This window comes from Exobacillus caeni (assembly GCF_005747095.1).
In the GTDB taxonomy this organism is placed as follows: domain Bacteria; phylum Bacillota; class Bacilli; order Bacillales; family Guptibacillaceae; genus Exobacillus; species Exobacillus caeni.
Genome location: NZ_SWLG01000016.1, coordinates 1 through 57,671, shown reverse-complemented (window position 1 = coordinate 57,671; position 57,671 = coordinate 1). Strand labels below are relative to the sequence as shown.

Here is a 57,671-nt window from a genome sequence, read left to right as displayed (position 1 = left end):
TTCATCACCTGGTGGGCGCTGCAAACGGTAAGAATTGATGTTTTTCTTAGAAAGCCGGACAGCCCGCAGGCTAAAGTATTTATGATTTTCATTACAATTGCAATTGGATCACTTGTCGGTAACTTCTTCTTAGACTATTACAACTGGTCACTTCGATTAAAATATTTATTTTAATATAAACAACTCGATTACCTATTCCCCGCTTCCATTTTTCCTAAACAACTTTGTCGGGAATTGACTACAACTTCCATGTATGTCCCTTCTCCCTCTGGTCACACTGTTAAATAAGGAGAATTTATCCGGGGGAGAGGGTCGGAAATGTTATTAAGAATCGGAATTGTGTTTAGTTGTGTACTGATATTATTTGGTTTTTATCCTTCAACAGCCAAAATGGAAGATTATAATGCGAAAGTAAGGGTAGAAGAAACAGTAACCATGATGAAGGCCCAGAAAATTGAAGTGACGGATTGGTCACTTTATGTTCGGGAGGATTTGGGTTTACTGGAAAATAAGAACGGGTACATCAAAAGTACACAAGCGATTCAGGACAAAGCCCGTGGATTCAAATGGGACATGAGTCAAACAAAAGATGGCCATCTGAAAATGAAAGGTACTCGTGAGAACCATAGGCTTAATGTAATCGAAACGATTACATATACAGCATACCCCCACAAAAGTAAGCTCAGTGCGTATTTATTATACCAGGTGAAAGGTGCTGGCTGGAGCAAGGATAAGTGGGAAAAATCCTTTAGCATCTTCCTCAAGCAGAAGTCGAGAATGTTTACTAAAAATACACAAATCTTCTCTTGTATACAGGGTGATGCGGGTGATACAATGGGTATTGTTTTGTATAAAAAGGCGGAAGAGCTTCTTGATGAGTTTTCCGCAGAGAAGGTAGAGGATTTGAAAGAAGAGACGTTTGTATCAGTTTCCGCATACAATGAAGCGTGGAACGATCATATTGTAACCAATGACAAGAAAATGAATTTGCAAATTGCACTCAGACAATCAGGAATGGGCGGTAAAACTACCGTCACAATTGGCACACCGATAATCACGACTGAATATTAATATATAAATTGGACGCGGAGGGGAATACGTTGGAAAAAATCATCGTCCGTGGTGGCAGGAGGCTTAATGGCTCCGTTAGGGTAGAGGGAGCTAAAAATGCAGTCTTACCTGTCATCGCAGCATCCATATTAGCACAAAAAGGCACGAGCATACTTTATGATGTGCCAGCCCTTTCAGATGTATACACAATCTGTGAAGTATTAAAATATTTAAATGTTGATACAAAAATTGAAAATAAAAGCATCAAAGTAGACGCAACAAAAACACTTGAAACAGAAGCACCGTTTGAAGCAGTTCGAAAAATGCGGGCGTCGTTTCTTGTCATGGGACCTCTTTTGGCCCGCGTGGGTCATTCCCGCATAGCACTTCCTGGTGGATGTGCAATCGGATCGCGCCCTATCGATCAGCACCTTAAAGGATTTGAAGCGATGGGAGCAGAGGTAACAATCGGAAACGGTTTTATCGAAGCGAGCGTAAAAGGCCGATTAAAAGGAACGAAAATTTATCTTGATTTCCCAAGTGTTGGTGCAACCGAAAACATTATGATGGCAGCAGTACTTGCTGAAGGTACGACTGTGATGGAGAACGTTGCCCAGGAGCCGGAAATCGTTTGCCTTGCTAATTACTTGAATGCCATGGGAGCAAAAGTAAGAGGAGCAGGAACGGGAACAATCCGCATCGAAGGCGTAAAAGAACTTGCAGGGGCTGAGCATACTGTAATTCCTGATCGCATCGAAGCAGGAACATTTATGGTTGGAGCAGCGATTACCGGAGGAAATGTTCTCGTAGAAGGAGCAGTATCAGAGCATTTACGTCCATTGATTGCCAAGATGGAAGAAATGGGCGTTGAAATCATCGAAGAAGCTAACGGGCTTCGCGTGATTGGCCCAGAAGAGTTGAAGCCAGTCGATCTCAAAACAATGCCTCATCCAGGTTTCCCAACCGATATGCAGTCCCAAATGATGGCACTATTACTTCAAGCGAAAGGCACGAGTGTCATTACAGAGACAGTATTTGAGAACCGTTTCATGCATGTGGAAGAGTTCCGCCGCATGAATGGAAACATCAAGATCGAAGGCAGAGCAGCGATTATCGAAGGTCCTTCAAAGCTCCAGGGAGCAGAAGTTTCAGCAACTGACCTTCGGGCTGGAGCCTCCTTGATCCTTGCCGGTCTTGTAGCAGACGGCTATACTCGCGTAGACGAATTGAAGCATCTGGACCGTGGATATGTTGAATTTGCTGAAAAATTAGCAGCACTTGGCGCTGATGTCGAACGTGTTAAAGTCCAGGAAACAGTTGAAACCGAAGAACAGGCTGAAACTGAGGAAGCTACAGTAGTCAAAATGAAACCAAAATTTGCATAAGCACTTATCTATAAAAGTCGTCCTTTACCGGGCGGCTTTTTTGTTGCGCCAAAAGTTTTCTTAAAAAGAGTTTGTATTCTTAGCTTCGTCAAGCTTGCATGTAAAAGTAAGTGCTTCTGGAAAAGCAATAAAGCAAGGTGAGAACGCCAGTGATTTTTGTTCTAAAAGGTTGTCCGCTCCCATAAATTTATACTGTATCAGGGAACATTCCATAAATGGGGGATTGGACATGAAGCGAATAATCATCGTATTTTCTGTACTAACAGCTGTAATCTTGTTTCTTCCATCTTTGCTTGTTATTCCGTTTGCTGGTAACAAAGGCGGAGAAGAAGTGGTTGTAAAGCAGCAGGAGACTTTAGCGGCAATACCAACGAGTACTAAAAGCACCGACCATAATGTAACAGTACCGGTATATCGATCTTCAATCAAAACAGTAGAAAAAATTCCAATTGAAGAATACGTCAAAGGAGTCGTAGCTTCAGAGATGCCTGCAGAATTTAATATTGAAGCGTTGAAGGCACAGGCATTAAGTGCGAGAACCTATATTGTCCAACAGCTCTTAAATCCCGTTGAACAGGTAGGACTTCCTAACGATGCCATTGTAACAGACACTGTGTTTCATCAGGTATACAAAGATGATAAACAATTAAAGGAAGCGTGGGGCAGTGAGTACGATAAAAAGATGGCAAAGATCGTAAAGGCTGTGGCTGAAACGAAGGGCCAAATTTTGACCTATGAAGGAAAGCCGATTACCGCATCCTTCTTTTCCACTAGCAACGGCTTTACGGAAAATTCCGAGGATTACTGGCAAAATTCGTATCCTTATTTAAGAAGCGTTGAAAGCCCCTGGGATAAAGATTCTCCGAAATTTTTAGACCAGCAGGTGATACCGATCCGCAAGTTTGAAAATACCCTTAACGTGAAGGCCCCGTCTGATGGATCTGTTGGAACAATCATAGGAAAAACAGAAGGACACAGGGTAGCGAAGGTGGATATCAACGGAAAAACATTTTCCGGGAGAGACATTCGAGATAAGCTGGGACTGAAATCCTCAGATTTCACCTGGGAAAGAAGCGGTAATAACATTGTGATAACAACAAGAGGTTACGGCCATGGAGTTGGAATGAGCCAATATGGCGCTAACGGGATGGCGGAGGAAGGGAAAGGATATCAAGAGATCGTGAAGCATTATTACAAGGGCGTTTCCATTGGGGAAATGGGATCGTTTGTTACGAAAATGACAGCTAAAAAGTAAAAGACTGTGAGACTGACTCATAAGTGCCTGGCTCTCTCCGTTTAGCACCATATTAAGATAAACATTGTTACAAGTTTATCTTAATATGATGCTGGAGGTGCCTGGCACTTTGCTATTAAGTCCCATTTCTCATTATATTATAAGTTTAGTTCTTCTATTAGAGTATGGTCTTAAAAATGATATAATTTACTTGTAAGGTTTTTACAGGGAGTGTTCTGTAATGGACAATATTATTTTATTCGACGGAGAATGTAATTTTTGCGATAAAAGTGTTCAATTTATTATTAAGAGAGACAAAAAAGCAATTTATAAGTTTGGATCAATACAAAGTGATGAAGGGCAAGAAATTTTAAAGAAATATCGCGTACCTCAAGGGATAGATAGCCTTATCCTTGTTGAGGGTAACAAATGCTATTTGAAATCCTCTGCAGCTCTTCGGATTTGTAAAAACTTGCAGGGGGCCTGGAAATTGCTATATGGTATTTTAATAATTCCAAAACCAATTCGCGATATAGTCTATAGTTTTGTTGCAAAGAACAGATACAAGTGGTTTGGGAAGAAGGAAAGCTGCATGCTTCCCTCTCCAGAAATTAGAAAACGTTTTTTATAACATAACCGGTCCCCGCTCTTTATGAGGAGGAAGTTATCTTGACCATGCGCAAGGAATAATTTAGTAATTTTAATCTTCATGCATAAAAAAAGCAGGTTTGTCGAAAAATAATCTGATAATTTTTTTAGAAATGTGTATATAAACCCTGCAACCTGACCAAAATGGTTGCTGAGGTGATGAACAAAATGGGAGATGAAAAAAGAACCCCAATCGAAAGAAGCCCATCTAAGTGGCAAAAGTTTGCAAGAAAGCGCTGGGTATTCCCGGCAATGTATCTTGGTTTGGCAGCAATCGTATTGACTACAGTGTTGTGGATGCAAGGCGGCGATGATCAGGCTCAAGACTTAACGGAAATGAATTCTGACAGAAGTGCTTATGACGACAACGAAAAAGCTATTCCGGTATCAAATGCCAATGAAGTGTTCTCGGTTCCTGCAGATGGTGATGTATATGTCACTAAACAATTCTATGACACTGAAGCAAGTGCCGAAGAACAAGAAGCTGCTCTCGTTTTCTATAATAATACTTACTACCAAAACTCCGGACTTGACTATGCGCTGAAAAACGGAGAGAGCTTCGATGTAGTAGCTGCGATGAGTGGTAAAGTAGTAAAAGCAACTGAAGATGCATTACTAGGAAATGTTGTACACATCGAACATGAAGATGGCGTAACAACAGTTTATGAAAGCCTTGGAGAATTAAGCGTTTCTGAAGGAGATGCAGTTAAACAGGGCGAGAAACTGGGAACTGCAGGAGAAAATAAGTTCAATGCAGATGCTGGAACTCACTTGCACTTTGAAGTTCGCAAAGAAGGACAGCCAGTGAATCCGCTTGATGTACTAAATCAGCCATTATCTTCTGTGAAAGCTAAAGAACAGGCTTCTGATGAAGAAGTACAGGCTGAGCAGGATGCTGAGCAAAAAACAAATGTTGACCAGGGAACTGATGGACAAGAAGTTGATCAGGATACAGAAGACCAGGAAACAGTAGATCCTGCTGAAGAATTAGAAACAGTGGACCCTGCTGGTGACCAGGAACCGGTCGACCAACAAGAAACAGAATAAGCAATTTAGAAATAAGTCTGAATCTACAAGAAAAGTCCCGATGTTTGTCGGGGCTTTTTTTCAATTAATAGAGATCATTCTACTAACAAAAGAGGCGCATGCGGAATATCCTCTCATTAAGGACCAATAGGAGAGTGACGACATGCAGCCAGAAATTACAATCATGGGATTCATGGTGGGGATATTAGTCGGCCTCACCGGTGTTGGGGGCGCTGCGCTTCTTACACCGATTTTACTCCTGCTTGGAGTAAACCCATCCGTCGCAGTTGGAACAGATTTAATGTATAACTCCATCACAAAGTTTTTTGGCACCATACAACACTGGCGGCAAAAAACGATTGATAAAACCATTGTACGGTATTTAGCTTACGGAAGTGTTCCCGGTGCAATCGTTTCGGTGGGAATGCTGCATATGTTTGACTTTTTTTATAACAACCAGGAAACGATCATCAAGCATGCCCTCGGGATTATTCTTATTATCGTTTCTATCTTGATTTTAGTGAAAGTGTTGTTTGACGTACATTTTAAGTCAAATCCCTGGCAGTTGAAGAAAACGGAAGAGAAAAAAACGTTAACTATCTTAATAGGCCTTATTCTCGGATTTATTGTTGGCCTAACATCGATCGGATCTGGTTCCTTATTTGCGGTAGCGATCCTTTATTTCTACCGGGTGAAGGCATCACAGCTAGTTGGCACTGACGTAGCCCATGCATTCCTTCTCGTTACAGCAGCAGGCTTAATGCATGCGAGCTTTCAAAATGTTGACTATATGCTTGTACTGAACCTAATAGTCGGTTCCGTACCGGGAGTATTGCTTGGAAGCAGAGCGTCCACAAAAGTCCCTGGCAAACCACTAAGAGCAGCCATCGCGATCTTGATTTTAATCAGTGGAATCAAATTATTGTAGAAAATGGTGCCAGGCACCGCTCGTGGACATTTGTCCATATTCGGTGCCTGGCACCAAAAGAAGGCACAAAAAGAGGACACCGTATAAAATGTCCTCTTTTTACAATCATTTTTAGTCATCGTTTTTAGAGCTTTTTTCTGTTCCTTTATGTTCGTTTGTATTCTTGTTTTCTTTTTTCTCAGGTTTTTGTTCTTCATTAGCATCTTTCTTTATTTCGGGGCTGCGTTTTTCTTTACTCTCGTTTTGTTTTTTATCGGATTCATCTTCCTGTTCATTTTTTTCATTGTTTTTAGGATTTTTATCTTTATCCTCGTTTTTATTTTGTTCTGTTTTCTTGTGTGTATCTTTTTCTTCATTTTTATCTTCTTGTACAGATTTTTCCTCTTTTTTATCGGACTTTTTGTCAATATCATCGTCTAGTTTAGCATTTTTACTATTCCCGTTTCCTTTTTGAGTGTTGATAGTTTCTTGATTTTTCTTCCCATTCTGGTTTACAGAAATCGTTTCGTTGTTGGCTTTCCTGTTGGTTACTGCTTGCTGGGTTTTCTTTTCTTTAGCTTTAGCATTGTTACTGGTTAAAGGTATTATACTGGCTGTCATTGTTTCTGTTGAATCTTCTTGTAATTCTTCTTCATTAAGTTCTTCATTAAGCTCTTCACCGGTCTCTTCACCGATTTCTTCACCATCACTGGCCGGTTCCTGAGTTTCATCGTCAACAGTATCTTCAGCTGTTTCTTCTACTGCCTCATCGGCTTCTTCAGTTTCCTGCTCGTCTGAAACCAGATTTCTTTTCTTTTTATTCAGGTTTTTAGCAATCTCAGAAGGATGGATTCCTAATGCCTTTGCAACACTGCCAAGGCCGGCTTCTTCCCCGGAGTATAGTTCGGCTAATTCATCAACCGTTTTTCCAGTCATTTCGGCAAAAAGAACAATTTGTGCAATTTGTCCGAATCCTAACTCTTTATCACGGAGGCTCTGAACTGTTTCTTTATCAATTCCCTCGACTACTTTTGCAACAATTTTGCTTTCTGTTGTTTTTTCCTCTAGTTCCTCTTTCTGATCCTCTTCTAAATTTTCTTCCAGTTCTTCATCAATTTCTGTTGTGTCTTCTAATTCTTCCGCAAGCTCTTCTTTTGTTGTTTCGTCTGTAGTTTCATCCACAATTATTTCTGAAACTTTTTCATTCGTTTCCTCGAGCAAGTTCATATAATCCTCAACTGCTTCTTTGACAAATTCCTCTTTTTCAGCTTCCGTCATTTCGACCGCTTCATCCAATCTTTCTTGAGCAAACTCTAGCAATAACTGCGCCTCTTTTTCGGTATCGAAAGTAAACAATAGCTTCAAATCTTCAAAAAATAGATCGGCACTGTATAGGAATTCATCCGGAGTAATTCCTGGATCGGTCTGCGTGTCTTCACCAGATGCGTAAGCCGTGGTCCCAAACAATAACGAACCTGTAACCAATGTTGATAATAAGATTTTTTTCACTTTTCAATTCGCCCCTTTTCGTTTTTAAAACTCGAAGGTGGTATCCAGGAGTACAAATAAAATGCTGTCCCGAAGTGCAGCATAAACTGGATGCATATAATCTTCGGTAGCTGGCTGGCGTAATACAAATGCAATTTTAGCCCCTATAGCTTTGCGTCCCTTTGTTTCCAGAGGTTTGCCTTTATCGAGTTTTATTTTAGAATAAAAGTAATTCCTATCTTTTATATCGGCATAGGAAGAGATACTTTCAATCTTTTTGAGAAAAATCTCTTAGATAGGGAAAAGGACCATTAGGGATGTGGAAGGAATTTTATTACGAATATCGAAACAGTTAAGTGACATACTTTAATGAAATAAAGGAGCGAGTGACATGACGAAGAGAAAAATTCCAAATGACTTGATCGCAACATTTTCAATAGTAGGTTATGACCCGGAGACTAAAGAGCTGGGTATTGCCGTTCAATCAAAATTTCTGGGTGTTGGAGCGGTTGTTCCGTGGGCAAAAGCAGGAGTTGGAGCGGTTGCTACCCAATCTTACGCCAACATTTCCTATGGGGAAAATGGCTTAAAGCTGATGGCGGAAGGAAAATCCGCTGAAGAAACGATTAAGATTTTAACCGAAGACGATGAGGAAAGAGAGCTAAGACAGGTTGGAATCGTAGATGGAAACGGAAATCCTGCTACTTTCACAGGAAAGGATTGCTATGATTGGGCAGGTGGTGTTACTGGAAAACACTATGCAGCACAGGGGAATATCCTTGTTGGAAAAGAGACTGTTGAAAATATGGGAAAAACGTTTGAAGAGACGGAAGGCCCGTTGTCTGAACGCTTGTTAAAAGCACTGGACGCTGGCCAGGAAGCAGGCGGTGACAGCCGTGGTAAGCAATCAGCAGCGCTTCTTATCGTAAAAGAAAAAGGCGGATACGGAGGATATAACGACAGAGCGGTTGACCTGCGCGTCGATGATCACCCAGAACCTATTAAAGAATTGATTCGTATCTATCATCTTCACCAGCTTTACTTTTCAGAGACGAAAGAAGAAAACGTAGTCAAAATCGAGGGGGATATAAAGGCAGAACTGATTCAACAGCTGGAACGGCTTGAGTATCTTGAGCATAAAGAAAGCCATACGGATGATGCTGTATTCGATGCATTCCGTTCTTTCCTTCACACAGAAAACTTTGAAGAACGCGAACAGGAAAGAGGTAAACTGGACCTGGCAGTACTTGAATATATGAAACAAAAATAGTAAACACAAAGATGGAGGGACGATCCCCTCCATCTTTGTTTATAACAAACTATTTTCCTATACTCACTTCCATTTTTATGCCAAAAAAACTATTGACAAGTACAATAAACCCTTACATAATAAAGTATAAAATTAAATTGATAGAAAATTATTAATTTTATAAAAAGTCATGTTTGATTCATCTCAGAGGGGGATTGTGCTGTGATTTGGGCTATTATTTTATTGACTATTTTTTGTGTTGTGGCTGGACTTAGGAAGAACAAGCCTGTTTTCTTTTTAGGGCCATTTTTGGTTTTATTCCTTTATATTGTGGTGGAAATTGCAAGGGTTCCACTCGGTTTTATAGACACTGTCAAACTGATCTTTAGTTTGAAATAAGGAGGTGGCAGGACAACATTTAAGTTTTATTTTGCAAGTAAACCGATATTCCAGTCAATGGTTCTTTTAAAGGAGGGTAAAGATGAAAAAGATCGATAAAGCAGTGGCGGATGCTTACTTTAAGGAAAGGATTCGATTAATTGGAATCTTACTTGTTATTTGGTTCATTGTTTCATATGTAATGGTGTTCTTTGCTGAATCACTAGCCCAGTATTCATTCAATGGCTTCCCGCTTCATTATTTTATGGGAGCCCAGGGATCTGTAGCCACATTTATTGTTTTATTGTTTGTAAACGCTGCCATAAGTGACAGGATTGATGAAAAATATGGCCTATCACCGAAGAAAAAAATAGAGCAGACATTAGATCGTTCAGTTAATCAATAAATTATAAGGGGGATTCATCGGGGATGGGTACACAGTTTATCGTGTCTTTATCTTTAATTATTTTAACCTTTGCGCTTTATATCGGGATTGCGATCTATAACCGTTCGAAAGAAACATCTGAGTTCTATGTTGCAGGTCGCGGGGTTCCGCCTATTTACAATGGAATGGCGATCGGCGCTGACTGGATGAGTGCAGCTTCCTTCATTGGGATGGCTGGAACCGTCATGGTCCTGGGATACGACGGACTTGCCTATATCATGGGTTGGACAGGCGGGTACTTGTTATTGACCTTCCTGTTGGCACCACAGCTCCGAAAGTACGGCCGCTACACCGTGCCGGAGTTTATCGGGGACAGGTTTAACAGTAAAACAGCGCTTGTTATCGCAGCGATTTGTACGATTATTATCAGCTTTACATACTCGATTGGACAACTTGCCGGATCCGGAGTGGTAATCGGGCGCTTGTTCGAAGTGGATGCTCGTGTTGGTACGATGATCGGGGTTGCGATTATCGCAGTATACGCGACTTTTGGAGGTATGAAGGGGATCACCTGGACACAGGTTGCCCAGTACGTGATTCTCATTATTGCTTATTTAATACCTGTTATTTTTATGTCACTTCAAATTACCGGCAATCCTATGCCGTGGCTTAGCTACGGAAACGTTGTTGCTGAGCTTGGTGAGTTAGACAGGGAGCTCGGAGTATCGCAATACTTTGCTCCGTTCGATGATGCAACAAAATGGCAGTTCCTTGCGTTGATGTTTAGCTTGATGGCTGGTACTGCGGGATTGCCGCACGTAATCGTCCGCTTTTATACGGTAGCAACGATGAAAGCGGCACGGTGGAGCGGTGCGTGGGCACTTTTGTTCATCGGTTTGCTTTATCTGTCTGCACCTGCTTATGCGGCGTTCTCCCGTTTTATTCTGATGACACAGATTGCCGGAAGCGAGATTGCCAACCTTCCAGCATGGACTGAAAAGTGGATTAATACCGGTTTACTGCAAATGGCGGACACGAATGGAGACGGAATTTTGCAATGGGCTGAAATTGCGATAAGTAACGATATTGTCGTAATGGCGACACCGGAAATCGCCAACCTTGGCGTGTTTGTTATCGGCCTTGTTGCTGCAGGAGCGATGGCTGCGGCTTTATCCACAGCAGGCGGGCTGTTGATCGCTATTTCATCTTCCTTTTCGCATGATATTTATTACCGGATCATCAACCCTCAGGCAACTGAGAAAAAGCGTATGTTTGTTGCCAGATTATCCATTTTAATCGCAACGGTTGTCGCCGGTCTTGTAGCGCTTGATCCTCCAGGTGTAATCACACAAATCGTCGCCTGGGCCTTTGCGATAGCCTCCGGAACTTTCTTCCCGGCACTTCTACTGGGAGTCTGGTGGAAGCGGGCGAACGCACAGGGCGTTATCGCGGGAATGGTCGTCGGTTTAGTCGTCACGTTAAGCTACATTTTCCTTGCTAAATACGGCGGCTTCTCGATAGCGGGAATTATCGATACAGGAGCGGGAGTATTCGGTGCAACAGCTGCGATCCTCACAAACGTGATTGTATCTTTATCGACACCTGCACCAACGCAAAAAATACAGGATGAAGTGATGGACCTTCGTTACCCTGAACAGATGACATACAAAGATGGAGAGGTATGGAAGGATGAAACTGCGGGATAAGAAGGACTATGAAGAAGTCGTGCGAAGACACCCTCTTTTTCAAAAAAGCAGTCTCATAGAATTTGATTACCGTTATTCCCAATGTTCGATGAAAACGATTGAAAAAGGACAGATCCTCTTACCGGCCGGTCAAAAGCGTGCCGGCCTTTTTCTTGTTCTAGAAGGTGCAGCTGAAATTGTCCTGCATGGCCATAAAGGACAGGAGGAAGAAGTGCTTGAAATAATAGAGGAGGGCGAACTAATAGGGTTTTCAAGCCTTGCTGATTTCCTTGAAAAAGACACTGATTCTAACTTTGAAAGCCTGCTTGAGGTAAAAGCGACACAGCTTGCACAGTTTCTTTTTATCCCGTATCAAATTTTACGGGAGCTCCTTCAAACAAGGGAGGTGAAAGACTACCTTTTCCATGAGGTAGCAGTCCGGCTTAAAGAAATTTATCATTCACTTGCTGAACAGCTTTTACACGCTGAAAAATGGGAGGATACTTCCCCTTATATTCGCAGAGTTGAGGATATCATGACAGCAGAGGTGATCACAGTATCCCATTCTGATTCGGTTCGCTCTGTGGCTAACAAAATGGCCGATCATAACATTAGCTCTGTGCCGGTTTTAAACCAGGGGAAACTGGCAGGGATCGTCACTGAAAAAGACATGGTCCACAGGGTGATCGCTAGGGAGCAATCCTATGAAGTTCCTATCTCATCTATCATGACCTTAAATCCAGTTACCATTCATCATAGTGACTACTATTACCAGGCGCTCGCAGCCTGCCTGACAAAGAAAATAAAGCATCTCCCGGTACTTCAAGGCGATCAGCTTGTAGGAATCATCACCTTATCAGACTTATTTCGAAGGCGGAATTTGCAGGCATTCAATATGATTAATAATATTGAAACGCTCGATAGGGCAGAAATCCAAAGCATGAAGGAAGCCATTTACCAAATGATAGGAAGCTTGTTGCAAGAGCAAATCCCAATTCACCATATCCTCCAAATGGTGACAGAAACCTATGACCGGCTTGCACGAAGATGTGTCCAGCTTGCAGTTGAAGCAGTAGTGGCCCAAACGGAAACTTCACCACCGGTAGCTTTTTGCTGGTTTCAGATGGGAAGCGGTGCAAGAGGAGAACAGCTTTTATTAACAGACCAGGACCACTTTCTTGTTTATGAGGATTCAGAGCCAGAGAAAGAAACCGAGACCAATGAATATTTTTCGCTACTTGGCCAAGAGATAACTGCTGTTCTGGAAGAAGCAGGCTATGCTCGCTGTACAGGAAACATGATGGCATCAAATCCAGATTGGCGTGGCAGTCTCTCAGCCTGGGAAACACGTATTCGCCAGTGGGAGCGAATATCAGATAACGATCGAATTCTCCAGGCACAAAATTTCTTTTCTTTCCGCCTGTTGCTTGGCGACGATTCATTGTATCAGCAATTCCTAAGTTTGCTAAAAAACCAGATGCCGTCGATGAAGATTATGCTCTATCGAATGGCACAAATAGAAAGTGAACTGCAGGTTCCCAACCTGGAAAGCCCGATCCGGTCATTGCTTGGAAGGGCGGTAAAAGAAATCGATATGAAGAAACAGGTTCTATTTCCTTTTCATCATGCGATACAAATTCTGGCCTTATCCCATGGAATCGTTGAAGGGAAGCCATTAGAAAAACTAAAACGTTTGGCTCAACAGCACGTGTTGTCTGAAGGACTGGTAGAAGATGTCCAGTACGCTTTTAACGATGTGATGGATCTCTATTTACACAAAAAATGGCAGGCAACTCAACACAAGCAACAGTCTTCCTCAGTCTTATCCCTTGCACAGCTCAAAACAAGGGAAAAAGATGACCTGGTTATTTCATTAAAAGCGATCCGACTGTTAAAACAGCACATGCAGGCTGAATACATTCGTTAGAAAGGAGCGGCAATGTTCTGGAAGAAAAAGCAGTTCCAAGTAGATCTGCAGGATGACATCCCTTTAAACACTCCTATTGATGATCTTACTTATATCGTGTTAGATACAGAAACAACGGGTCTTGCCCTGCAATCAGGCGATCGGTTAATTGAACTGGCCGGTGTAAAGATCCAGAGCCTCAACGTCCAGGAAGAACAAACCTTTCATACCTATATTAATCCAAACAGGAAAATTCCTGAGCAAATAAAACAATTAACCGGGATAACCGACCACAACGTTACAGGAGCTCCAAATTCGGCAGATGCTATAAAAGCGTTTTTTCAGTATGTGGAAGATAGCCATGCAGTAAGCCTGGTCGGCCATTACGTCTCATTCGACAATCTTGTTTTTAAAAAAGAATTGCAGCTTGAAGGATATCGCTTTAGCCCGCCGACAACGCTGGATACACTTGAACTCCTGAGCTTTTTATACCCTGCAAAGCAAATTAAGGACCTGGAAGAGTATGCGATCGATTTTGGAACAAGGATTTATGACCGGCATACTGCGCTTGGTGACTGCATGACTACTGCATACCTGTTTTGCGAACTTGTATACCGGCTCAAAGAGAAAGGTTTAGGAACATGGGGTGATCTTTTAAAAGCGGGGGAAATCAATAAGAGGATATAAAATCATCGTGAAATAAGGATTAAATTACTATCTTTTTAACCATCCACAAAATGGTATCTTCCCAACTTGCCGGCAAAGAAGTATACTTAATTGAATTTACAAAATATTTGAAAGACGAGGGAACGGAATGGATTTTAACAGGTTGGAGGATAAGATTAAGAAACTGGAAGCTTACGCTGATAAAAATCCTGGAGCTTATCGGTTTCGTGTAGGATTGCTGGCATTTCTAGGTTATTTTTACGTGCTCTTTATTTTAGCGGCAGCATTGTTTTTACTGGGAATCAGTATCTTTTACATCATTGATTCTGGATTCTCTTTTGGGAGTGCAAAGGTAGTCTTAATTACAGGATCTCTTTCATTTATTCTTTTCAGGGCATTATGGGTGAAACAATTTGAACCCGAGGGGTATGAGTTAAGCCGTGAAGAGGCTCCTTCCTTGTTTGAAATGGTTGATAAACTAACAAAAGAACTGCATACCGCAACGATCCATAAAATTGTGCTCGAATCTCGCTATAATGCTGCTATGGCACAGGTGCCAAGGTTAGGTGTTCTGGGATTTCATAAAAATATATTGATACTTGGCTTTCCTTTGCTCTTGACGCTTTCGAAAGAACAGGTAACTTCTGTTATAGCTCATGAGTTAGGACATTTACGGGGGAAAGACTCTAAATTCAGCGGTTGGATTTACAGGGTGAGAGAGTCCTGGTTCAGAACAATAGAATCGTTTCAGGAAGACGACTTTTATTACAAGGTATTATTTAAAAAATTCTTTAATTGGTACCTGCCTCAATTAGACGCGTATTCGTTTATTTTGATGCGAAGAGAAGAGTATCTTGCTGATGCTGCTGCGGCCAGAGTTACTTCCAGTAAAATTACAGCAGAAACTCTGTGTGACATTCAGATTAAGGCTCCATATTTTTATGAGAACTATTGGAATGAAATTTATGATCAAGCGAAACAGCATAACACCAGCCCTAAACCATATTTGCATCTAACCGCTTCAATAAACAAAATACCAGAACAATATCATAAAGATTATTTGAACTTAGCCCTAAAAGATAAAACAGGCTATGGAGATACCCATCCATGCTTACGTGATAGGCTAGCATCATTAGGAGAAAAAGTTCAAACTTCCGCAAAACTTGAAAAAAGTGCAGCAGAGGAATTCTTTGCTAAGCCGGATGAAATTGTGGATGCTTTTGATGTGGATTGGTGGGAAACAGCTAAGGAAGATATAGAAGCAAGGTTTGAATATGAAAAAGATGCTAAAGTACGCTACGAAAAACTTCAGGGAAAAGCTTTGCTAACTGTAGACGAAAAAATTGAAAAAGCTAATATTACTCGTAACCTTGAGGAGTTAGAAAAGGCAATGCCGCTATATGAAGAACTCCTGCCAGAGAAGGAAGCAAATGAAAACCCTGTATTTCTATATGCGATCGGTACAGCATATCTTGAGTTGGAAAATAGTAAAGGAGTTGAATACTTACGTAAATGTATTTCGATGGATTGGGAATTAAAGCTAGACAGCCTGGAAGCGGTCGGTGACTTTTATTACAAACACAACCTTGAAGAAGACTTAGAAAGTATTGTGCAGGAAAGGGAAGAATGGATCGCTGTATTAGAAGCTTCCGCTGAAGAATCAGAAATCGTAACAGAGGAAGATGAATTTGAGGGCTGTAATATTGACCAAAAAGTGGTTCTTGAATTGGTGGAAGGGTTAAAAGAAATTTCACAAATAGAGGAAGCTTTTCTTGTACAAAAGAAACTGTCAACTATTCCTGATAAGCCCTGTCACATACTGGGTTTTAAACTAGAACCTAATGATTCCGTTAAGCCCGAAAAGTATTGGCAAGAAATATTTGAGGAATGCGATGAAAAATTAGCAGTTCCTTTCAATACGACATTCACTGTTTTATTGCCTGATGAAGTTGTAACAGAAAAAATCACATCTATAAAAAGTGCACAAATTTATCAAAAACAGGTTTTGGCTGAAAAGTTGTCTTAACTAATAAAAATGGCGTACAAACAGAAATAGGTTTGTACGCCATTTTTATTAGAAGAAATAGTAAGTACTTGCTTAACTAATACTCCCGCGCCATCTGAATATTCGCTATAAGATGTACTTAAAACATAGCCGCCTTTGTATGTTAACAATATCTTTGTGAATCAAAAGCATTTTACATCACAAAAACAAATTTCCCTTCAACTTATCCTTTTACACAAAAATTCAAATAAATCCCTTGTCCCTCTTGACTTTTTGGTATATAACTCATTCTCCCTTAATAAAATGTTACAAAACTTAGTAATTGAGGGGCAGAGGTGAGAAGTTGTGGTAAGGCTTCGAAGTGTTTTTTGCGCACATTTAATTGACACCTAGATGAGCGACTCGATGAGTTACTTCGTAGCGTGATCACTGAAAAGTCTCATTTCGCATCTCTCACATCCAATTTAGGGAGGCGAGTGGTGTGCACGATTACATCAAAGAGCGAACCATCAAGATAGGTAAATACATCGTGGAGACGAAAAAAACGGTGAGGGTTATCGCCAAGGAATTTGGAGTTTCAAAAAGCACTGTTCACAAAGACCTGACTGAACGACTTCCTGAGATCAATCCAGACCTGGCAAACGAAGTGAAAGATATTCTGGAGTATCATAAATCGATCCGCCATCTACGTGGTGGAGAGGCAACAAGAATAAAATATCGAAAGGACTCTGAGAAGGAAGAACAACCCGCCGTAAAATAAAGTTCTAAAAAGCGACAAATTTTTCTAAAAGAATCTCTTCCCTTGCAGAAAATTATGCTACAATATATAAATGGATATAATATGCATACTAGGACACTCTACCATAGATGAACTGATGTAATACAGGGAGGAAAAGGAATGTTTTCTCGTGATATAGGAATAGACCTTGGTACAGCGAATGTACTAATCTATGTCAAAGGAAGGGGCATTGTGTTAAACGAACCTTCTGTTGTCGCTATTGATACGAATACAGGGAGAGCGCTTGCTGTTGGTGAAGAAGCAAGGCAGATGGTTGGCCGGACACCTGGAAACATCGTTGCGATTCGTCCGTTAAAAGACGGCGTTATTGCAGATTTCGATATTACCGAAGCCATGCTAAAACACTTTCTGAACAAGATCAATGTGAAAGGATTTTTAGCAAAACCCCGCATTTTAATCTGTACACCAACCAATATTACTTCCGTTGAGAAGAAAGCCATCAAGGAAGCTGCCGAGAAGAGCGGCGGTAAGCAAATTTTCTTAGAAGAAGAACCAAAGGTCGCTGCAATCGGTGCCGGAATGGATATCTTCCAGCCAAGCGGAAATATGGTTGTGGACATAGGCGGTGGAACGACTGATGTCGCAGTTCTTTCAATGGGCGATATTGTCACCGCCTCTTCCATTAAGCTTGCAGGGGACAAGTTTGACCAGGAAATTACGGATTATATTAAGAAAAAGTACAAGCTATTGATCGGGGAACGAACAGCAGAACAGTTGAAGATCAATGTGGCAACGGTATTTCCAGGGAGTCGGTATGAAGAGATGGACATCCGGGGAAGGGATATGGTTTCCGGATTGCCTAAGACAGTTACGATCAATTCAACTGAAATTCAGGAAGCGCTTGAGGAATCTGTCGCATATATTGTGCAAGCGGCAAAGAGTGTACTTGAAAGAACACCGCCTGAGCTTTCGGCTGATATTATCGACCGCGGTGTCATTTTAACCGGTGGCGGAGCTCTTCTGCATGGAATAGAACAATTATTCTCAGAAGAATTGATGGTTCCTGTGATGGTAGCGGAAGAACCGATGTCCTGTGTTGCAAAAGGAACTGGATTGATGCTTGAGCATATGGATAAAATTGCCCGCAAAAAGCTGGGTTAAGTTGGACAAGCAAGGGGTAAACATTTAATAGGCCTTTAGTCTTGTTTATTATTCGAGGGTGTTAATATGAACGAAAAACAAGAATTACAAAATGAACAAGTGAATAATTCCGTTGAAGATCAACCAAAGTCACGAGAAGAAAAGAAAACGAAATCTCAAGGAGAGAAAAAGCCGAGGATTCGTTTAATTCCAATCTGGCTTCGTGTTATTGTTGTGATTGTTTTACTTTTCATAAGTCTTGCTGCTGGTGCCATGATCGGATACGGTGTTATAGGGGAAGGCGATCCGCAGGATGTCTTCCATAAAGAAACATGGCAAAAAATCGTTGATATCGTGAAAAAGGAAAAATAAACTTAAAAAGTGAAGACTTTGTTAGAATAGTAAGAGGGACAACGCTCCCTCTTTTTCTGTACATAATTATAAAAATGACTGGAGGAAATTACATGTTAGATACACAGCAAATCAAAGAAATCATACCGCATCGCTATCCATTCTTGTTAGTGGACCGCATCCTGGAAGTAGAAGAAGGTAAAAAAGCGATCGGCATTAAAAATGTCTCAGCGAATGAAGAGTTCTTCAATGGCCATTTTCCAGATTATCCTGTTATGCCAGGCGTACTGATCGTGGAAGCTCTCGCTCAGGTCGGTGCAGTTGCGATGCTAAAAAAAGAAGAAAACCAGGGACGCCTCGCCTTCTTCACGGGCATAGATAAGTGCCGTTTCAAAAAGCAAGTGAAGCCTGGCGACCAGCTTCGTCTTGAAGTGGAGATGACGAAAGTTCGCGGTCCGATGGGTAAAGGAAAAGGAATCGCTTATGTAGATGGCGAAGTGGCTTGCGAAACGGAGATCATGTTTGCTTTAGGCGATAAAAAAGAATAGCTAATGGAGCCAGCCGTTACTTTCGGCTGGCTTTTGTGTTGCCGGAATGCGGCATTCTGAAACCTGGCTGGAGATTCATTATTTCGCTCGTATTCTTGACTGTTTGACAATAAAAGTTTTTCCTGACAGTATTTCGATCCATTCGGATAACAAAGTTAAAATTTACCCAATAAACCTCTGCTGTCTTGTGAATTCTTAGGTACCTCCTCAGACCACTTACAATTCTATTCTTGACGGTTATAATCCCATAACGCTATCAATTTAGAAAAACTTATTGTTTTGTTAACTACCTAAAGCCTGTGTTAAGAGTCGGTAAATTTGCACCATTTTTTTCATTCGGTTGATATGCTCTAAGTGACCGCAACCATTGATTATAGGGCGGTCTTAACACAATCTATGACAGGGGAGTGTTGACAAAAATGAAAAGGGATTTTCTTTTTAAAGTTGCTGTTTCGCTCTTAGGGATTTTGTTGATGACCGCATGAACGGGAAAGAAGGTAATATCGAAGAATTCAATGCAAAAAATAACAGTGGTCAGGGTTTGATCAAGACCTCCAAGAATAACGAAATTTTTGTTGAAAGTGAAGCAATGAAATTTTTAAGTCAATGGGACTGGTCTCAAACAAAGCAAGAAGTCTAATTAAAAGAATCTAACGTTCAAACTCAAAAGGTCTCTGGTTGGATTCAGGTTGATCACTTATTGTAGCAACAAAACGGATAATAGTGGCGTTAACACTAAAAATACTGACAATACAGGGCATAGAAAATAGCGGAGAATAAAAAAATAAAATATAGAACTACCCCGTTTCATATTTCTGAAACCGGGGTAGTTCTATATTAGATACATATTTAGGTGGTTTTGTTCATTATCAAGAACAAAAAGGCGTCCAATTTGATTTTTCTTTGATCATAACTGGCTATAAAAAGGTATGCAACTTTAATGAGAGTGTGTGCATTATAACAACAAAAAAGGAGGAGATATGATGAAGTTCGTTCGTTATATAATTCTTTTCTTGCTTGTAGGAATCTTTATTTATAAAAGTAATTTGGTACAAGTAGGTGATGAGAGGCGAGTGTTGGGAAAAGATATGACGGAGACAGTGCATTTTGATGTTCTTAATAGTGAAATTGAAAGTGTGAATGCTTCAAAAGCAGATATAAGAAAAGGCTTTTCAACAAATGGTACCAATTTCGATCTTACCGTTACAAATGATGTAGTGGATAACGAAAAATGGAAGCTGGTCTGGCATGATGAATTCAACGCTAAAGAGCTTGATCAAACCAAATGGAATAAAGTGTTTTGGGAATCAGAAAAAAATGAAGAACTACAATATTACATTCCTGAGAACGTTTTTGTAAAAGATGGATTTCTTCAATTGAAAAGCGACGATAAAAATTATAAACATAAACCTTATACCTCTGGTGCAGTTACAACAGAAGATAAATTTACTTTTAAATATGGAAAGCTTGTAGTCAGGGCTAGATTACCTGTTGGAAAAGGAATGTTTCCGGCAATTTGGACACTCCCTGCAACCTCAAACGGACTTCCAGAAATAGATGTGATGGAAAATCTGGGGCATAAGCCGGAAGAATACTGGGCGGTAATGCACTGGTATGATGAAAATGGGAAAAAGAAGAGAGCCTACAATACCTATAAAGGGCCTGATTTCTCAAAGGGACTTCACACCTTTTCTATTGAATGGAGTCCAAAGAAAGTAAAATGGCTTGTCGATGAACAAGTGACTTTTGAAACCGAAGAATTCTCTCCTGATGTACCGATGTTTTTGTATTTAAACACTGCAGTGGGTGGAGAATGGCCAGGTAATCCTGATCAAAAGACAGAATTTCCTCAACTATATAAAATTGACTATGTCAGGTTTTATAAGCAAATAAAATAAGACATCCCTGTTCGTTCTTAATAAAATGTTTAATAATCTTAATATCGGTAAATACTGCAACTTTGTTCTTAATAAGGAACATGATGGATTGCGGAAAAGTAAGAATAGGAGGATAAACATTGCTAAAGAAGTTAACAATCTGGTTATTTACTAATTATAACTATAATAGTGCTGCTACCCAAAAAGAAGAGAAAAAGCAACAATTTATCTTTCAAGATATAAACGGTGAAAGAAGGTCAAAAATTAAAGATTACTCTCTTTTTTCCATGGTATGCCTGGTGGCACTAATAATGATGATTGGTCTTAGTATCACGAGAACGCCACATTTAAATGCACTTGGTCTTGAACATGGAATGGTTACACCGGTCAATGAACCGGTAGAAAAAATAGACGACTGGAATAATGAGAGTACCAGTATATTAAAAAAGAGAGTAGAAAAACCGCTATTAATACAGGACAATGATACTTACGGATTTTATTATGAAGGTGATAATAAAAAACACTTTATTAAAAATATGGATAGCATAGGTTCTGTAATACCAGATTGGTTTCAGCTGGAGAACGATTTATCGATCACGGTTACACCCGACAAAAAAATAGACAATGCTGCTAAAAAGAAAGGTGTAGAAATCATACCCAGTCTGAGACCTGGATCAGAAAAGGCATTACATAACATGCTATCCACTTCCAATACGAGAGTAGCTTTCATTAAAAAGTTAGAGATGGCAGTTAAGGAAAACGGTTATAACGGAATTAATATAAATTTCGAAGGGGTTAACAGGGACGATCAAAAAAAATTAAAGGATTTTTTTAAAGAACTATATACATTATTCCACACGTCAAACCTTAAAGTTACCCGGAGCGTCCAGATGGATAGCATAAGCAGTGATATCGAATCTTTAGCTGATTATACGGACAGAACAATTGTTCACATGACCAACCAGCATAACAATACAACTATAAGAGGCCCTCTTGCTGCACAGGGATGGTTTATAAGTAAATTAAATAATTTGGACATTCCTCCAGATAAATTAGTGATCAGTTTAAGAAATGAAGGGTATGATTGGAACGAAACAACAGGCGGCCAGGGGGAAAGTGTTACTTACTCCAAACTAATGGAAATGAGTAACGAATTCCATCTGCAGATTCAGTGGGATAAAGAATCTTATAATCCTTATGTTCGGTACCGGAAAAATGGAGAGGATCATATTATGTGGTTTCTTGACGCTGCTACTTTTTTAAACCAGGTAAAAGCGGCAAAAGAGTTCGGTGTCAGCGGAATCGCTCTTCAAAATTCAGGAACCGAGGACCCGGGAGTATGGAAAATACTTAAACAACCGAACAAGTTGAATAAAGTGATTGAACAAATGGAATCGATAGATAGAGGATTGGCTGGCAGATCAGAAGGCGAAGGAGAAATTGTAAAAATAAAATCTACAGAAAAGAGTGGCAGCCGAAATTTTGAGATTAATGATGGTATTATTTTAAGAGAAAGGTACAGTGATTTGCCATCACCGGTGGTTGTCAAACGATACGGAAAAGCAACAGGTAAGCAGGTTGTCCTCTCCTTTGACGACGGTCCAAGCGCGGAGTACACACCAAAAGTTCTGGATATTCTTAAGAAGTATGGTGTTAAAGGTTCTTTCTTCGTGGTCGGAGAAAATGCAGTGGCTAATCCAAACGTTTTAAAGCGTATCGTAGATGAAGGGCATGAAATTGGTAATCATACTTACAGCCACGCTCGACTGGCAAAAGACAACATGGAAACAAAGCTAGAGCTTAACTCGACACAGCGAGTTATCCAAAAGTTCACTGGTGTATCTACAAATCTTTTCCGTCCCCCTTATACGCCTGATATTGGCCCATCTACTAAACCGATCGGCCATGTAGTCAAAGCTCAGGAGATGGGGTATTACCTGGTAGGTTCCTTAATTGATCCCCGGGACTGGGAAGCTGATTCAACAAAAGAAATTGTCGATGGAGCCATGGATGAAATAAACAACGGTAATATTATCCTGTTACATGATTCAGGTGGAGATCGCTCGCATACTATTGAGGCACTTCCTATCATAATCGAAAAGCTAAGGGAAAAAGGATATACCTTTGTATCGATCGGTGATCTTATCAATAAAAAAAGAGAGGAAATGATGCCTCCGGTAAAAGAAAAAGAATCGTCGTTAAATTATGTGACAGCAGTCGGGACTTTCTTTCAGGTTAAATTTTCTAAAATAATGACAGGTTTGTTCTCTCTACTTATTGGAATCGGGATCATTCGGCTAATCATCTTATTTATTTTCAGCTATAAGCAAAAGATAAAAGGAAAGACTAGTAAACTTATACCCGATAAAACAGATTCTACGGTAAGTGTAGTGATAGCTGCATTTAACGAAGAAACAGTAATTGGCCAGACAATTCGCTCCATTTTAAAAAGCACCTATAAAAATCTTGAAATTATTGTCGTAGATGATGGATCAAAAGATAGCACAGCAAAAGTGGTGACAACTGAATTTGGAGAAGATAAAAGAGTACGTTTAATCCAAAAGCCCAACGGAGGAAAATCCTCTGCAGTGAACCGGGGATTCAAAGAATCGTCAGGTGATATTGTTATTACAATCGATGCAGACACGATACTATCAAAAAATGCCATATCACAATTGGTGCGCCATTTTGAAAACCCATTGGTAGGAGCTGTTTCAGGAAATGTAAAAGTAGGAAATGTTAGAAACTTACTAACACTGTCACAGCATATTGAATATGTAACTGGTTTTAACCTGGAAAGGCGAGCATTCAGCAAGCTTAACTGTGTAACGGTAGTCCCTGGTGCGGTAGGGGCATGGAGAAAGCAAGCAATTCAAGAGGTTGGCTTTCTTGATGATGACACACTGGCAGAAGATGCTGATATAACAATTAAACTACTGAAAAAAGGATATCAGGTTGCATATGAAGAAAACGCCCTGGCTTTTACCGAAGCACCAGAGGATCTGCGAAGCTTTATGAAACAACGGTTTCGCTGGTCGTACGGAATGCTGCAATGCTTATGGAAACACAAAGATTGTTTATTTAATAAAAAAACTAAATCGCTTGGGTTTATCGGAATGCCCAATGCATGGTTTTCTTATATTCTCCAGGCAGCATCACCATTAATGGGCTTATCCATCCTGGTTGGATTATTACAGGGTTCATCGAAGTTGTTCATCTATTTTGGAATCTTTTTGCTAATAGACTATATCGTTACTTTTTATTCCTTTAAGCTTGAAAAAGAAAAAACAAAGCCTTTATTCCTTCTATGGTTACAAAGAACAATCTATCTTCCGTTTATGACTTTAATCGTGTGGAAGGCCTTCTTCTTTGCAGCATGGGGAGTATTGGTAGGCTGGAACAAATTACAGAGGTCCGGAAATGTCGATGAAAGAACACAAGGGGAACAAAAACATGTACGACCATTCGCAAGAGAAGTATAGAAGTAGGTCTCTGGACAAGTTTTCTTTTGTTCAGAGGCTTTCTTTACAACAAAAAGATAACCCTATAATAATCGGGTTATCCCAGTAAAAGAGATTTATTTCTTAAAACAAGATGATCATTTTAATTAGAAATTCTTTAAACAAGCAGTCTTTAAAAATAACCTGACCTCGTTAACGGAAAATCCTGCCTCCTTAGCCTTTGTAATTAAAATTATCCATTCTTTGTCTAACTTTTCTGTTGGCGATTGAACATTCATTCTTATCCCTCCCGAAGAAATTTATTCCAGGTAGCTCAGCCATCCTAGCAGATGCCGTAGATCTGTAACTTTGCGTCCCTGCTTTTCAGCCGGTTTGCCTTTTTCTGGAGGGTAATATACAAAGTTCTAAAGTACTAGTTCAAAATTTTATAATAGTATATCAGTACTATCTATTCATCAAATACCCAAAAAGTCACTCTATAAACCATCAAACGATCATGATTTTGTAAGTTAAATCCATTTTTGTTAAAGAATATAGATTAAACTCAGATAAAAATGACAAAATAAATGTTATTTTTAGAAAATTTAAGAAAATGGAAGAATAGAAAAGAAAATTGGAGGTAATGTTCGTTTAACAGAACATAAACATGTAATATGCCGTTTTATAAATATGGAAAAAAATTCTATAGTATAATAAATATTCTTAATAAAGAACATCAGAAGATTTAAATTGACTTTAAGAAAATTGAGGAGGAATTGGAATTGAAAGTAGCGGTTCCTGAAAAACTAGATCAAGAATGGGTTTACTTAATGAAAGTAGCTAGGGATGCCGGTTTATCTGTCGAGGATGTAAGAGACTTTATAAAATACCATAACGAAGGAACCGTGAAATAAAATCTTTGATAAAGCCCAGTTTAATTAAACAGGGCTTTTTTGCTTTTCAAGAAATGAATTTGATAGTATAATAAATTTGTGTTCTTTAATAAGAACAAAGTTGGTATATTATTGATTTTTTATGGTTGGTTCACGTTCTTTAATTAGAACGACATTATCTTGCAATATTAAATACGGAGCATAATCGTTTCACATTATCTTTAAAGGCGGTTTGCCGATGGTAGTTCATTTGGGAATAAATATAAAAACAATAAGAAAATCGAAAGGAATATCACTATCTAAGCTTGCTGAAAGGTCCAATATATCGAAAGGACACTTAAGTGCTATTGAAAATAACGAAACAAACCCTTCCATACAGGTAATACGCAAAATTTCCAACATACTGCAGGTACCTGTTGAAATTATTTTAAGTGAGAAATCTTCCGAGCTGGATGATGAATGGATTGCTTTGATTCAAGAAGCAAAATCAATGGGACTAGAAAAATCTGAAATAGAAAACTTTATTTTATTTACCAAATGGAAACAAAAGGAGGAGAGAGGAATTGATTAAACTTAATGATAAAGTTTTCGTAACTTCTATATTGGGAAAGAAAATCAAAATGGTAGGTGTAGAAGATAATAGATGTGAATTATACATTGATGGAACTATGAAGGGGTTATGTCCTTTTGATTATACATTGATGCAAATTAACTTACTGGAAGAGAGAGAACAGGAAATTAAGCAATTAATAAAAGACGACCAAAAATTAGAACTCACCGAAATCATAAAAAATCAACGTATTCTCTAAAAAGTAGGTGTGAAAACTTTTATGACGATCTCAAAGATAATTGAATCGACAAGGATTAAAACCATTAAATATATATTAGTTTATTTAGGAATTCTTAACTTACTGGATGGTATATTGACCTATTTTGGAATACAGAACTTTTCAATACAAGAACTGAATCCGCTTATGGAATCACTTTACAAAAGCAGTCCTCTTTCTTTTATTACTTTAAAACTATTTCTTTCTATTCTTTTATTCACGATTGCATTAAAAGGAAAGCATCCCATCCGAAAACCTGTAAGTTATTTAGTTTATTTCGCAGCGTTCGCCTACAGTATTGCCTTCTGTTTACATAGTATATGGATATTTTATTTACTGGTTTAACCCTCAAACAAAAAAAAAGAGCCGTAGCTCCTTTTTGGATTTCCTATTCATGAATGTCTATTGGTTAGTATTTTTACTCCGCCATTTGTTAAACTCTAAAAATTCTTTAAATTGTTCCTTACTTACACCTGATTCCATTGCTTCCTTTACAAGGCCTTTCCATTCCTGGTCAAGTTCATTTTCCTCGATGTCTGTTTCATTTTGCAGCAGTGTCTCTACTGAAACATTCAATACTTTTGAAATTTTTTCGAGAAATTGAATTGAGGGGTTGGATTGGATATTTCTTTCAATGGAACTAAGATATGATTTGGCTACACCTGCACGTTCAGCGAGTTCGGATAGAGAGAGTCCTTTGCGTTGGCGATACATTTGAACTTTTGCACCAATCATGTTTGTTCCCCTCCTTCTTCTAGCAGTTAACAATATTATATCAATACTAGAATCGTTCAGTAAAGAGAACAAACGAAAAAAGTTCTAAACAAGTCGAAATGCCTACGATTTTTGATTACCCTTTTTTAAGAAATCTTTGATCTCATCAACTGACAATCCTAAATCTCTCGCTATCATCATTAAATTGACCCATTCCATGTCGAGCTTTTCATTGGTATGTACGTTCATACTGTACAGGCCCCTCCCATAATGTATATATTGATCCAGGAAGACCAGCCACCTTAGCAGATTTGCCTTAGATCTGTGCCTTTGCGTCCTTATTTTTCAATAAGTTTGCCCTGAGCTGGAGAAGATAACAAATTTAGAAACATATACCATTTAATGTTACTATTATAATAGTCCAAACTTCCTGAAAAGGTTGTTCTTTTTTGCGAAAAACTGGTTGTTTTTTTAGCTGTTTTTGTCAAACGGAGAGAAATTAAGGTATTACAAATTAAAATGTAAGTTAATAAATGTCTTGTTGAGAAAAATTTGACGTTAGATGGAAAAATCATTACACTTTATTTAGAAGATTTTCTAAACGTCTAACAAAAGGGATGCAAAAAAATGAATGATACTTTTAAAGCATTAGCTGATGGGACTCGCAGACAAATCATTCAACTTCTTAAAGAAAAAGATATGACTGCAGGTGAGATTGCAGAACATTTTAACATTAGCAAGCCAAGCATTTCCCATCATTTAAATTTGTTAAAACGAGCTGAAATTGTAATCGATGAACGAAAAGGCCAATTTATATACTATTCATTGAATACGACAGTCTTCCAGGATCTTGTAGGATGGTTCCTGCAGTTCAAGGATGGAACAAAAGGGGGAGAGGAAAAATGAATTTCACAAAATGGGATAAGCTACTCCTCATCATAATTGGGTTAAGTGTAGTACCAGGGATCATTTTATACGGCCAGCTACCGGACCAGATTCCTACACACTGGGGAATGAATGGAAAGCCAGATGGCTATTCTTCAAAAGAATTTGGTGTTTTCTTTTTTCCAATACTAAATTTGGGCCTGTTTTTTCTTATGCTATTTTTGCCCAGTATCGATCCTAGAAAAGGTAATTATCAAAAATTCCGTGGTGCATATACAATTTTCCGGTGGGTGTTTCATCTCTTTTTAATGGGAACTTATTTCCTCGCTCTCTATAGTGCTTATCAGGAAAGCATAGGTGAAACAGCAATTAATCCAGGAAAATTTGTACTCCCTGGTATGGGAATACTATTTATAGTCCTCGGAAACTACATGGGAAGGTTTCGACATAATTATTTTGTTGGAATTCGAACCCCATGGACTTTGGCCGATGAGCGGGTGTGGCATAAAACACACCGTCTTGGGGGAAAACTGTTTGTTATGGCGGGAATAATTGTATTACTTGGTGCTTTTGTAGAAGGTTTTGTTCAGATCTTTTTTGTAATTGGACCGCTGCTTGGGGTTAGTTTGTTTTTGTTTGGGTATTCTTTTTTTCAATATAGAAAGATAAATTCTTAAGGGCCGGGAGCTTTGCTTCTGGCTTTATACTTTTATAGGTTCCTGATACTTCTAAACCAGTCAAATATTATCTGAAAGTTCACGAAATTAATTGACACAACTTTTCTATGATGGTACTTTAGTTACGAGTTGTTCTTTATATAAAACAAAATAGCATTGTATTCTGATTTAAATAACTATATTAGCAAACTCAAAATGCTAAAATTTAATTTGAGGGTTTAGGTCATTAAAATAAACAAATTGTAGTATTAATACATAAAGGAGGACTTCAGGAGTAGATCACCGAATCTACAATTTGAATAAGGAACTAATTTCTAAGGAATTTGCAGCGGTTGATGAAAGCATCACAGAAGTTTCCTGCATATGAGTAAAGGTTTTTTTAAAATCAGGTTGACTTGTTCTTTATATAGAACTAAAATAAGGATTATAAATAAATGTATTGGATATTTTTCGACGGTCGTTTCATATAAAGAACGAAAACCAATATTTTAAAAGCAGGTGATCACTTGAGTAATCCATCTCATCAACCAAATAATAATTCAGTGGAAGAAGAAAAGAAGAAGGAAATTGATTTAAAAGAACTGTTCAGCATTCTTAAAAAAAGAATATGGATTGTTGTTCTGATAACTGCTATTTTCACTATCCTAAGTGCTTTCTATAACAACTTAACATACAGTCCTTTATACCAATCTTCTTCCCGTATGTTAGTTAAAGCGCCACCTGAATTGATGAAAACATTAACCGTAATGATGAAGGAGCCTATTATTCTAGGAAAAGTTGTTGAAGAATTAAAGTTAAATAGATCACCAGAACAACTTTCAAGTCAGATTTCTGTGAATAGTATTGAAGGTTCACAGATTTTAACAATCTCTGTAATTGATTCTAACGGGCCATTAACTGCTAAAATCGCTAACGCAACTGCTGAGGCTTATAAAAGCGAGATCCCTAAACTTATTGACTTTAATGACTTTGAAGTATTATCCACCGCAAATGAACAGAGAAGTTGGTATCCAATAAATGATACTTCTAAGAGAAATAACATTGGGGCATTTATTTTTGGGTTAATTATCTCAATAGGATTGGTCTTCTTTCTTCATAGCTTAGATGACACGATAAAATCTGAACGAGAGATTGAAAAACTTTTAGGGGTATCTGTAATTGGAAGTGTTCCAAAAGCAAATAAGCGATTGCTCGGCAAAAAGAAAAACCAAAAAAATGTAACATTAAGAGGTGAATCTGTTGGCTCGTAGTGATAGCAGTACAATTTCAAAATTTCTAAAAAAAAGTGTAGTGATAACTGAAAATCCAAATTCAGTTATCGCTGAACAGTTTCGTACGTTAAGAACAAACCTCCAATTTATTTCTAAGACAAAAGAATTACGATCACTAATTGTGACATCTCCTAGTTACGGAGAAGGTAAAACTACAACCTCAGTTAACCTGGCAATATCAATTGCTGAGCAGGGGAAAAAGGTGTTAGTAGTAGATGGAAACTTAAGAAATCCTGGTGTTCATGCATCTTTCAAATTAAAAAATTCTCTAGGACTAACCAACGTTTTGTTGGGAGAAACGACTTTTAAAGAAGCGATTAATCGTACTGAGATTGGTAGGCTTGATGTAGTTACTAGTGGTACATTGATTGCTAGTCCTTCAAAATTAATAAAAGCCGATACAATTTCAAATATCATCGAAGAGTGCCTGGAAGAATATGATCTCGTGATTTTTGATGCTCCCCCGGTACTTGAAGTATCAGATACTAATATTATTTCTAATTTATTTGATGGTGTAATACTTGTGATATGTCAAAATAAAACAAAAAGAGATGATGCTATAGAGGCAAAGAGAATGCTTGAAATGGCAGAAGCTAACTTAATAGGTATCACTTTGAATAAAAAAAGATAACGTTGTATAACTTCGTTCTTAATAATGAACATGGTGATGTCTCCTTACCTTTATCAATGGAAACACTCGGTCATGCTGTGGGTTGAAAGAAACCTTAGATGCCAGTCGTCGAAGGTGTGACGTGAGGTCGGGTTTAATGCCCTATTTATTTTAAAAGTAGTACAAATACAAAATTGAGCAAAGTTGTATTTGTACTACTTTTAAATCATTGAAAAACAGGAGGGATGAAGAAGGTGAAGGAATTAGACAACTATCCAAAGTCATTGACTAAAGCCATTCGCTATATTAAACAAGATGCTCCACCGGATAAGTTAAAAGAGATTCAAAAAATAGTCAATTATGCGATTGAGAAGAGAATGACCAATGCAAAATAACTTTTACTCTATTAATGAGAGGAGGGATAGTCGTGACATATAACCAGAGGTTATCACTTTTAATAGTAATGGACTCGTTGATAGTTATTACAGCAATCTTTTTTGGAAGATTCTTAGTCAATGCAGATATTCATGTAGTCACAATGCCGATCATTCTAAGTTCTATCACACTCTTGATCAGCCATCATTTTTTTGCATTTATTTATAAGTTATATAAAAAAGCCTGGGAATATGCCAGCGTAGGAGAATTAATTATTATTATTAAAGCAATTACGTTTTCAATTTTTACTGCCGGTTTAGTACAAGCAGTGTTCCTCCAGGATATTTATTTAAGACTCCTTGCAGTGACCTGGATGCTTCACATGTTTTTAATTGGGGGTTCGAGATTTTTTTGGAGGATATATCGGGATGCATTTATGAACCAGAATAAGAGTAAAAAAAGAACACTGATAATAGGTGCTGGAGCAGCAGGAACAATGATTGTTCGGCAACTTTTAAATAATAAAGATGCCGAACTAGTTCCGATTGCATTTATAGATGACGATTTTAAAAAGCAAAGCCTGGATATATTCGGGGTTCCAGTAATTGGTGGAATAAGTAAAATCGAAGAGGTTGTTAGGAAACTTGCAATAGAAAATATTATCATTGCAATTCCTTCACTTAAAAAGAAAGAGTTAAATGTTATCTTTGAGGAATGTTCTAAAACGAATGCCAAAACTAAAATTCTTCCAATGTTAGAAGATTTGATTACAGGTAAAGTTTCAGTTAACCAGTTCCGAGATGTAGAAGTGGAGGATTTACTCGGAAGGGATCCTATACAGATGGATATTAATTCCATTTCAGAATATGTTACCAATAAAACAGTATTAGTAACAGGTGCAGGCGGTTCAATCGGATCTGAAATATGTCGACAAATTTCAAATTATAATCCGAAACAATTGGTTTTATTAGGTCATGGTGAAAACAGCATCTATTCAATTGAATTGGAATTAAAAGATACTTTTAGGAATACTCCAATTAATTTCACTACTGAAATTGCAGATATACAGGATGATCAAAAGATGATGGACGTTATGAAAAAATATAAACCGGAAGTTGTTTATCATGCTGCTGCCCATAAGCATGTACCTTTAATGGAGCGTAATCCAGATGAAGCCGTAAAGAATAATCTTAAGGGAACCCTCAATGTAGCAGAAGCTGCAAGTTGGCATGGTGTTGGAACTTTTGTCATGATTTCTTCCGACAAAGCTGTTAATCCGACAAGTGTTATGGGAGCAACAAAACGACTTGCTGAAATGATTATTCAACACATGGATAAAACGAGCCAAACGAAATTCGTAGCTGTTCGTTTTGGTAACGTGCTTGGTAGTAGAGGGAGCGTTATTCCTATTTTTAAAAAGCAAATTCAAAAAGGTGGCCCTGTAACTGTTACACACCCTGATATGGTTCGGTACTTTATGACCATTCCGGAAGCCTCTAAACTTGTAATTCAAGCCGGAGCACTCGCTAAAGGAGGAGAAATATTTGTCTTAGATATGGGTGAACCGGTTAAAATAGTAGATCTTGCTAAAAACTTAATAAGACTCTCTGGAAATACGATCGAAGACATCGGTCTAAGATTTACAGGAATGAGGCCAGGTGAAAAACTTTTTGAAGAACTGCTAAATGAGGATGAAGTGCACGAAAAACAGATATATCCAAAAATATATATTGGAAAGACATCAGAACTACATATAGAACAGATTCAAGAGATCATTACAAACTATTCTAGAATTGATTCCAACTTACTAAGAGAAAGGTTAGTTAATCTAGCTAACAATAAAGTAGTCCAAATGGTGAAAGTATCAAGTTGAAAAGGAGAGAATTATCATGAAAGTAAGAAAAGCTATTATTCCCGCAGCAGGACTTGGAACCAGATTCTTGCCTGCAACAAAAGCAATGCCTAAAGAAATGCTTCCAATTGTAGACAAGCCAACGATTCAATATATTATTGAAGAAGCAATCGAGTCAGGCATTGAAGATATTATTATCGTCACAGGTAAAGGAAAAAGAGCAATTGAAGATCATTTTGACCACTCATTTGAATTAGAGCAAAACTTATTAGAGAAGGGCAAGTACGAGTTGCTAAGTGAAGTGCAAAAATCTTCAAAGTTAGTTGATATTCACTATATACGCCAAAAAGAACCTAAAGGACTTGGACATGCAATCTGGTGTGCTCGCAAGTTTATTGGAAACGAACCATTTGCTGTACTTTTAGGTGATGACATTGTCCAGGCTGAAAAACCTTGCCTTAAACAAATGATTGAACAATATGAACGATACAATGCGTCAATACTTGGTGTCCAACAAGTTCAACATGAAGAGGTATCTAGATATGGAATTGTTGATGCTAATATTATTAGTGATCGCTTTTATAGTGTAAACAGTTTGGTGGAAAAGCCTAAAGTGAAGGAAGCGCCATCTAACTTAGCAATTATGGGACGTTATATTCTAAACCCTAGAGTTTTCGACATTTTATCCAAACAAGAGCCGGGATCAGGAGGAGAAATTCAACTGACAGATGCAATTGCAAGCTTAAATAAACATGAAGCAGTATATGCCTACGATTTTGAGGGAGTTCGGTATGACGTTGGAGAAAAAATAGGCTTTATCCAGACGACAATAGACTTTGCATTACAACGAGAGGAATTACGGGCTCAATTGTTAGAGTATCTTTCTTCAGTTCTAGATAAAGAATTAGTTAAATAAAAGACAGAGCGGGAGTCAAAGATGAAAAATAAGGTATTGTTTTGTGCAACGGTTGATTATCATTTTAAGGCTTTTCATATCCCATATTTAGAGTGGTTTAAAAAACAAGGCTGGGAAGTTCATGTTGCTGCATCAGGCAACATTGAACTTCCCTTTGTTGATAAGAAATTTAGTATTCCTGTTCACCGATCACCTTTTAAGAAACAGAATTTAACAGCATATAAACAACTAGCTTCTATTATAAATAAAAACGAGTATAAAGTAATTCATTGCCATACACCAATGGGAGGGGTGCTCACTCGTTTAGCAGCAATAAAATCTCGAAAAACTGGAACGAAGGTACTGTACACAGCACATGGATTTCACTTTTGTAAGGGAGCCCCTTTACAGAACTGGATGTTATACTATCCGATTGAAAAGGTACTCGCTTCTATTACGGACTGTTTAATCACAATTAATGAAGAAGATTATAACATAGCATCACAAAATTTTAGCACCAAAAAAATTGAGCTTGTCCATGGGGTTGGGGTAAATGTGGAATCATTTTTCCAGGCACCATGTGGTGAAAAGATTTCCTTGAGAAATGAGATGGACTTTAGCAATGAAGATTTTATACTCTTTTATGCTGCTGAATTTAACAAAAATAAAAATCAAAGTCTATTAATAAAAGCCTTAGCAGAAGTAAAGGGGAGAATCCCTCATGTGAAACTAGTACTGGCAGGGGATGGTCCATTAATAAATGCGTGTAAAACTTTAGCAAGACAGTATGGTGTTTTTGAAATGGTTAGATTTCTAGGATTTAAAGAGGATATTAAGCCATTTTTAAAAATATCAGATCTGGCCGTAGCTTCAAGTTTAAGAGAAGGATTGCCAGTAAACATAATTGAGGCGATGTCTTGTGGCCTTCCTGTTATAGCTACTAAAAACCGAGGCCACTTTGAACTAGTACTTGATAAAGTTAATGGCTATATAGTTCCCCCACAAGACTACAAATTATTTGGTGTTAAGATTCAAGAATTATATCAATCGGAAAAATTACGCGAGCAAATGGGATACGAAAGTAAGAAGAGAGTACAAAAATATTCTTTAAATGCTGTAGGTAAAGAATTAAGCAGGATTTACTCAATGTATATGGGGGAAAGCAATGAAGCCGATAGTAAGTATAATCGTTCCTATATATAATGCAGAAGATTACCTAGAGAGATGTTTGGATAGCCTATTAGCACAAACATTAAAAGAGATAGAGATAATTACAATCAATGATGGGTCCACTGATTCAAGTTCAAATATCTTAAAAAGATATTCCAGTGAAGATAGCCGTATTAAAGTGATTGAAAAGGATAATGGTGGGGTTTCTTCAGCAAGAAACGAAGGGATTCTCTCTGCATCTGGTAATTATATAGGATTTGTTGATCCAGATGATTGGGTTGAATTTGAAATGTATGAAAAGATGCAACAAATCGCAGTAAACGAAAAAGCAGATATAGTTATGTGTTCATATATTCGTGAATTCAAAAACTATTCCAAAGAAAAAAATTTTAATCTCCCTCAGAAAGTTAAGTATGAAAGAGAAGAAGTGAAAAATTTCGTATTAAGGAGATTGATTGGCCCCTTAGATACGGAAGTTGCAAATCCAGATTTATTGGATTCCTGGGGAACGGTATGGTCAAAACTATACAAAGCCGATTTAATAAAAGAAAACAATATTAGATTTGAAGACTTAAGTAATATTGGGACAAATGAGGACTCTTTATTTAATATTGTAGCCACATCTTATGCAAGTTCTTTCGTCTTCATAAATAGTCCTTTTTATCATTATTGGAGAGAAAATATAGAATCAATAACTTCCAGATACAAGCCAAATTTATTAAATCAGTGGTTTTTACTTTATGATACGATTGAAGAATTAATTGAAAAAAATCAAATGGATAATGACTACTATTTAGCTTTAAACAACCGAATATGTCTAAATACTCTAGGTTTTGGATTTAATACAATTAGCAAAGACAATAATCATTCAGCCATTAAAAAAATAATGAAAATACATAACATGTTAAACGATAAACGAATTAGACAATCCTTTATGAAATTTGAATTGACCTATTTTCCGATCATTTGGAAAGGGTTTTATTTTTGTGCAAAATATCGATTTTCACTAGGAGTTTACCTAATGTTAATTACTGCTGACAGGTTAAGGAAAATGGGGAGATAGGAGGGAAGACATGCAGCCAATTCGAATACTGCAAGTGGTTACAATAATGAATTGTGGCGGATTGGAAACAATGCTAATGAATTACTATCGAAAAATAGATCGAACGCACATCCAGTTTGATTTTTTGGTTCATAGAGATGAAGAAGGTCATTACGATAAAGAAATAACTGAGCTTGGTGGAAGAATTTTTAGAATGCCACCAATTAAACCAGGTAACTATCGATTGTATTTTAACAAGTTAGATAAATTCTTTGAGGAACATACTGAATATAAAGTTGTACATTCCCATATTAACGAAAACAGTAGTTTTGTTTTAAGAGCTGCTAAGAAGCACGGAGTTCCTGGAAGAATTGCACACAGCCATTTAAGTGATTTAGGCATTGATCTAAAGCTACCATTTAGACTATATGCAAGATATTATTTGAGAGACGCTCCAAATGATTATTTTGCCTGTTCTAAAAAGGCAGGCCAATGGCTTTTTGGAAAAAACTCTAGAGAAATAGAAAAAGTAAAGGTGTTAAACAATGCAGTAAATGTTGAAGAGTTTAAATACTGCGAGAAAACAAGAGCAAGGATAAGGAAAGACCTGGATGCCAAAGATCAACTGGTAATAGGACACATAGGAAGATTTAATAAGCAAAAAAACCATGATTTTTTAATCGAGATTTTCAAAGAGATTCAACAAAAGAAACCAGATGCTATTTTAGTGTTAATCGGAGATGGAAACTTGAGAAAAGATATTGAAAAGAAAGTTGCTATATTAGGCTTATCTTCCAAAGTGCGATTTTTGGGAATAAGAAATAATATTTCAGAGCTTATGCAAGGGATGGACCTCTTTCTTTTTCCTTCATTATTTGAAGGGTTGCCAGTTGTGTTAGTTGAAGCACAGGCAGCTGGATTAAAGTGTGTGGTATCTGAGGCAATTACAAAAGAAAGTGATGTAACAGGAAGAGTAGAATTTTTGAGTTTATACCAGACGGCCAAAGAGTGGGCGGAAAAGGTACTTTCTTCTACTTACGAACATGAAAATACTGCTGAGTTGTTAAAAAAACATGGCTATGATACCAGTAGCATGGCCTACTGGCTCACTGAATATTATACAAATTATTATGTATCCAAAATAAATTAAATCGGAGGTACTAAAATGCCCCCTACTTTGACTATTTTTACACCAACTTATAATCGTGCTTATATCCTCCATCAATGTTATGAAAGTCTAAAAAAGCAAACCTGTAAGGATTTTATTTGGCTAATTATCGATGATGGATCCACTGATAATACTAAAGATTTAGTGGATAAATGGGTTAATGAAAGTGAGATACTTATTAAATATCACTTCCAGGAAAATCAAGGTATGCATGGAGCACATAACACAGCCTATGAACTTATTGATACTGAGCTCAACGTTTGTATTGATTCTGATGATTATATGCCAGAAAATGCGGTAGAAAAGATTCTTACTAAATGGAACGACGAAGGTAGTAACCGATATGCGGGAATAGTAGGTTTAGATGCTAATCATGCTGGAGACATTATAGGTACAAAAATGCCAGATAGCTTGAGGAAATCTACACTATCAAATTTATATGGAAGATATAAGGTAAAAGGTGATAAGAAGCTTGTATACCGATCAGAATTAACTCGAAAAATGCCACCATATCCTTTATATCCCGGAGAGAAATATTGCCCTTTAAGTTATAAATACATTCTGATAGATCAAGAATGTCCCTTGTTAATAATGAACGAAGTGTTCTGTCATGTCGAATACCTGCAGGACGGTTCTAGCATGAATATTATTAAACAATATAAGAAAAACCCAAACGGGTTTTCTTTTTTTAGAAAAGTTGCAATGACACATGCCCCAACTTTTAAAGAAAGATTCCGTGAAGCTATTCACTATGTTTCAAGCAATATTATGATCAGAAATAGACGGTTAATAAGAGAATCTCCTAACAAATTTACTACTATCTTAGCTATGCCATTCGGAATCCTATTATATTTCTATATTATAAACACAGACAAAAAAACAGTCTTAAAAAGCGGCTAATTCTTTAAGGAAGGATTTTAATATGGCAATCATGTGGCTGAACCTTTCTCTAGTATATGTATTTTCTTTTTTTTCAAGATATTTTTCCACTTCTATTGATAGTTATAAAGAAATAAAGCCAAATCGATTATTTGTTTTTCTTGTAATGATTACATTAATCACAGTATCTGGCCTTAGAAATAATATTGGTGATACTTATTTTTATATGCACTCTTACAGCGTAACCACTTTCAATTGGAAGGATATCGACTATACTGGCGACTTTGGTTTCAATATTTTGCAAATGTTGTTACAAAAGATTTCAGATGATCCACAAGTATTAATTCTTACTACTGCTATCATGACTAACTTTTTAATCGTATTTGTCCTTTATCAATATTCAAGGTTTTTCGAATTGAGTATATATGTGTTCATAACTTTAGGGATGTTTACTACTTCCATGAATGGAATAAGACAGTATCTTGCAGCATCAATTGCGTTTATTGCAACAAAATATTTATTAAATGGGAGTTTTACAAAATATACTTTAATAATACTTCTTGCATCAACGATACACCAAAGTGCACTTATACTTTTACCCATTTATTTTTTTGTAAGAAGAGAAGCATGGACAAAAGTCACTTATTTACTTTTATCATCATCTCTCCTGATTGTTATTGGCTTTAATGAGTTTTCAACACTGTTGTTTAATGCATTAGAAGAAACCCAATATGGTCATTACAGTAGTTTTGTTGAAGGTGGAGCAAATAAACTAAGGGTTATGGTTGATGCTGTGCCGGTTTTGATCGCTTATCTTGGAAGACATAAGCTAAGAGAACTTTGGCCTAAGAGTGACATTATTGTCAATATGTCATTGATTTGTTTAATGTTTTCTTTAATTTCTTCTCAGAACTGGATATTTGCAAGGTTCAATATTTATTTTGGATTATATAATTTAATCTTAATATCATGGCTGGTACTACTTTTTAAAGAGAGAGAGCGAAGGTTTGTCTATTATGCAATTTTAGTATGCTACATGATTTATTTTGTTTATGAACATTTAATAGGTTTTGGTGGTCTTGATTATAGAAGTGATTATATAAATCTATAACTAAATGGGGGTGAAATATGGCGGTTCTTGTAATTGGAGGAGCGGGAATACAAAGTAAGTCTACAAGCTTCTGGAAAGAGTATTCCTTCCAAAGTTGTGACCCCTATGCATGGAGATGCAACAATTTGTTATGCAGACCCTACGAAACCTGAATCAGATCTTGGCTGGGAAGCTAAAATGGATATCTTAGAAATGTGTAAGGATTCTTGGAGGTGGCAGGAAGGAAATCCTGATGGTTACAAAACTGAATATAGTACATCGCATGAAATAGAGAATCCTCGCTTAGTAGAAAGCGGGTTTTTTTAAATTGAACCGAAAAGTAAAAAGTTAATAAAGTGAGGAATCAAACATGAATAATAATAATTTTGAAAAGGTAACGCAACAACTACTAACAGAGATTTTAAATGAAATATGCTTGAGGGCCCAGAACTCAGAAACAATAGAAACAAATGATGTAATTAATGAACTGAAAGAGAAATTACAATCTATTTTGAAGATTAGTGACAGTGTGACTGGGAGTTAATGATATGAAAAGGTTTTTGGATTTTCTTCTTTCCCTATTTATATTTATTATTTCAGTTCCCCTCACTGTTACTGTTGGGCTATTAGTAAAGGTGAAGTTAGGATCGCCCATTATATTTAAACAGAAACGCCCGGGTTTATACGGAAAGCCTTTTTATCTTTATAAATTTCGTACAATGACTGACCAGGTTGGTAAGGATGGTAAACTTCTCCCTGATCATCAGAGATTAACACCTTTTGGTAAATTTATTAGGAAGTATAGCTTAGATGAATTGCCACAACTAATAAATGTTATAAAAGGTGATATTAGCCTGGTAGGTCCAAGACCACTATTAATGGAGTACCTACCACTATATACAAAAGAACAGGCAAGGAGGCATGACGTAAAGCCAGGAATCACAGGTTGGGCCCAGGTTAATGGTAGAAATGCGATATCGTGGGAAGATAAATTCAAATTCGATGTTTGGTATGTTGAACATCAAAATCTTCTGATAGATTTAAAAATATTATATTTAACATTTAAAAAAGTATTAAAATCTGAAGGTATAGAACATAAAGACCATGTTTCTATGCCTATCTTCAAAGGGAGTATAAATACTCATGAAAAACACTCAGGTTAACATTTTATTTACCAGTTGTGGTCGAAGAGTGTCATTGATTAGAAAGTTCAAAAAAGTAATGGCCGATAATTCAATTACAGGAAAAGTTTTAACAACTGATATTAAAAGTAATGCCCCAGCAGCCTTTTTTAGTGACAAGCATTACTTAGTTCCAAGAGTAGCAAATGAAAAATATGTAGGAAGAATACTAGAAATTTGTAAACAAGAGAGCATAAATTTAGTAATCCCTTTAATAGATACAGAATTAATGGTTTTTGCAAGTAATAAAAGTTTATTTGAAAAGGAGGGGGTTCAGATTTTAGTATCAAGTAGTAAAGTTATCGAAATAGCTAGTGATAAAATAAAAACTAATCTCTTCTTTATAAAAAATAATATTGATACCCCAAAAGTATATAGTATGCAAGAGTTATCCACACACAAGTATAAGTTTCCTTTATTAATAAAACCACGTGATGGTAGCTCTAGTGAAGGTGTTTTTAAAGTAAATAATGAAAATGAATTGGATTTTTTTGGGGAATACATTCCGAATGCGATGGTCCAAGAATATATTAACGGCACTGAGTATACAGTAGATGTAATGACTGATTTTCAAGGAAATATTAAATCAATTGTTCCTAGACAGCGTATAGAAACTAGAGCTGGTGAAGTAAGCAAAGGGATAACAAAAAAAGATCAGTCTATTATTGATGCAGTAGAGAGGGTTATTAATCTATTGCCAGGACCAAAAGGCTGTATAACTATACAGTGTTTTAAGCAAGAGAATAATGCAATAAAATTTATTGAAATTAATCCCAGATATGGTGGAGGTATCCCCCTTTCAATTGAAGCAGGAGCTAACTTTCCACTATGGACAATTCAATCAGGCCAGGGACAAGTATTTAACGAAAAAGATTTTTCTTGGAAAGAAAATTTAACAATGCTTAGGTTTGATGAAGAAGTTTTTTCAGAGAGGATACAAGATGATAACAGCATTAGTATTTGATCTAGATGATACTTTATATAGAGAAATTGATTATGTTAAGAGTGGATTTAAGGCCGTACATCAATGGTTAGTTGAAAATTATGAGATAAATGAATTTTATATTAGAGCAAAAATTTTGTTTGAATCAGGTGAAACAAAAAATACCTTTAATAAAACACTCGATCAATTGAATATTAGTTACGATAAAGAAATGATAAATAAATTAGTAACAATCTATAGGGAACATGATCCTGATATAAAACTGTTAGAAGATGCAAACTGGGTGTTAACAAATTTAAACAAAAACATCAAGCTAGGTATTATTTCAGATGGTTATGTCAATACACAAAAACGAAAAGTAAACGCATTAAGATTAACAGAAAAATTTGAGTCAATCGTTCTAACTGATACATTTGGAAGGCAACATTGGAAACCCAGTCCATTTCCATATGAGCGAATTAAAGGGAAACTAATGTGTTCACACGATGAGTGTGTTTATGTGGGAGATAACATAACTAAAGATTTTGTTACCGCTAAAAGGTTAGGTTGGAAAACGGTTCAAATTAAACGAGATGATGGTTTATATTCTAATGCTATTTCAGAAGAGAGTTTTCAAGCGCATTACCAAATTAAAGATTTAAGAGAACTCCGTTTTATTGCAGAGTTCAAACATGCCTTTAAATAGTTGAGTAGGAGGAAAAAATGTTGATTAATGACAAAAAAAGAATCTATCTTTCTTCTCCTCATATGAGTGGAAATGAACTCAAATATATTAAGGAAGCCTTTGAAACAAACTGGATTGCTCCTCTAGGCCCCAATGTTGATGCTTTTGAAAAAGAAATAGCAAGATACGTGGGAGTCAATGACGCTGTTGCAGTGAGTTCTGGAACTGCAGCGATTCATTTGGCTCTTTCTTTATTAGATATAAAAAGAGGAGACAAGGTTTTTTGTTCCAGCCTTACCTTTATCGCAAGTGCAAACCCGATCATTTACCAGAATGCTGAACCTGTTTTTATTGACTCAGAACCAGAGACCTGGAACATGTCGCCTCAGGCACTTTCAAAAGCGTTTAAGGAAGCAAAATCAACAGGCAATTTACCAAAAGCAGTCATCGTTGTAAATTTATACGGCCAAAGTGCAAAAATGGAGGAAATATTAACGATATGTGATTACTACAATGTACCTGTAATAGAAGATGCTGCGGAATCACTTGGATCATCTTATAGGGAAAAGCCTAGTGGAACTTTTGGAAAGTTTGGGATCTACTCGTTCAATGGAAATAAAATTATCACCACTTCTGGCGGGGGAATGCTGGTTTCAAATGATGTGGAAGCATTAAAAAGAGCTCGTTTTTTGGCTACACAGGCAAGAGATCCTGCTCCTCATTATCAGCATAGTACTATCGGCTATAATTATAGGTTGAGTAATTTATTAGCTGGTGTAGGTCGAGGTCAATTAGAAGTTTTAGAAGAAAGAGTAGCCGCAAAACGAACCATTTTTCAAAAATATAAACAAGAACTAGCTTTTCTTCCGGGAGTAAAGTTTATGCCTGAATTAGAAAATACAAAGTCAAATAGGTGGCTAACAACCTTAACAATCGATCAAACAGCAGCAAATGTAAGGGTATCTGCAATAATTCAGGATATGGAAAAAGAAAATATTGAGGCACGGCCAGTGTGGAAACCGCTTCATCTACAACCGGTATTTAGACAGTGTCCATATTATTCTCATAGCGAAAAAATTAGTGTTTCAGAAGAATTATTTTCCTCGGGGATTTGTTTACCTTCTGGAACAAATATGTCTACAGAGGAACAAATGAGAGTAATAGATTGTCTTAAAAAGGCCATTACTGCTGTGAGTTTAGCTTGACTTTACAAAGGTATTTATATTCATGAACTTTTGCCCTCTTATAAAATTTTTGCTTTAATAGTGTGTCTCTACAGTCTCTGTAAAGGATAAAATTATAGGAATACATTAGTTTATGATAGCAATTGCTTAAGTCCCTGGAAAGGTTGCCTGGCAATTGAAGCATAATTTAATCCCTCCTTATAACATTATTATGAAAATCATAGAAAGTTATTCGAATATGCTTTTATCAAGGCTGAAGGGTTTTATACTTTCTAATTCCCTTTTTAAAAAGAAATACACAATATAAGGAATAACGAGGTATAAAGGATGATTGGAAAAAACATAATGGAAATCAGGAAAAATAGGGGGTATACATTATCCGAACTCGCAGAAAAAGCTAGAATTTCAAAGTCATATTTAAGTAGCATAGAACGGAACTTAAACCAGAATCCCTCTATCCAGGTATTAGAGAAAATATCATTTGTACTGGATGTTGACCTGAAAACACTACTTTTAACTGGAAATGAACAGGACCAACAAGTTATTGAAAGAGAGTGGCTTGAATTTGTAAAAGACTTAAAAAGTGCCGGAGTTGAAAAAGAACAGATTCAAGAAATTAAAACATTAATTGAATTTATTAAGTGGCAAAATGAAAAGGTTGAGATCGAATAAAATAAAACTTCCATCATTAAGGGAGATCGATAATGGTTAAACAAAATAAGATTCCAAAAATAATTCATTATTGTTGGTTCGGAGGTAAAGAAAAACCTAAAGTAATCCAAAAATGTATCGATAGTTGGAAAAGGCACTTAACAGACTATGAAATTATTGAGTGGAATGAACAAAACTTCGATGTTAATAGTAGTAATTCTTACGTAAGAGAAGCTTATCGTTCTAAAAAATTCGCCTTTGTTAGCGATTTTGTAAGGGTCAAAGCCTTATATAATTACGGGGGGATTTATTTAGATACAGATGTTGAGTTGTTTAAATCCTTTGATGATTTGTTACATCATGAATCGTTCTGGGGGTTTGAACAAGAAAACTTTATTGCGACAAGTACAATAGGAGCCGCTAAAGGAAATAAACTGATAAAGCTATTCCTTGATTCTTATAATAATAAGAACTTCATACAAGAAGATGGAACAATTGACAGTTTTACAAACGTAGCTATCTTATCTGATTTACTTCAAAAATTCGGCTTGAAAAGGAATGGTGAATATCAAGAGTTGTCAGGGATAGGTGCATTTTATCCTCAGACATATTTTTCTCCTTATGATTATATTAATTGCCGAAAGTTCTTAACTAGTAATACGTACGCCATTCATCATTTTTATAAAAGTTGGTTGCCTCCAAAAGCTCGCATAAAAGGATATTTAAAATCTACTCTTTCAAAAATAATTGGCGGGAATAACATTGCAAAGCTAAGAAAGATATATAGATTTAATTAAAGTAGATTGAGGGAGATTAATAATGGTAACTACAATAATAAAAATTATCAAGACCTTAAGAAGAGAAGTTAGGAATCGAGGATTATATATTACACTTATCATGAACTTTTCCCAATTAATAGGATTTATAAGAGGATTGTTCTATAAATTGCTATTTTTTAAAAATATCCGATCTTCCATTTTCTCCCTTCAGTCTAATAGCAAAATTGAAGTTTTTAATAAAATGGCAAGGGTTACAATCGGTGAATTTGCGTTTATACGAAAAAATGCAAGTTTTCGCGTAGATTTGGATGGGGAGCTGATCATTGGGGAAAAAGTATTCATTAATGATAATTGTAATATTAATTGTGTTAAAAAGGTGAGTATTGGAAGAAACACAAAGATAGCTCCTAATGTATGTATAAATGACCATGATCATAATTATAAAAATGAAGGTGATAGTCACCTTATAAAAGGAGAAGTTATTATAGGTGAAAACGTTTGGATAGGTTCGAATGTTGTTATTTTAAAGGATACGGTAATAGGTCATAATGCAGTGATCGCAGCTGGAAGCGTTGTTAAAGGGCATGTTCCCTCTAACACTTTATACTTGAATAAAAGAGAGAGCAAATACATAAGCCATTCTAAGTTAAACGAAGTAAAAAGTAGTTAATTGAGAGGGTTGCTATGAAAAAGGATATACTAATTTCAGTTTATGATATGGAAATCGGCGGTATTGAAAGAAGTTTGGTTAATATGCTTGAGAGTTTTGATTATGATTCTTATAATATTGATCTTTTAATTTTCAACCATTCAGGAGAGTTTTTAAGTTTAATACCAGATCAGGTAAATGTTCTACCTCAAATAAAGCAGTATTCTTTTTTTCGGAAACCAATTGTTGAATGTGTAAAAGAAAAGCAATATTCAACTGCATTTGTAAGATTAGCAAGCAAATATATAGCTAATGCCAAATCTAAATTTCTCAAATTAGAGGAAGGTTCTGGATATATTCAGATGCAGCTATCATTAAAATATTCCACTTATTTTTTACCCAAGCAAAGTAAACTGTATGATATTGCAATAAGCTATGCATGGCCCCATGATATTTTGGCATATAAGGTAAATGCAAAGATGAAGATTGCCTGGATTCATACGGATTATGGCAAACTAGAAATTGATAACAAACTCGATCTTAATGTATGGAATAAATTTGATTATATTGCTTCTATCTCAGATGAGGTAACAGAATCTTTTTTACACACATATCCTTCTCTTAAATACAAGGTGTTCCAAATGGAGAACATTAACTCGCCAGAATTTATAAAAAAGATGGCAAGTGAAGAGGTTTACTATAAACATGATAGCGAATCATTTAATCTATTATCCGTTGGCAGATTGTCATATGTAAAAGGTTTTGATATAGCTATTAAAGCGTTAAGAAACCTACATGAACAAGGTTATCAAAATATAAAATGGTTTGTCATTGGCTATGGTGGTTATGAAACTGAACTTCGAAAGCTAATTGAAGAGTATCAACTGAAAGAAAGCTTTATTTTGCTAGGAAAAAAAACAAATCCCTATCCCTACATGAAAAACTGTGATTTATATGTTCAGCCATCAAGATATGAAGGGAAAGCTGTTACAGTAACAGAGGCAAAGATATTAGGAAAACCTGTCTTAATAACAAACTATCCAACAGCCAGGAGTCAGGTTCAGGATGGGATAGATGGTTTAATCTGTGATTTAAGTATTGAAGGACTGTCAAGAGGAATTAAAAGATTAATGTTAGAAAATGAACTGCGAAGTAATTTAATAGATGGAACAGCAAAGAAGAATTACAGCAATCAGGATGAATTAATAAAATTATACAAGGTATTCGGAAGTTAACCCTTTTTTCTATGAAACTTATTCATAAAGAAAAGGGATTTTTTGGTTAAGGAGCAAGTTATATGAGAACAAAGGTAAGTGTAATCATACCAGTCTTTAATAGTGAGAAATATATCGCTCAATGTATCGAGGCACTTATAAACCAAACTTTAGAACAATGTGAATTTATTTTTGTAAATGATGGATCAAACGATAAGAGTAAAAACATTATTGAAAACTATTGTAAGAAGGACAAACGTATAATCCTTATTAATCAGGAAAACCAGGGAGTTAGTACAGCTAGGAATAGTGGATTAGATATTGCGTCTGGAGATTATGTTGGTTTTGTTGACTCAGATGATTTTGTGGAAAGGGATATGTACAGTTTTCTATATGAAAAAGTAATGGAAAATGATTGTGATGTAATCCTTTGTAATTTTCAAAGCGATAATGAAGAAAGAACGACCACTACAAGATATCCTTTCAGAGTAAATGAAAAGTTAGATTCGGATTATATTGAGGAAGAGTTATTACCTTATTTTCTAAAAGCTGATAATTGTAATACCGTATGCAACAAGCTATATAAAAATAAATTAATTACAGAACAGAATATAAGGTTTCCTGTTGGTGTTCCACTTGGTGAAGATGGAATGTTTAATATGATTTATTTTAGTCACGCAAGATCAGCAAGGTATATCGACTATACAGGGTATCATTACCGTGATGTTTTAGGGAGTGCAACTAAAAATATATTAGAAAAGGACTATTTCCAAAGAGCTGAAGAAGTGTATCTCGCAAAGTTACCAGAAATAGTGACAGAAAAGTATAACGAAACCAAGATTAAAGAATATAAATCTCATAAGTTAATCAGGAATGTTATGTCTTTTATCCACCTGTATTTTTATTCTACACAGGAACTAACCTTTAGAAAAAGGTATAACTATGTGAAGCGTATGGTAAATAGCGAACATGTAAAAGAAGCATTGTCGATGCAGTACCATAGTCTTTATAAAACAGTAGGTAGGTATGAACGGTTTCTCCTGGACATGATCAAGAGAAAATCAATTGCCGGACTTTATTGTGTAACCGCTTATAGTAGATTTCGAAATAAATACGGAGGTTAGTGAGATGAATATCTTAATGTTTTTTCATGGAGGAAGTCAAAACAGAGGGTGTGAAGCAATTGTTCGTGCTTCAACAAAAATTATAAAAGAAAGGATGCCAGGGGCGAAGGTTCATCTTGTCTCAGGTAGGCCAGAATCTGACAAAATAATAACTCAATTAGATGGAATTTATGATGGCTCCGATTCTACTATTGAAAAGTTTTCTTATGACTGGTTGATCTCTTCCTTTAAGGTAAAAGTCTTTAACGATGAGTCTTTTGCTCTTGGCAAGATCCATAGCAATGTTATAAAACATATCAAAAATGCAGATGTATGCTTGTCCATTGGAGGAGATAATTATTGTTATGGAGAGCAGCCTGGCTGGTATGAAATCCATAAAAGGGTAAAAGCCCTTGGGAAAAAGTTAATATTGTGGGGATGTTCGATTGGTGAAGAAGACATGTCTGCTAGGAAACTTGAAGATTTGAAGTTATTTGATTTAATTCTGGCTCGCGAAACCCTAACATTTGAGATGTTAATAGAGAAAGGGCTAACTAATGTAGAATTGTGTGCGGATTCAGCTTTTACGCTTGAAAAGGAAGAGTTAAAGTTGCCAGAAGGTTGGCAGGAAGATAATACAGTTGGTCTTAACTTCAGCCCATTGGTTTACAAGAAAAATAAGGATTCTAAGTCAGCTGTTAGAAATCTTATTTTGCATATTCTTAATACCACAGATATGACAATTGCTCTTACTCCACATGTCATCGATCAGGGGAATAATGATTTTGAAATTCTTCATAGTTTTTATGAAGAATTTAAAGATACAGGAAGAGTAATAATGCTTCCTGATAATTTAAATTCAACTCAGTATAAGGGTTATATAGCCAGGATGAGGTTTTTTATAGGAGCAAGAACACATGCTACCATAGCGGCTTATTCAAGTTGTGTTCCAACAATGGTATTGGGATATAGTGTGAAATCTAAAGGCATTTCAAAAGATATTTTTGGGGAACAAAAGCTAGTATTAAATATAGAAGAAATTTCTAACAGTAACAAATTAAAAGATAAGTTTGGGAAGATGTTTAACGAAGAAGAGGCTATTAGACAAAAGCTTCGGCAATCCATACCACAAATACAAAAAAAGTCTTATCAAGCAGTCAATCATTTAGAAAATTTATTTGCAAGAGTCTGAGGTGTTTTATGAAAAAAAATTTGCTGTTTGTGATGCCTGGTTTGTCAGCAGGTGGAGGAGAGAAGAGCTTGGTCAGCTTATTAGCTCAAATTGATTTTAAAAAGTATAATGTTGATCTATTTCTTTTTAATCATGAAGGTATTTTTATGGAATACCTTCCGAAAGAAGTTAATTTATTATCGTTACCAGAATCATATGAATTATTTTCAGCTCCATTACTACAATCAGTCAATAAATTATTACTGAACGGAAAACCATTACTTGCGATCAATCGTTTGAGATATTTTCTTGCAAATAGAATAAAAGAAAATATCTCTGAGAGAGAGCAAATCAGCTGGAAGTATCTCTCAAGTTCTCTTGAAAATATCAATAAGAAATATGATATGGCAATAGGTTTTTTAGAAAAGTCATCCACCTACTTTTGTGTAGATCATGTGAATGCAACCAAAAAAATAGGTTGGGTTCATATCGATTATGATAATTTAGGAATGAACCCAGAGTTTGACCTGATCTATTTTGAAAAATTAAATAATATAATCACTGTTTCAGAAGAATGTGCAAGTATCCTAAAAAAGAGGTTTCCGACTCAAAAAGAAAAAGTTGAAGTGATTTATAATATAGTGTCTCCAATAATGATAAATAAAATGGCCCAAGAAAAAGATGAAGATCTATATAATAGGAAAAAAGATGAAACAGTTATACTTTCAATTGGTAGGTTACACTATCAAAAAGGATACGAATTAGCGATCGAAGCTTGCAAGATTCTAATCAATAAAGGATATAACATAAAATGGAATGTGATCGGTGAAGGAGAAGAAAGAAATAAACTATCTAAATTAATAAAAGAAAATAAACTAGATGATCATTTTAGATTATTAGGACTAAACCCCAATCCTTATCCATATATTCAACAAGCTGATATTTATGCACAGACCTCTCGATTCGAAGGGAAATCTATTGCGATAGATGAGGCTAAAATATTAAATAAACCAATAGTTGTAACAAATTTTAGTACTGCAAAAGATCAAATTGAGGACGGTAAGAACGGTTTAATTGTCAATATGGATCCAAACGGAATAGCAGAGGGGATTGAACGTTTAATAAACAATGTAACCTTGAAACAAAACTTAATTCAAAATTTATCTAGTTTAAAATTAGGCACTGAAGACGAAATAAAGAAGTTATATAAAATTTGTGATTAGGTGATACACAATGAAAAAAAAGGTCCTGTTTGTTATGAATAGCTTAAATTGTGGTGGGGCTGAGAAGTCATTAATTTCTTTATTAGAGACTATTGATTATACAAAATTTGAAGTAGATTTATATTTATTCAAACATCAAGGAATATTTCTGAGAAAGTTACCAAAACAAGTTAATTTACTGAAAGAGCCGGAAGAGTTTAAATATTTTGATATGCCAATAAAAAAGGCTATATACTGTTGTGTAAAGAACAGAAGATTAAATATCGTAATCTCAAGAATTCAAGCAGGCTATATCTTTAGGAATGAAATAAATAGAGCAAGGTGCGATCAAAGAGTTTGGAAATATATTTCTGGCTCTTTAAATAATCTTAATAAGAAATACCATGTTGCCATCGGTTATTTAGAACGGTCCCCTATTTATTTTATTATTAATAAAGTAAAAGCTGATAAAAAAATCGGGTGGATTCACACAAATTATTCAAACTCAGGCATGGATAAAAAAATTGATAATTCTTATTTTCAGGAATTGAACCATATAGTTACCGTCTCTCAAGAATGTAAGCGGTCTCTAGTAACACATTTTCCAAGTTACTCTCATAAAGTCAAAGTTATAAATAATATAGTTTCTTCACATATAGTTCAATCGCTCTCAAAGGAAGAATTATATGATAATTATGAAACGGATGATAATACAATAAATATAGTAACAGTAGCAAGATTATGCCAAGTCAAAGGTATAGATATGGCAATAGAAGCTTGCAAAATATTAATTAATCGTGGCTATAAAATAAGATGGCGTGTTTTGGGAACTGGAACCCCAGAAGAAAATGAAAGTTATAAAAGTATGATAAAAAAGAATAATCTTCAGAATGAATTTACACTTTTAGGTGTCAAAGATAACCCTTATCCATATATCAAAAAAGCTGATATCTATGTACAACCTTCCAGATTTGAAGGTAAATCTATAGCTGTTGAGGAAGCCAAGATCCTCCATAAACCTATTGTTGTAACAAATTTTACTACTGCTAAGGACCAGGTTGATAATATGGAAAATGGATTGATTGTTAATATGGACTATGTATCTATTGCAGATGGTATACAACGGATAATTAAAGAAGAAAATTTAAAAAATAAATTTATAGTTAACTTATCTAACGAACATCTTGGAAATGAAAATGAAGTAGAAAAATTATATAAATTAATTTAAAAGGTAGGAATAGACAAGAAAATCTCCCTATCTTTTTTATTTTGCAAGAAATGGAGGTAAGGGGTATGTTAAATCCAATAATGAGACTCCTAAAAGCACTTATGAGAAACAAATCGCTTGAAGAATTAACTGTTGAAGCTTGTATTCAAAGAGGGATGAAAGTGGGGGAAAACTGTCATGGTTTGACCAGTAGTACTATTGATTATGCACACTGCTGGCTGATAGAGATAGGGGATAATGTTACTTTTGCTCCGCAGGTTTATTTGTTAGCTCATGATGCTAGTACAAAGAGGGAGCTTGATTACACAAAGATTGCAAAAATAAAAATTGATGACAACGTATTTATAGGAGCACGGGCTCTTATAATGCCAGGAGTAACAATAGGAAAGAAATCTATAGTAGCTGCTGGTAGTATAGTAACAAAGTCTGTTCCTGAAGGATCAGTGGTAGGGGGAAATCCAGCTAGAGTCTTAGCAAAGACTGAAGAATATTTAGAGAAGCATAGATATAACATGGCAAAATCAAAAATTTATGATGATAGTTGGACTATAGGACAAAACATAACCCCGGCTATGTGTAATGAAATGTCAAAAGATTTGGATAATGGATTGGGATATGTTAAATAAGGCAAGGTTGAAAGGATGCTGACTTTAATGATAGTTGAAGTATTTATATATTTTTTATTTATGTCTGTATTAATAGTTGTTGTAACAGACATATTGCCTATAATGAATAATTGGATTGGCAGGATTCATATTGGTAGATATAATGACGAACTTTTATGGAATAATTCTATTACGAACAGAGCAACCAGTTGGTTATTAAAAACGCCAAAAATAAAAGTAACGGATAACTCAAGGTTAATAATAATTGATATGTTTAAAGGTAACTATACTAAAAGTACTATCCAGCACTGGCAGAAAGCATCGCTCTTATTAGGTTTAATCGAATATTTGAAAACTAATAGAGATAAAGAAATCGAAAATCAAATTAACATTTTCTTAGAAAAGCATTTTAATCAAAAAGGACAATGGATTGAAAAACCAAAACATATAGATTCTGCTATTCTAGCCTATGCAATTATGAAGTTAGACTTTATAGATATTGATAAATATAAAAGTGCATTGGATTATATTTGGGAACTAATAAATGATCATATAGGTAATGATGGTACAGTAGAATATAGGAAATTCATGGAAAATTATCGGTATATTGATACTATTGGGTTTATATGTCCTTTTTTATCAACTTATGGGATTAAATATAATAAAGAAGATTGTATTAACTTAGCTCTTAAGCAAATTGAAGAATATGAGAAGTATGGAATGCTAAAAGATAATGGAATACCATGTCATGTTTATGATATTAATTCTAAAGTACCTCTGGGTTTATTTGGGTGGGGTAGAGGATTAGGGTGGTTTGCTATTGGTCTTATAGACACATGGAATGAATTGAAAGGGAGCAAAAAATATAATGTGAAACTTGAGGATAGTATAAAAAATTTCGCTAAAGTAGTCATTAAATATCAACAGCCAAATGGAGGATGGAACTGGACTGTAACTAGGAGCGAATGTAGAACTGACTCTTCCTCTACTGCAACATTGGGATGGTTTTTATTAAACGCTGCCCAATTAAAGGGAGTTTCTTCTGATTGTTTAGAAAGTAGCGACAAAGCTATAAGGTACTTGATGGGTGTTACACGGAAATCAGGATCTGTTGATTTTTCCCAAGGAGACACAAAAGATATAGGGGTTTATTCTTCTTCATTTAACATTTTGCCTTTTACTCAAGGATTTTGTATAAGAAGTATAAATTTAAGAGTATTGAGTGAGTTACAAAGTAAAAGGGTTTCATAATGAACTATATGAAGAGGGAGGATAAAATGGAGATTACCGTATTCACCCCAACTTATAATAGAGGATATATTTTAGAAAAACTATATAACTCTTTGAAGACACAAACATTTCAAGATTTTGAATGGTTAATTATCGATGATGGCTCGACTGACAATACGGAAAATCTAGTTAATCGCTGGAAAGAAGAAAGAAATAAATTTCAAATAAGATTCTTGAAGGTAAGTAATGGAGGGAAACACAGAGCAATAAATAAAGCAACAGATCTCGCCACTGGAAGATTGTTCTTTATAGTAGACTCTGATGACAAATTAACCGATGATGCGCTTGAAAAAGTTATTTTTTGGGAGCAAACAATAGGAGAAAGTGGGAAATTCTGTGGCGTTTCTGGGAACAAAGGGAAAAATAAAAATGATATTTATGGGACTACTTTTAAGGGTGAATATATTGATGCTTCATCCCTTGAACGTAACAATCATAATATAACAGGAGACAAAGCAGAAGTTTTTTATACAAAAATATTAAAAAATTATAAATTTGATGAATTTGAAAATGAAAAATTTATAACGGAAGCAACTGTTTGGGATAGAATGGCAAATGATGGTTATAAGTTAAGATGGTTTAATGAAACGATTTATTTATGCGAATACCTTGATGATGGTTTAACTAATAATATGAAGGAAGTGTTTGGAAAAAATCCTAAAGGAACAGCATGCTATATTAAACAGCAAATAAAATTCTATAATTATAATCTTCGCGGTAGATTATCAAATTACAATTTATATTACGAGTATGTAAAACCTTATATTAATATAAAGGACAGTGCAAAACATTTAGAGATACAACCAATTGTTTTATTAATGTCAATACTTATAGTGTATTTTAAAAAAAGATTATTCAATGATTGAGATAATTACGGGAGTTAACTGTAAGTGTTTCAACAGGGTTAAACATCATGTTTACTACTCAAAATTTATTATAAAGGAGTAGATTGTATCATAAACGCTTACTTTAATATCATGTCTTGGAGGTTCCGCATAATATCTATCCCAACAACCTCTGAAATATCGGCGTCATTTTTTTAAATTAAGGAGAGTAAACGTTCATACTTTCAGGATTAATAAAATCGTCAGCATCATAAAATTCGCTTTGTTATATTTTGGATTTATCCACAAATGTATAAGTTAATATTACTTGTTTCTAAAAGAAAAAATTCTTACCTGTAGAGTAATATAATCTTTTATTATGTATACAATTAGCAGTAATATTTTAAACTTAATATAGCGTTAACAGAAAGGAAGTAATTTTTAAAATTCGGGATATTTCCCAAGTGGGGGGAGACTAATTTATAAGGACTTTGAAATTATAATAGTTCTATTACTTTGTTCTTTATTGAAAACGTTATGTGTTGGTGTTGAAAGGTCTTATAATAAAAATGAAACACTAATAAAAGGTCTATGGATTTATTAGTATAAAAAAAGGTTGTAAAGGTGGTACAGTGAACAGGAAAAACTTTTCTTGAGGGATATAAAGTACATAGGGGTGTATTCTATGCTTTTTAAAAATTTACCTTTTACACAGGATTTCAATAGTAGACTTGTAAATCTATATAAAGAATGTAGATCTGATTAACTATGCGAATTAAACATTCTTTAATCAATATATCTGCAGGATTAGGAAACCAACTGATAATAACAGCTTTAAGCTTTATTTCTAGAACTGTTTTTATTACTTACTTAGGAATAGAATATTTAGGGATTAATGGACTGTTTGCAAATATTCTTGGAATGCTCGCTCTAGCAGAAGCTGGGATTGGTTCAAGTATAATGTACAGTCTTTATAAACCAGTTGCAGAAAATGATAAAGACAAAATAAAAGCGTTAATGAAGCTATATAAAAATGCCTATCTAATTATAGCTGGAGTAGTACTACTATTGGGATTAATTGTTGTGCCTTTTCTTGGATTTATTGTAAATGATACAAAAGTTGAAAACGTGCTGCTGATTTACTTGATATTTCTAATTAATACAATTGCTCCTTATTTTTTTATTTATAAACACTCCTTTTTAAATGTCTGTCAAAGAAATTATATTGTTACAATTGTCTTTTCAGTTTCATCTATTATTTTAACTGGGATAAGAATTGCCATATTAGTGTATACACAAAACTATTTTATATATTTAGTAATAGAAAGTATTATAACCATTTTGACTTCACTTATCCTTTCTATCAAGGTAGATAGAATGTATCCCTTCTTAAAAGAAAAAGTTACAACCCAGTTAGACAACGAGACAAAAGGCAGTATCATAAAAAATGTAAAAGCAATAATATTACAGAATATTGGATCCTACTTAATTTTTGGAACAGATAGTATTATTATTTCTTCTTTTGTCAGTGTGGCAGCTGTTGGTTTGTATTCAAATTATAAAATGCTTATAGAAATTTGTAGAACGTTTGCTAATCAAATCTTTAGTAATTTATATCATAGTGTTGGTAACCTGGTTGCCAAGGAAAGCATAGAAAAAATATATAGTGTATATAAAGCAATGTGGTTATTGAATTTTTGGCTTTATTCATTTTTTTCTATTTCCTTGTTAATAATTTTAGATCCTTTCATTACTCTGTGGATTGGATCAGAATTTTTATTGGATAAAAATGTTTTATTCATCCTCATGTTTCTTTTTTTGGAAAGAGGGATGAGAAATTCGATTACTACAATGAAGACAACCTCAGGCATCTTCCATCAGGATAGGTGGGCACCTTTGCTCCAAGCAGCTATTAATCTGGTTTTCTCGATAATATTAGTTCAATATATAGGAATTGCAGGTGTATTTCTTGGAACTCTTGTAAGTACCTTACTAGTTCCATTTTGGCTTACACCAGTTCTTGTTTATAGAAAAGTATTTAAAACATCAGTAGCTCATTACTTTACTAGGTATTTTCTTTATTTAGTTGTGGCCGTAGGTGCATACTATTGTACAAATTTTCTATGCAGTTTTGTACCGGAAGCAGGTCTAGGAAGTATAGCTTTAAAAGTAGTCATCTGTATTTTGATTCCTAATATAATCTATTTAACTGTTTTTTATAAATCATCTGAGTTTATCTACTTATTCGGAGTTCTAAAAGGGTTGTTAGGTAGATTTAATTCTAGGATATTAGTTAATAGAAAGGTTAATTATTAAGATGATTTCTTCTCTCTTTATTTATTTTTTCTAATTATGATAAGGGATTTTTATGACCATAATGATTAATAAAGAATAACAATAGGAGAGAAGAGATGGGATATAAAAATAAATTATTATTGTTTTGTTTAGTTACATTTTGCTGCTTAATATTTGTTTCTTTTAATGTTGCTAATGGAGATGGAATTGCGAATGGTAAAATCTATACTTTAGAACTTGATCGCTGGAAGGTTAGTAACAAAGGGAATAACGCCTTGGAAACCACAAAAGGAATAAATCAAGCACTCCAATGGGCAAAAGAACAGGGCTACACTACGTTTTATGTTCCTGCTGGCATCTATCTAATAGATAAGGAAAGCAGAATAAACATGGTTAACGATATTACTTTTGAACTTGATAAAGAAGCCATTCTACAAAAAGAAGCAAACGGTAAAGAACGGTATGAATTACTATATATTGGACCTGGTACAAAAAATGTTACTTTAAAGGGTGGAACTTATAGGGGTGACAAAGATGTACATGATTATTTTAAGAAGGATTCACCTTATACCTCGGGAACACACGAAGGCGGTTATGGAATTTTAGCTAATGGCGCAATTAACCTAAACATAGATGATGTAAAAGCAGAAAACTTTACTGGTGATGGGCTTTGCATAGGAGCTTCAGCTACTATGATAGACGAATTATACAAGGGTGACTTTGAATCGGGCTCAATAGCTTCTAACGGAGCGCTGATACCCAATAACAATAAAATCAGATCAAAATTCTCCCTTGAAAAAATGATGACTAATGAACAAAGCACATTTGTGATTGATCATGTACAAAATCTTTCAAGCAGTGAATATGATGTTTTTTTCTATAAAAAAAATGGTACATTTCTTTCCCGGCTCAGTGCTCAAAAAGTTACTAACAGTACCATTACAATTCCAAAAGAAGCAAACTATATATATTTAGTTTTTGATGAAACAACTACTGACAAGTTATACATAGAACTTTGGAACAAAGTGATTACAGAAAAGGTAACTGTTAAAAATTCAGAGTTTGCCTTTAACCGCAGACAAGGAATCACGGTTGGTGGAGCAAAAGATGTATTAATAATCAACAATATAATTCATGATACAAAAGGCGCAGCTCCTCAGTCAGGAATTGATGTAGAAGCAGGTTTTTTTCAGAATAAAGATATTGTTATTAAGGATAACAAGTTTTATAATAATGCTGCTTATGATGTTATTTTATTTGATGGAAAAGATGCTATTGTTGAAGGGAATATTATGGGTTCTAAAGGAGCAATTGGGCTTGCAATATCTGAGCCCTTTACAGGAGCCTTAGTAAAAAATAATCATTTTGATAGGACCAGAATCATGGCATACCATGATGCAACATTTATTGGAAACAAAATAAATGACTCCTTAACATATTTCACAGGACCTAACATAAAAATTGAGGATATGGTCTTCACGGATGCATTATTTTCGATTAGCAGTAAAGATCCATTCGGAGTAACAGCTTCAAATATAACCATACAAAATAATAATAAGAAAAAAGATTCGGGATTATCTATATGGGGAAAACCAGTTCATCTTAAAAACATAACTATTATTGGCCAGCCAGCATTCCGAGCAATCAGTGGAGGAGTAGAAGGGGGCAGTATTTTTGAAAATCTAAAAATAACCGGCTATAATCCCGAAACTGGACTAGACCTTCCAAGAGGCACATATAATAATTGCGAGTTTGTGGCAGCAAAAGGTGGAAAAGATGGCCCTAAGATAAACCTTGCTGGAAAATATGAGTTCAATAATTGTTCGTTTAAAAATTATGCCATAGGTCTTCATATAGGACATAAGGATGCAATAGTAACGATAGAGAACTCTGATTTCCAAGTAATGGGGGATGCTGTCGGTATCTCAGCTCAAGCTGCAAACAAAGTAGAGATAGTAAACAATTTTATTACAGCCAATGGCTTAACAAGAAAAGATATACCTTTGATAAAAGTTAATAATTACTGGCAAAAAGAGAGGAATTATGATGTTGCAGAAGTACTTATAAAAGAAAATACCATTATATCTAACCTGGATGAGGCGATAGGGATTTCTACAATTTATTCAGGAATTAATGCTCCTGTAAGCAACGGTGCTAAAATCCCTAATAACAACGGTTTCAAATTCCCCAATAATAACGGATAATCATTTCTATATATTACTGATTTGGAGTG

Annotated in this window: 58 protein-coding genes and 3 riboswitches (1 of these 61 running past the window's edge); of the genes, 54 read left to right on the top strand and 4 right to left on the bottom strand. The window is 35.8% G+C overall.

Annotated features, from left to right (window positions below; all coding sequences use genetic code 11):
• From FCL54_RS18590 to FCL54_RS18560, 7 genes are all read left to right on the top strand, one after another.
• Positions 1 to 174: the 3' portion of a DUF1146 family protein gene (locus tag FCL54_RS18590; protein WP_138128437.1), read on the top strand. It extends 60 nt beyond the left edge of the window; the window shows 174 of its 234 coding nt (coding positions 61-234); its start codon lies off the left edge, out of view; the stop codon is at positions 172 to 174.
• 144 nt (positions 175 to 318) lie between these two features.
• On the top strand, positions 319 to 1,071 hold the full coding sequence (locus tag FCL54_RS18585; RefSeq protein WP_138128436.1) for a YwmB family TATA-box binding protein: 753 nt from the start codon (positions 319 to 321) through the stop codon (positions 1,069 to 1,071).
• Positions 1,072 to 1,100: 29 nt separating this feature from the next.
• Positions 1,101 to 2,435 carry a UDP-N-acetylglucosamine 1-carboxyvinyltransferase gene (gene murA / locus FCL54_RS18580; RefSeq protein ID WP_138128435.1) on the top strand — a complete coding sequence of 445 codons (1,335 nt, stop codon included), beginning with the start codon at positions 1,101 to 1,103 and terminating at the stop codon, positions 2,433 to 2,435.
• A gap of 229 nt (positions 2,436 to 2,664) precedes the next feature.
• Positions 2,665 to 3,690: a stage II sporulation protein D gene (gene spoIID / locus FCL54_RS18575; protein ID WP_138128434.1), complete on the top strand. Its 1,026-nt coding sequence runs from the start codon at positions 2,665 to 2,667 to the stop codon at positions 3,688 to 3,690.
• Between the two features lie 220 nt (positions 3,691 to 3,910).
• The gene (locus FCL54_RS18570) at positions 3,911 to 4,300 is read left to right on the top strand and encodes a thiol-disulfide oxidoreductase DCC family protein (RefSeq protein WP_138128433.1); all 390 of its coding nucleotides are present in this window, start codon (positions 3,911 to 3,913) and stop codon (positions 4,298 to 4,300) included.
• Between the two features lie 185 nt (positions 4,301 to 4,485).
• Positions 4,486 to 5,364 carry a stage II sporulation protein SpoIIQ gene (gene spoIIQ, locus FCL54_RS18565; protein ID WP_171016924.1) on the top strand — a complete coding sequence of 293 codons (879 nt, stop codon included), beginning with the start codon at positions 4,486 to 4,488 and terminating at the stop codon, positions 5,362 to 5,364.
• Positions 5,365 to 5,506: 142 nt separating this feature from the next.
• A complete protein-coding gene (locus FCL54_RS18560; RefSeq protein WP_138128431.1) occupies positions 5,507 to 6,271 on the top strand; it encodes a sulfite exporter TauE/SafE family protein in 765 nt (254 codons plus the stop codon).
• 111 nt (positions 6,272 to 6,382) lie between these two features.
• On the opposite strand, the gene FCL54_RS18555 is transcribed toward FCL54_RS18560, so the two are convergent.
• On the bottom strand, positions 6,383 to 7,759 hold the full coding sequence (locus FCL54_RS18555; protein WP_138128430.1) for a DUF5667 domain-containing protein: 1,377 nt from the start codon (positions 7,757 to 7,759) through the stop codon (positions 6,383 to 6,385).
• Between the two features lie 102 nt (positions 7,760 to 7,861).
• Positions 7,862 to 7,949: riboswitch (cyclic di-GMP riboswitch) on the bottom strand.
• Between the two features lie 180 nt (positions 7,950 to 8,129).
• On the opposite strand from FCL54_RS18555, the gene FCL54_RS18550 reads away from it, so the two are divergent.
• The 12 genes from FCL54_RS18550 (at position 8,130) to FCL54_RS18495 (ending at position 24,149) form a co-directional block, all read left to right on the top strand.
• Positions 8,130 to 9,008 (top strand): DUF1028 domain-containing protein, encoded by an 879-nt coding sequence (locus FCL54_RS18550; protein WP_138128429.1) that lies wholly within the window; start codon positions 8,130 to 8,132, stop codon positions 9,006 to 9,008.
• 460 nt (positions 9,009 to 9,468) lie between these two features.
• The gene (locus FCL54_RS18545) at positions 9,469 to 9,771 is read left to right on the top strand and encodes a DUF4212 domain-containing protein (protein WP_138128428.1); all 303 of its coding nucleotides are present in this window, start codon (positions 9,469 to 9,471) and stop codon (positions 9,769 to 9,771) included.
• 23 nt (positions 9,772 to 9,794) lie between these two features.
• Complete coding sequence (locus tag FCL54_RS18540; RefSeq protein WP_138128427.1) at positions 9,795 to 11,456, top strand: sodium:solute symporter family protein; 1,662 nt, start codon at positions 9,795 to 9,797, stop codon at positions 11,454 to 11,456.
• Complete coding sequence (locus FCL54_RS18535) at positions 11,440 to 13,362, top strand: DUF294 nucleotidyltransferase-like domain-containing protein (protein WP_171016923.1); 1,923 nt, start codon at positions 11,440 to 11,442, stop codon at positions 13,360 to 13,362. The genes FCL54_RS18540 and FCL54_RS18535 overlap by 17 nt, the downstream gene beginning before the upstream one ends.
• Positions 13,363 to 13,374: 12 nt before the next feature.
• On the top strand, positions 13,375 to 14,028 hold the full coding sequence (locus tag FCL54_RS18530) for a 3'-5' exonuclease (RefSeq protein ID WP_138128425.1): 654 nt from the start codon (positions 13,375 to 13,377) through the stop codon (positions 14,026 to 14,028).
• Between the two features lie 127 nt (positions 14,029 to 14,155).
• Positions 14,156 to 16,033, top strand: coding sequence for a M48 family metallopeptidase (locus FCL54_RS18525; RefSeq protein WP_138128424.1), 1,878 nt, complete (start codon positions 14,156 to 14,158; stop codon positions 16,031 to 16,033).
• Between the two features lie 460 nt (positions 16,034 to 16,493).
• A complete protein-coding gene (gene spoIIID, locus FCL54_RS18520; RefSeq protein WP_138128423.1) occupies positions 16,494 to 16,772 on the top strand; it encodes a sporulation transcriptional regulator SpoIIID in 279 nt (92 codons plus the stop codon).
• 138 nt (positions 16,773 to 16,910) lie between these two features.
• Positions 16,911 to 17,912, top strand: coding sequence for a rod shape-determining protein (mreB, locus tag FCL54_RS18515; RefSeq protein ID WP_138128422.1), 1,002 nt, complete (start codon positions 16,911 to 16,913; stop codon positions 17,910 to 17,912).
• Positions 17,913 to 17,978: 66 nt separating this feature from the next.
• Positions 17,979 to 18,263 (top strand): DNA-directed RNA polymerase subunit beta, encoded by a 285-nt coding sequence (locus tag FCL54_RS18510; protein WP_138128421.1) that lies wholly within the window; start codon positions 17,979 to 17,981, stop codon positions 18,261 to 18,263.
• A 92-nt stretch (positions 18,264 to 18,355) separates the two neighbouring features.
• Entirely contained in the window at positions 18,356 to 18,790 is a 435-nt protein-coding gene (gene fabZ, locus FCL54_RS18505) for a 3-hydroxyacyl-ACP dehydratase FabZ (protein ID WP_138128420.1), read from the top strand.
• A gap of 983 nt (positions 18,791 to 19,773) precedes the next feature.
• Positions 19,774 to 20,688, top strand: a complete 915-nt coding sequence (locus FCL54_RS18500; protein WP_171016922.1) for a glycoside hydrolase family 16 protein — start codon at positions 19,774 to 19,776, stop codon at positions 20,686 to 20,688.
• Between the two features lie 119 nt (positions 20,689 to 20,807).
• Positions 20,808 to 24,149, top strand: coding sequence for a trifunctional glycoside hydrolase family 18/polysaccharide deacetylase/glycosyltransferase family 2 protein (locus FCL54_RS18495; protein WP_138128418.1), 3,342 nt, complete (start codon positions 20,808 to 20,810; stop codon positions 24,147 to 24,149).
• A 125-nt stretch (positions 24,150 to 24,274) separates the two neighbouring features.
• Here the strand turns inward: FCL54_RS18495 and FCL54_RS18490 are convergent, their stop codons facing one another.
• Positions 24,275 to 24,406, bottom strand: coding sequence for an anti-repressor SinI family protein (locus tag FCL54_RS18490; protein WP_138128417.1), 132 nt, complete (start codon positions 24,404 to 24,406; stop codon positions 24,275 to 24,277).
• Positions 24,407 to 24,432: 26 nt separating this feature from the next.
• Positions 24,433 to 24,515: riboswitch (cyclic di-GMP riboswitch) on the bottom strand.
• A gap of 374 nt (positions 24,516 to 24,889) precedes the next feature.
• Here FCL54_RS18490 and FCL54_RS18485 point away from each other — a divergent pair.
• From FCL54_RS18485 to FCL54_RS24855, 4 genes are all read left to right on the top strand, one after another.
• Positions 24,890 to 25,021 (top strand): anti-repressor SinI family protein, encoded by a 132-nt coding sequence (locus FCL54_RS18485; protein ID WP_138128416.1) that lies wholly within the window; start codon positions 24,890 to 24,892, stop codon positions 25,019 to 25,021.
• A 217-nt stretch (positions 25,022 to 25,238) separates the two neighbouring features.
• Positions 25,239 to 25,571, top strand: a complete 333-nt coding sequence (locus FCL54_RS18480; RefSeq protein ID WP_138128415.1) for a helix-turn-helix domain-containing protein — start codon at positions 25,239 to 25,241, stop codon at positions 25,569 to 25,571.
• The gene (locus FCL54_RS18475; protein ID WP_138128414.1) at positions 25,564 to 25,809 is read left to right on the top strand and encodes a hypothetical protein; all 246 of its coding nucleotides are present in this window, start codon (positions 25,564 to 25,566) and stop codon (positions 25,807 to 25,809) included. Before FCL54_RS18480 ends, FCL54_RS18475 begins: the two co-directional genes overlap by 8 nt.
• Before the next feature lie 21 nt (positions 25,810 to 25,830).
• Complete coding sequence (locus FCL54_RS24855) at positions 25,831 to 26,172, top strand: DUF5658 family protein (protein ID WP_425467150.1); 342 nt, start codon at positions 25,831 to 25,833, stop codon at positions 26,170 to 26,172.
• A gap of 57 nt (positions 26,173 to 26,229) precedes the next feature.
• Here the strand turns inward: FCL54_RS24855 and FCL54_RS18470 are convergent, their stop codons facing one another.
• Positions 26,230 to 26,562: a helix-turn-helix domain-containing protein gene (locus tag FCL54_RS18470; RefSeq protein WP_138128413.1), complete on the bottom strand. Its 333-nt coding sequence runs from the start codon at positions 26,560 to 26,562 to the stop codon at positions 26,230 to 26,232.
• A 102-nt stretch (positions 26,563 to 26,664) separates the two neighbouring features.
• The gene (locus FCL54_RS18465; protein WP_138128412.1) at positions 26,665 to 26,790 is read right to left on the bottom strand and encodes an anti-repressor SinI family protein; all 126 of its coding nucleotides are present in this window, start codon (positions 26,788 to 26,790) and stop codon (positions 26,665 to 26,667) included.
• A gap of 35 nt (positions 26,791 to 26,825) precedes the next feature.
• Positions 26,826 to 26,910: riboswitch (cyclic di-GMP riboswitch) on the bottom strand.
• Positions 26,911 to 27,168: 258 nt separating this feature from the next.
• Between FCL54_RS18465 and FCL54_RS18460 the strand changes: the two genes are divergently transcribed.
• The 31 genes from FCL54_RS18460 (at position 27,169) to FCL54_RS18320 (ending at position 57,642) form a co-directional block, all read left to right on the top strand.
• The gene (locus tag FCL54_RS18460) at positions 27,169 to 27,447 is read left to right on the top strand and encodes an autorepressor SdpR family transcription factor (protein WP_138128411.1); all 279 of its coding nucleotides are present in this window, start codon (positions 27,169 to 27,171) and stop codon (positions 27,445 to 27,447) included.
• Complete coding sequence (locus FCL54_RS18455) at positions 27,444 to 28,103, top strand: SdpI family protein (RefSeq protein WP_171016921.1); 660 nt, start codon at positions 27,444 to 27,446, stop codon at positions 28,101 to 28,103. The genes FCL54_RS18460 and FCL54_RS18455 overlap by 4 nt, the downstream gene beginning before the upstream one ends.
• A gap of 506 nt (positions 28,104 to 28,609) precedes the next feature.
• Complete coding sequence (locus FCL54_RS18450; RefSeq protein ID WP_171016920.1) at positions 28,610 to 29,353, top strand: YveK family protein; 744 nt, start codon at positions 28,610 to 28,612, stop codon at positions 29,351 to 29,353.
• Positions 29,343 to 30,005: a CpsD/CapB family tyrosine-protein kinase gene (locus FCL54_RS18445; RefSeq protein ID WP_171016919.1), complete on the top strand. Its 663-nt coding sequence runs from the start codon at positions 29,343 to 29,345 to the stop codon at positions 30,003 to 30,005. Before FCL54_RS18450 ends, FCL54_RS18445 begins: the two co-directional genes overlap by 11 nt.
• Positions 30,006 to 30,238: 233 nt before the next feature.
• Positions 30,239 to 30,379 (top strand): hypothetical protein, encoded by a 141-nt coding sequence (locus FCL54_RS24130; RefSeq protein WP_171016917.1) that lies wholly within the window; start codon positions 30,239 to 30,241, stop codon positions 30,377 to 30,379.
• 32 nt (positions 30,380 to 30,411) lie between these two features.
• Positions 30,412 to 32,232, top strand: coding sequence for a polysaccharide biosynthesis protein (locus FCL54_RS18440; RefSeq protein WP_138128407.1), 1,821 nt, complete (start codon positions 30,412 to 30,414; stop codon positions 32,230 to 32,232).
• Between the two features lie 16 nt (positions 32,233 to 32,248).
• Positions 32,249 to 33,127: a UTP--glucose-1-phosphate uridylyltransferase GalU gene (gene galU, locus FCL54_RS18435; RefSeq protein WP_138128406.1), complete on the top strand. Its 879-nt coding sequence runs from the start codon at positions 32,249 to 32,251 to the stop codon at positions 33,125 to 33,127.
• 21 nt (positions 33,128 to 33,148) lie between these two features.
• Positions 33,149 to 34,309 carry a glycosyltransferase family 4 protein gene (locus tag FCL54_RS18430; protein WP_138128405.1) on the top strand — a complete coding sequence of 387 codons (1,161 nt, stop codon included), beginning with the start codon at positions 33,149 to 33,151 and terminating at the stop codon, positions 34,307 to 34,309.
• On the top strand, positions 34,272 to 35,339 hold the full coding sequence (locus tag FCL54_RS18425; protein ID WP_138128404.1) for a glycosyltransferase: 1,068 nt from the start codon (positions 34,272 to 34,274) through the stop codon (positions 35,337 to 35,339). Before FCL54_RS18430 ends, FCL54_RS18425 begins: the two co-directional genes overlap by 38 nt.
• A 10-nt stretch (positions 35,340 to 35,349) precedes the next feature.
• Complete coding sequence (locus FCL54_RS18420) at positions 35,350 to 36,468, top strand: glycosyltransferase family 1 protein (protein ID WP_138128403.1); 1,119 nt, start codon at positions 35,350 to 35,352, stop codon at positions 36,466 to 36,468.
• 15 nt (positions 36,469 to 36,483) lie between these two features.
• The gene (locus FCL54_RS18415) at positions 36,484 to 37,386 is read left to right on the top strand and encodes a glycosyltransferase family 2 protein (protein WP_138128402.1); all 903 of its coding nucleotides are present in this window, start codon (positions 36,484 to 36,486) and stop codon (positions 37,384 to 37,386) included.
• A 22-nt stretch (positions 37,387 to 37,408) separates the two neighbouring features.
• A complete protein-coding gene (locus FCL54_RS18410; protein WP_138128401.1) occupies positions 37,409 to 38,476 on the top strand; it encodes an EpsG family protein in 1,068 nt (355 codons plus the stop codon).
• Between the two features lie 33 nt (positions 38,477 to 38,509).
• Positions 38,510 to 38,782: a hypothetical protein gene (locus FCL54_RS18405; protein WP_138128400.1), complete on the top strand. Its 273-nt coding sequence runs from the start codon at positions 38,510 to 38,512 to the stop codon at positions 38,780 to 38,782.
• Between the two features lie 43 nt (positions 38,783 to 38,825).
• Positions 38,826 to 38,999 (top strand): YwzD family small protein, encoded by a 174-nt coding sequence (locus tag FCL54_RS24125; RefSeq protein ID WP_171016918.1) that lies wholly within the window; start codon positions 38,826 to 38,828, stop codon positions 38,997 to 38,999.
• A 4-nt stretch (positions 39,000 to 39,003) separates the two neighbouring features.
• Positions 39,004 to 39,618: a sugar transferase gene (locus tag FCL54_RS18400; RefSeq protein WP_138128399.1), complete on the top strand. Its 615-nt coding sequence runs from the start codon at positions 39,004 to 39,006 to the stop codon at positions 39,616 to 39,618.
• A complete protein-coding gene (locus FCL54_RS18395; protein WP_138128398.1) occupies positions 39,599 to 40,600 on the top strand; it encodes an ATP-grasp domain-containing protein in 1,002 nt (333 codons plus the stop codon). The genes FCL54_RS18400 and FCL54_RS18395 overlap by 20 nt, the downstream gene beginning before the upstream one ends.
• The gene (locus FCL54_RS18390) at positions 40,578 to 41,264 is read left to right on the top strand and encodes an HAD family hydrolase (protein ID WP_138128397.1); all 687 of its coding nucleotides are present in this window, start codon (positions 40,578 to 40,580) and stop codon (positions 41,262 to 41,264) included. Before FCL54_RS18395 ends, FCL54_RS18390 begins: the two co-directional genes overlap by 23 nt.
• Before the next feature lie 17 nt (positions 41,265 to 41,281).
• Positions 41,282 to 42,448: an aminotransferase class I/II-fold pyridoxal phosphate-dependent enzyme gene (locus tag FCL54_RS18385; protein ID WP_138128396.1), complete on the top strand. Its 1,167-nt coding sequence runs from the start codon at positions 41,282 to 41,284 to the stop codon at positions 42,446 to 42,448.
• A 306-nt stretch (positions 42,449 to 42,754) separates the two neighbouring features.
• Positions 42,755 to 43,099 carry a helix-turn-helix domain-containing protein gene (locus FCL54_RS18380; RefSeq protein ID WP_138128395.1) on the top strand — a complete coding sequence of 115 codons (345 nt, stop codon included), beginning with the start codon at positions 42,755 to 42,757 and terminating at the stop codon, positions 43,097 to 43,099.
• A 32-nt stretch (positions 43,100 to 43,131) separates the two neighbouring features.
• A complete protein-coding gene (locus FCL54_RS18375; protein WP_138128394.1) occupies positions 43,132 to 43,875 on the top strand; it encodes a glycosyltransferase family 32 protein in 744 nt (247 codons plus the stop codon).
• 22 nt (positions 43,876 to 43,897) lie between these two features.
• Positions 43,898 to 44,527 (top strand): acyltransferase, encoded by a 630-nt coding sequence (locus FCL54_RS18370; protein WP_246055340.1) that lies wholly within the window; start codon positions 43,898 to 43,900, stop codon positions 44,525 to 44,527.
• Between the two features lie 14 nt (positions 44,528 to 44,541).
• The gene (locus FCL54_RS18365) at positions 44,542 to 45,741 is read left to right on the top strand and encodes a glycosyltransferase (RefSeq protein ID WP_138128393.1); all 1,200 of its coding nucleotides are present in this window, start codon (positions 44,542 to 44,544) and stop codon (positions 45,739 to 45,741) included.
• A gap of 62 nt (positions 45,742 to 45,803) precedes the next feature.
• Complete coding sequence (locus FCL54_RS18360) at positions 45,804 to 46,844, top strand: glycosyltransferase (protein WP_138128392.1); 1,041 nt, start codon at positions 45,804 to 45,806, stop codon at positions 46,842 to 46,844.
• A gap of 4 nt (positions 46,845 to 46,848) precedes the next feature.
• A complete protein-coding gene (locus FCL54_RS18355) occupies positions 46,849 to 48,015 on the top strand; it encodes a polysaccharide pyruvyl transferase family protein (RefSeq protein WP_138128391.1) in 1,167 nt (388 codons plus the stop codon).
• 8 nt (positions 48,016 to 48,023) lie between these two features.
• Positions 48,024 to 49,217, top strand: coding sequence for a glycosyltransferase (locus FCL54_RS18350; protein WP_138128390.1), 1,194 nt, complete (start codon positions 48,024 to 48,026; stop codon positions 49,215 to 49,217).
• A 10-nt stretch (positions 49,218 to 49,227) separates the two neighbouring features.
• Positions 49,228 to 50,424: a glycosyltransferase gene (locus tag FCL54_RS18345; protein WP_138128389.1), complete on the top strand. Its 1,197-nt coding sequence runs from the start codon at positions 49,228 to 49,230 to the stop codon at positions 50,422 to 50,424.
• 65 nt (positions 50,425 to 50,489) lie between these two features.
• On the top strand, positions 50,490 to 51,050 hold the full coding sequence (locus FCL54_RS18340) for an acyltransferase (protein ID WP_138128388.1): 561 nt from the start codon (positions 50,490 to 50,492) through the stop codon (positions 51,048 to 51,050).
• Positions 51,051 to 51,077: 27 nt separating this feature from the next.
• A complete protein-coding gene (locus tag FCL54_RS18335) occupies positions 51,078 to 52,280 on the top strand; it encodes a glycoside hydrolase family 88 protein (protein WP_138128387.1) in 1,203 nt (400 codons plus the stop codon).
• Between the two features lie 26 nt (positions 52,281 to 52,306).
• Positions 52,307 to 53,185 (top strand): glycosyltransferase family 2 protein, encoded by an 879-nt coding sequence (locus FCL54_RS18330; RefSeq protein WP_138128386.1) that lies wholly within the window; start codon positions 52,307 to 52,309, stop codon positions 53,183 to 53,185.
• 726 nt (positions 53,186 to 53,911) lie between these two features.
• The gene (locus tag FCL54_RS18325) at positions 53,912 to 55,459 is read left to right on the top strand and encodes a lipopolysaccharide biosynthesis protein (protein WP_138128385.1); all 1,548 of its coding nucleotides are present in this window, start codon (positions 53,912 to 53,914) and stop codon (positions 55,457 to 55,459) included.
• A 95-nt stretch (positions 55,460 to 55,554) separates the two neighbouring features.
• Entirely contained in the window at positions 55,555 to 57,642 is a 2,088-nt protein-coding gene (locus tag FCL54_RS18320) for a right-handed parallel beta-helix repeat-containing protein (protein WP_138128384.1), read from the top strand.
• Positions 57,643 to 57,671 lie beyond the last annotated feature (29 nt).

Coding starts and splice junctions, on each gene's coding strand:
- FCL54_RS18330 (WP_138128386.1), top strand. CDS start 52,307: ATGGAGATTACCGTATTCACCCCAACTTATAATAGAGGATATATTTTA.
- FCL54_RS18545 (WP_138128428.1), top strand. CDS start 9,469: ATGAAAAAGATCGATAAAGCAGTGGCGGATGCTTACTTTAAGGAAAGG.
- FCL54_RS18455 (WP_171016921.1), top strand. CDS start 27,444: ATGAATTTCACAAAATGGGATAAGCTACTCCTCATCATAATTGGGTTA.
- FCL54_RS18535 (WP_171016923.1), top strand. CDS start 11,440: ATGAAACTGCGGGATAAGAAGGACTATGAAGAAGTCGTGCGAAGACAC.
- FCL54_RS18550 (WP_138128429.1), top strand. CDS start 8,130: ATGACGAAGAGAAAAATTCCAAATGACTTGATCGCAACATTTTCAATA.
- galU (WP_138128406.1), top strand. CDS start 32,249: ATGAAAGTAAGAAAAGCTATTATTCCCGCAGCAGGACTTGGAACCAGA.
- FCL54_RS18380 (WP_138128395.1), top strand. CDS start 42,755: ATGATTGGAAAAAACATAATGGAAATCAGGAAAAATAGGGGGTATACA.
- FCL54_RS18340 (WP_138128388.1), top strand. CDS start 50,490: ATGTTAAATCCAATAATGAGACTCCTAAAAGCACTTATGAGAAACAAA.
- FCL54_RS18345 (WP_138128389.1), top strand. CDS start 49,228: ATGAAAAAAAAGGTCCTGTTTGTTATGAATAGCTTAAATTGTGGTGGG.
- FCL54_RS18540 (WP_138128427.1), top strand. CDS start 9,795: ATGGGTACACAGTTTATCGTGTCTTTATCTTTAATTATTTTAACCTTT.
- FCL54_RS18385 (WP_138128396.1), top strand. CDS start 41,282: ATGTTGATTAATGACAAAAAAAGAATCTATCTTTCTTCTCCTCATATG.
- FCL54_RS18490 (WP_138128417.1), bottom strand. CDS start 24,406: ATGAATGTTCAATCGCCAACAGAAAAGTTAGACAAAGAATGGATAATT.
- FCL54_RS18530 (WP_138128425.1), top strand. CDS start 13,375: ATGTTCTGGAAGAAAAAGCAGTTCCAAGTAGATCTGCAGGATGACATC.
- FCL54_RS18430 (WP_138128405.1), top strand. CDS start 33,149: ATGAAAAATAAGGTATTGTTTTGTGCAACGGTTGATTATCATTTTAAG.
- FCL54_RS18415 (WP_138128402.1), top strand. CDS start 36,484: ATGCCCCCTACTTTGACTATTTTTACACCAACTTATAATCGTGCTTAT.
- fabZ (WP_138128420.1), top strand. CDS start 18,356: ATGTTAGATACACAGCAAATCAAAGAAATCATACCGCATCGCTATCCA.
- FCL54_RS18525 (WP_138128424.1), top strand. CDS start 14,156: ATGGATTTTAACAGGTTGGAGGATAAGATTAAGAAACTGGAAGCTTAC.
- FCL54_RS18425 (WP_138128404.1), top strand. CDS start 34,272: ATGAAGCCGATAGTAAGTATAATCGTTCCTATATATAATGCAGAAGAT.
- FCL54_RS18325 (WP_138128385.1), top strand. CDS start 53,912: ATGCGAATTAAACATTCTTTAATCAATATATCTGCAGGATTAGGAAAC.
- spoIIQ (WP_171016924.1), top strand. CDS start 4,486: ATGGGAGATGAAAAAAGAACCCCAATCGAAAGAAGCCCATCTAAGTGG.
- FCL54_RS18500 (WP_171016922.1), top strand. CDS start 19,774: ATGAAGTTCGTTCGTTATATAATTCTTTTCTTGCTTGTAGGAATCTTT.
- FCL54_RS18360 (WP_138128392.1), top strand. CDS start 45,804: ATGAGAACAAAGGTAAGTGTAATCATACCAGTCTTTAATAGTGAGAAA.
- FCL54_RS18375 (WP_138128394.1), top strand. CDS start 43,132: ATGGTTAAACAAAATAAGATTCCAAAAATAATTCATTATTGTTGGTTC.
- FCL54_RS18420 (WP_138128403.1), top strand. CDS start 35,350: ATGCAGCCAATTCGAATACTGCAAGTGGTTACAATAATGAATTGTGGC.
- FCL54_RS18570 (WP_138128433.1), top strand. CDS start 3,911: ATGGACAATATTATTTTATTCGACGGAGAATGTAATTTTTGCGATAAA.
- mreB (WP_138128422.1), top strand. CDS start 16,911: ATGTTTTCTCGTGATATAGGAATAGACCTTGGTACAGCGAATGTACTA.
- spoIID (WP_138128434.1), top strand. CDS start 2,665: ATGAAGCGAATAATCATCGTATTTTCTGTACTAACAGCTGTAATCTTG.
- FCL54_RS24855 (WP_425467150.1), top strand. CDS start 25,831: ATGACGATCTCAAAGATAATTGAATCGACAAGGATTAAAACCATTAAA.
- FCL54_RS18320 (WP_138128384.1), top strand. CDS start 55,555: ATGGGATATAAAAATAAATTATTATTGTTTTGTTTAGTTACATTTTGC.
- FCL54_RS18365 (WP_138128393.1), top strand. CDS start 44,542: ATGAAAAAGGATATACTAATTTCAGTTTATGATATGGAAATCGGCGGT.
- FCL54_RS18335 (WP_138128387.1), top strand. CDS start 51,078: ATGATAGTTGAAGTATTTATATATTTTTTATTTATGTCTGTATTAATA.
- FCL54_RS18395 (WP_138128398.1), top strand. CDS start 39,599: ATGAAAAACACTCAGGTTAACATTTTATTTACCAGTTGTGGTCGAAGA.
- FCL54_RS18355 (WP_138128391.1), top strand. CDS start 46,849: ATGAATATCTTAATGTTTTTTCATGGAGGAAGTCAAAACAGAGGGTGT.
- FCL54_RS18465 (WP_138128412.1), bottom strand. CDS start 26,790: ATGAACGTACATACCAATGAAAAGCTCGACATGGAATGGGTCAATTTA.
- FCL54_RS18370 (WP_246055340.1), top strand. CDS start 43,898: ATGGTAACTACAATAATAAAAATTATCAAGACCTTAAGAAGAGAAGTT.
- FCL54_RS24125 (WP_171016918.1), top strand. CDS start 38,826: ATGAATAATAATAATTTTGAAAAGGTAACGCAACAACTACTAACAGAG.
- FCL54_RS18400 (WP_138128399.1), top strand. CDS start 39,004: ATGAAAAGGTTTTTGGATTTTCTTCTTTCCCTATTTATATTTATTATT.
- FCL54_RS18350 (WP_138128390.1), top strand. CDS start 48,024: ATGAAAAAAAATTTGCTGTTTGTGATGCCTGGTTTGTCAGCAGGTGGA.
- FCL54_RS18585 (WP_138128436.1), top strand. CDS start 319: ATGTTATTAAGAATCGGAATTGTGTTTAGTTGTGTACTGATATTATTT.
- FCL54_RS18410 (WP_138128401.1), top strand. CDS start 37,409: ATGGCAATCATGTGGCTGAACCTTTCTCTAGTATATGTATTTTCTTTT.
- FCL54_RS18560 (WP_138128431.1), top strand. CDS start 5,507: ATGCAGCCAGAAATTACAATCATGGGATTCATGGTGGGGATATTAGTC.
- FCL54_RS18510 (WP_138128421.1), top strand. CDS start 17,979: ATGAACGAAAAACAAGAATTACAAAATGAACAAGTGAATAATTCCGTT.
- FCL54_RS18480 (WP_138128415.1), top strand. CDS start 25,239: ATGGTAGTTCATTTGGGAATAAATATAAAAACAATAAGAAAATCGAAA.
- FCL54_RS18390 (WP_138128397.1), top strand. CDS start 40,578: ATGATAACAGCATTAGTATTTGATCTAGATGATACTTTATATAGAGAA.
- FCL54_RS18460 (WP_138128411.1), top strand. CDS start 27,169: ATGAATGATACTTTTAAAGCATTAGCTGATGGGACTCGCAGACAAATC.
- FCL54_RS18470 (WP_138128413.1), bottom strand. CDS start 26,562: ATGATTGGTGCAAAAGTTCAAATGTATCGCCAACGCAAAGGACTCTCT.